The organism is Winogradskyella psychrotolerans, assembly GCF_018860545.1.
GTDB lineage: Bacteria > Bacteroidota > Bacteroidia > Flavobacteriales > Flavobacteriaceae > Winogradskyella > Winogradskyella psychrotolerans_A.
In genome coordinates, this window is the sequence record NZ_JAHKPN010000038.1 from 1 (window position 1) to 57,671 (window position 57,671).

A 57,671-nucleotide genomic window follows, 5' to 3' on the forward strand; every position below is an offset into this window, starting at 1 on the left:
TCTAAATAAACCTCAACATCACTTGGTAATGTTGTTTCACTAATACTAAAGGTCAGTTGTTCTCCTTGATTTGAATTAACTCCCAAAGGAATTATGGTGTTTTCTAAATCTGTAGGATGTAACGCTTGTAAGGCTACTGGCAATCCGGTGTTATCTTCTACCAAATGCGAGTAGAGGGCAAAGCTCGGTGCCACATTACCTAATATTTTACCATCGTATCTAAGGTCTAAACCTAAACTTGCATGATCGTTGAAATAGAATTCAGTACTATAATCCGTGTTAGAAGCATTAATGTTAAGCTTTAAAAAGGTTAATAGATCTGAATTACGTCCTGCGATGAAATCATCATTTGCACCTATAGCACGCATTGATGAATCAAAGACATTATAACGCCTGCAAAGTATTGAATTTTAGATTGTATTATTAAACGCAGGGCTTCTTAGCTCTTGGCTTTTGATATAATTAATCTTCCCAATCCAAATCCTCACTTTTAACTTTACGCTTCACACTTTACATTTTACACTCTTCACTTTACACTTTAAACTTTTCACTCATAACTCTAAAAAAATTTCAAATTTTCACAATTTATTGTATTATTGAGAATGCGTAAATTGACCTTAGTAATTCTATTACTTTTTATATCCATCACTGCCATGGCGCAATGTCCGACTGGTGATGTTAGCTTGAATAATCAAACAGCCGTTATAAATTACCTTGCTAATTATGGATCTTGTGAAATTATAGACGGTGATTTATTTATCGGCAATGCTGTTGATATTTCAGGATTAACGGCAATTAGGAGAATTGAAGGGTCCTTAATAATTAATTATTCTGAAATCACAAGTCTATCGAATTTTAGCAATTTAGAATATATTGGAGGTGATTTTCAAATTAATTATAGCCATTTAATAGAAACTATTGATGGCATTAATAATTTAGAAATTGTACAGGGGAAATTAGAAATTTTGGGAAATAATGGCTTAGAAACCATCTCCGGTTTCAACGCATTAGAAAATGTTGTAGGAAGGTTTACCTTAAAGGGAAACAATAATCTAATCACAATTTCTGCTTTTGACAACTTAATAAGTGTAGGTGAATGGTTTACGATATCTAATAACGATGCCTTGCTATATATATCGAGCTTTAATTCTCTTTTAGAAGTGGGGTTAAACACGCCCACCGAAGGTAACTTTCTTATAACTGGTAATAATAGTTTAATAAACATTAATGGTTTTAATACGCTAGAAACTATAGGTTGGGATTTTCATATTGGTAGTAATGCATTAGTATCCGTTCAAGGTTTTAACAATTTAAAAACCGTAACACGTTATTTCAATATCGCTGGCGACCTTAGTGAAGCGTCTCCAAATTTGGTTTCAATACCTTTATTTAATGCTTTAGAACTAATTGGAGCTGGGTTTAAAATAGTGAATTCTGGGATTACTCAACTTTCTGGATTTAATAGCTTAATAACTATTGGGAGTATAATACCTTCCTCTGGCTGGTTTATTTTAACAGACAATAACAACTTAACTACAATTGATGGACTCAATAACTTAGTTCATATTTATGGTGTTGTTCAAATTTATCTAAATAACAGTCTAGAAAGTATCATAGGACTTCATTCATTGACGACTATAGATGGCTTATTAGATATAAGTTTAAACCCATCTTTAACATCTTTAAATGGTCTTGAGGCTTTAGCCCAAGTAGCAGATTCAGCCTACGCCAATAGTTACGGATTGTATATTACCAATAATAGCGCTTTAACGAACTGTTCTGCAATATGTAATTTATTACTATCAGATGGCATTACGGGATTAGTAGACATTTCAGGAAACCCTTCAGAGTGCAGTAGTAGGGAAGAGGTTGAAGAAAATTGCACAACAACAGAGCCAACAGCTTGTACGACGCTAACGATGCCTTTAGATGAAGCCATTAATGTCCCTGTCGGTACCAGCTTTTCGTGGAATCCCGTTCCTGGTGCAACAGGCTATCGCATTAATATGGGCACTGATTCCATTTTTTTTGGTGAATTTGACGCAGGTTTTAATCTAAGTTTTGATCTTTGGTTTGAACTTCCTGGAGAGACCCTTATTTATGTAAGGATTATACCGTACAATAGTTATGGTGATCAACAATGTACTTATGAAACATTTACAACAGGTATTGGGACCTTAATACCAAACTGCACCCAACTCAGTACGCCTTTAAATGAAGCCACCGAAATCACGGTAAATACAGAGATATCATGGAACGCCGTCGCAGACGCTACAGGATATATCATAAATATAGGAACGACATCAGGTGGAAACGACATCGTAAATAACTTAGACGTAGGGAACATCACCACGTACAACCCCACCGTAGATTTCCCTGAAAACACCCGAATATTTGTAACGCTTATACCTTATAATGCTGGCGGACAAGCTAGTGATTGTAGCGAAGAAAGTTTTACAACACAAATCATTCCCACATTACCCAATTGTACCACATTAACATTGCCTTTAGATGGGGCAACAGATGTTTCCGTATCAACAAACTTGTCTTGGAACGAAATCCCTAACGCAACAGGATATAACATTACGATTACTACGGGCATCATAACGCTCGATACGGTGTCCTTAAATGATGTCTTAGAATATGATATGCCGTTCAATCTTCCTGAAAATGCCGAAATAAGTGTAGAAATCACTCCATTTAATGACCTTGGGGAAGCTTTAGCTTGTAGTCCAGAAAGCTTTATCACCACCGGAAGCACTTCAACAATACCTAATTGTAGTGCATTAACAACACCACTGAATCTAGCGACTAATGTTTCCGTAACTACAAATTTAAGCTGGATGTCAGTGCCAGAAGCTGAAGGCTACATCTTAACCATCGGTACAACTCCAGAAGGAACAGACATATTAGATACTACCGACCTTGGTAATATAACGACTTACAATCCGTCGTCTGTTCTACCAGAACAAGCAGACATATATGTCACGATTATCCCTTATAACCAAGTGGGAGAAGCAAGTGGTTGTACCGAAGAACACTTTACTACAGAAACCATTTTAGTGCGACCAAATTGTACAAGTTTAATAAGCCCATCGCATGGGGCAGAAGAGATCGTGTTAAATACCACCTTAGTATGGAATACCGTCATGGACGCTTCAGGATATATTTTAAATATAGGTACTTCTTCAGGCAGTACGGATATTTTAGACGCAGAAGATGTTGGACTAACAACCAATTACAACTTACCATCAGACCTACCAGCTGACACCGTTATCTATGTGACGATAGTATCGTATAACGAAAACGGTGAGGCTCTAAATTGTGTTGAGGAACAATTTAAGACAGAACAAAAAACCTATAAGGTACCAGCATTTTTTACACCAAATAACGATGATAAAAATGACATTTGGATAATCGAAGATCCAGAATATCTAATTGAAACACTATGGATTTTTAATAGATATGGTAAACTATTAAAAGAAGTTAAAGGACCATATTATTTCTGGGATGGCTACTATAACAGCCACCTGCAACCTGTTAATGATTATTGGTATGTGCTTAAATTACGCTCTGGTGGAAATGATAAAGGCCATTTCACATTAAAACGATAACCCACAAGCAACTAAACACCTGCAATTCAACTATAACCATTAGTAACGCTTAATACTTGGCTTTTGATTTTACACTTTACACCGAACACTTCACACTTTACACTTTACACTTTACACACTTCACTCATACCTCACAACGCCAACCTAATGAATGATAAGCTTCTGTGTTTTACTTTGATTAGCATTAAATACCTTTACAAAATACACACCACTGTTTAACCTTGAAACATCAATGGTGTTTATTACATCCAAGTGATTTAGGGCTGTATGCAATACTAATCTCCCTTGAACGTCATATAAATTTAACGTCGTCTTAGCTTGTAACGCTCCTTTTACCACTACCGTTTTTGGGTTAGCTGTATTATAAATCTGTAAATAATCAAACGTTTGGCTCGTGTCAGACAAGGTAGACGATGCCACATGCAGATAGAAGCGTCCCGTACCCTGCAAGGCGACGTTAGGTGTAATGGTATAATCGCTAGTATTTAATAAGGTGACGGTATTCGCTACAGTATCTTCCAAATAAACCTCAACATCACTTGGTAATGTTGTTTCACTAATACTAAAGGTTAGTTGTTCTCCTTGATTTGAATTAACTCCCAAAGGAATTATGGTGTTTTCTAAATCTGTAGGATGTAACGCTTGTAAGGCTACTGGCAATCCGGTATTATCTTCCACCAAATGCGAATAGAGGGCAAAGCTCGGTGCCACATTACCTAATATTTTACCATCGTATCTAAGGTCTAAACCTAAACTTGCATGATCGTTGAAATAGAAATCCGTACTGTAATCCATATTGGAAGCATTAAGATTAAGCTTTAAATAGGTTAATAACTCAGAATCACGTCCAACAATAAAATCATCATCGGCACCTATGGCACGCATTGCGGGATCAAAAACAATATCGTAATCCTCTACATACCCAGCATTGGCGGCCACAAAGAACCCTTGACCTGGTGCCATTAATTTAACGCTAGCATTCGCTAAGGTAATAACGTCCCATCTGTTGGCCACATCACCTCCGGCATAGCCATAGATACCAGACATATCTTCCAAAATATCGATATTAGTGATAGCTGGATCGATGCCATTATCGTATATCACATAATTGAGGAACACACTCATATCGAGATATGAGGGGTAGGGATTCCCTAATAAGTTCCAATCTGGAAACAAAGCTCCGGTATTTAAAATATTAACAGCAATCGGTGTGGATGGTACGCTACCCGTAAATGTTAAACTCGTACCAGGATCTAGACTAGGATCTGTACCCGCTCTGTAACCTGTTCCGCTGACTAATGTTAAGCTAGGGGATTCAGCAGCCGTGTAATTAATATAAGCGTCCGTTGTTTTATCAAAAGGTCCAAAGGCATAGGAGATAGGATCAGGAGTTGGAATGGCACTACTGTTATTTAAAAGATCTGTCGCATTGGTACCCGATGCTAAAAAATCGGCCCAAGTCTGACCAGAAAGTGGTGGCGAAATTAAATCATTGCCTCCTGTATTTGAATTCACAAAACGCTCATATGTTACAACGCCTTCAACGGTACCATTAACAATGAAACTTGAGTATAATTGCGAGGTCGATTTTAAAGTGGTGATATTAGCAGCTAAAGTCACACCTGAATTTACAGTTAAGGCAGCACCAGCTTCCACGGTAATGGTATTAATGTCAGTATCCATAGAAATGACAGCTTCACCGGCTGCGATTACAATATTATCGTTAGAGGTAGAAACGTTATTAGGATCCGCAGGAGTCCAAACGTCGTTATTATAGGTATAAACTTCTGGGTATTCATCCAGGCAGAAATCAGTACTCTCAGAGGTACCGAAGTTGCCACCAGAAGCCAGTGTTAATCCATTTACGGTTACAGAATATGATCCATTGCCATACGAACAGCAAATACCATCTCCATAAGCATCAGTAATAATAAAGTCATAACACCCATCCTCAAGGCATACGTCAATAGTGACTGTAGAGCCATCTGTTTCACCACCATAAGTTCCGCCAGAAGCAACAGTTGTACCAGTGCTGTTTTCAATAGACCAGCTTGTTTCCTCCGGATAGTTATCTAAGGTAATAGAAACCACGATATCTGTACAAGGAGGTGGTTCTGGGCAAGCATTTGGACAAGATCCACCACAATCAACTCCAGTTTCATCACCATTTTGAAAGCCATCAAAACAGGTTGGCGTTGGCTCGGTTTCAATAATCTTTAAAAATTGATTAATAGCCGGATCAAGAATTTCATCAACAATGCCTGAAGGCCATTTAACGACCACTTTATCAACTTGAGTGCTAACTCCAATTCCGAAATGTTGCGTAAACGAATTTACTAAACCATAGCCTTCTCCCGAGCGAACATCTCTAATTTGTACGCCCCAAGAACCATGTAATTCCACACGAGCACCAATACCATTTATATTACTTAAGGTCCCTTCTAATTGAATATTAATATAGTTATTGGAATTCCCTTGATTTAGCCAAATTCTATCTTTTATTGTACTTGGTGAATTAAATCCAGTGGCATATCCGGCATAAATATCTAAGAAACCGTCATGATTGATATCGCCTACAGAGAACGACTGAATTTGATTGGAGTTAAACGGATTTATGGCATTCTGAAACGTACCATCACCATTATTATATAATAGGTGGTGACTTTTGGTTCCTGATATCATTAAATCTAAATAGCCATCATTATTGAAATCTTTAAAGAAACCTTGAATGGCCAAATTACCTTCTGAAGTTAGAGATGGTAAGCCGCTACCTGAAGTAATTTCAGTAAAGGTGCCATCACCATTATTCCGCATTAAATTAGGAGCTTCATAATGATTGACTACAATCACATCTAAATCACCATCATTATCAATATCACCGAAATCAGAAAACCAAGTTTGCCCTCCTATTTTGAGATTGGCTTGATCTGCAACTTCAGTATAGTTGTTATTCCCATCATTTTGCCATAGCATATTTACACGGCGAGGATCGCTACTACTATTAACACCTATACGACATTTAGAAATATATAAATCCAGATCCCCATCATTATCATAATCCACCCACATACTCGCATAATTTCCAGAATTATCACTATTTGGAGTCGTTTCAGTGCTTATTAAATTCGCATCATAGGAGAGTGTCCCATCTTGATTATTTTGAAATGCTCGTGATTCACCATCGTCATGACAAGCAAAAATGTCAGCCCAACCATCGTTATTGATATCAGCAAAATTTGCACCTTGCAAAAATATATTTGAGTTTGATATAAAAGACTGCGAGTATGAGCTATTACCATCATTATTCTTGATAATTTTTAAGTTGTCATAAGCACCTCCAGACATCACATCATTATAACCATTATGATCAAAGTCAGCAATAGCCGTACCCCATTGGTTGTTATTACTTACATTACCGTGATTGAAGCTTGTAAACGGTTGTCCAGCTCCATTTTGATATTGAATACGCAGACTTTTAGCATTATTAAACTGCACAATATCATCTTTTCCATCGCCGTTCATATCAATAACTCCCATAGGTAAACCACTAAAGTTATCTTGCCCCAAAAGCGAAGTGCCATCAGTGAATGCCACGGTATTCCCTCCTGGATTACTTGTGTTCACAGCAATTACAGTACTGGTTTGGTCAGATTGTAAACCATCACTAACAATTAATGTTGCTGTATATTCATCTGAAGTCGCATAGACATGATTTGCTGTAACCCCTGTAGCAGTGTTACCATCTCCAAAATCCCACGAATATGTTAAAGGATCATTATCAGGGTCCGTTGAGGCAGACGCATCGAAACTAACACTCAAAGGCGCGGGTCCATGGACTGTAGACGCAGAAAACAAAGCCACAGGTGGAGAAGACGTTGTTGGAGACAAACTATTAATCCAATCTTCAATTAATTGAACACCGGCTGCATCCACAACATCTTTAGCGATTGGAGGCATTTCAATACCCGTTTGTGTAGAATTCATTCTAAAATGCGCCATTGAATTCGGAACATCTTGAGGAATAATCACCTTAGGATCAATTAAACCTTCATCATAAACAACAGCACCATAAATAATGTTTTGGAGTGCTAATGGAGTGGTATAACGCGCGTCAAACATCGCGATATTATCAACGGATGGGTTGTGACAACTAGAACAGTTCACATCAATATAAGAACGGGCTCTATCTTCTAATGAAGCACTTAAGTCATCTTTTGCTGCAACCGCTGAATAGCTACTAACATTGCTGTCCGTTATAGTTTCAGATATAAGTCCAAGCTCGCTGAAATTAACGAGTTGATTCATGGTAATTCCAGAACTTGGATATAGAATCTCCTTATTAAGGTGTCTCGTTTTTGGTCCTAAAACACCACCGTTTTGAGGTTGGTGACACGATGTACACTCGTTTCGACCTGGATAATGCCACGATTGGGTAACGCCATTGACCACAACGTCTTCATCAACTGCAGCATCTAATAGCGTTGCATCGGTCTGGGCGGCATTCCACTTATAGGTTAAATAATAATAGACATCATCATCACCTTTCACTTCAAATCGCGTTTCAAGACGTTGTCCACCAACCTCAAAATGCTTAATTAATACGGAACCTTGCGGAAAGTCCCAAGCCTCATCATTTGAAAATGTAATTTGCTCGTCAGGAGTATTGTATGAGCCATCATTTGGTATGGCCATCCATCGTTTTTTGGCAGCTCCATCAGACCAAAACGGTTCAATCATATCATAAGGAATGAGTCCTGGGCTAGGGGACAATGTACTTAAATTAGCAAAAGCTCCGGTTTGTGATAGTAAGCTTGGAATCCCAGTGTTACCGGAAGGAGTAGTGGTTGGTAAATTTCCATTAAGAAATTTCGCAATAGCGACTGCACTAATCGCAGGATTGACTAAAGTAACGGTTTGAGATGCATTAGAGTTGATAATAAGATCACGTCTTTCAAAAGTGGCTATTTTATGGTTGTCTTGTAATTGTTGAAGCGTGTAAGATCCTGAAGTGAGTTTTTCATGATCTGAAACCGCCATAAGGTCATAGTCTGAATAATTTGAAGAATTACGTCGAGATGCATAAAAATAAAGAACTGTAAAAGCAGCAATTGCTATAGCCACAAATGAAATAAGAGTCTTGTTCGCCATGTTCGGTTAGAGATTAACATAAAATACAGGCGAAAAAATCATGTGCTTGCAAAACATCTACAGAAAAGATGACGTATAAGAAAAATTAAAGCAGTGATGACGAATCTAGCGCGTAGTTTTATGCCATAGTTGTTGGTTATTGTTTATTTAGTGGTACGCTTGAATTAAATTCAAACACGATTGATTGATGATAAAGATGATTAATAATTACAAATTTCAGCAATATTTTCGTTTATCGCACTGATTTATAGGTTTATAGGTCGCAATGTTATTTTAGCAGTTATGAAGAAAATAATAACACTTTAGAACGCATCTACTATTAAAACCAACCAAGCAATTCCCCAACCTAATCCATCATTCCAACCATCTAAAGATCTAACCAGTCTAACCAATCCAACCAGTCTAACCAATCCAACCAGTCTAATAATCCAACCAATCTAAAGATCTAACCAGTCTAACCAGTCTAACCAGTCTAACCAGTCTAACCAGTCTAACCAGTCTAATAATCTAAAGATCTAACAATCTAACCCAGAATTCACAGGCTTATAATTCGCGTATATCAAAATAATAAGTTCTTTATACAGCATAGCGTCATTACAACAGTAGTTATATAAATCGCTTACAAACCCTTAAAACAGTAGAAATACCAAATAAGGCCTGCATTCTTAAAATTCACTCTATTATAAGTTGTCCTATAATGTACTTGCGTTATGTACAACATGGGCTTTGGTTAAAAGCGCATGTTAGCACTCATGTTTCTAAAAAAATTTAATCTATAACTTTCTTTACTTAGTTAAAGGAATACTCTTTTTCCTTAGGGTGTAGTAGTGGATGAAAATGTGTATGGAATGAAATAGTTATAATCAATTCAAGTTTATTTAAAAAGTTGGTTGATATTTGCTTTGTAAAGTTTTCCTATTGGTACAATATGATCTGAAATATGTATTCTATTCCCTTCTATGCTCTTGATATGCTTTTTTGCAACCGCAAATGATTTGTGAACTTGAATAAAATCTGTATCCGAAAGTAACTGTATGGTGTCAGATATTTTTTCGCGGATAGTTATAATATCTTTTGTCGTAACGACTTTTGTGTAGTTCCCAGAGGCTTCAACAAACAATATGGAGTCTAAATCTACTTGAATATGAATATTATTTTGTTTTAAAAAAATATGTTTTTCTTCGGGTTCTTGGTTTGTAATAGTTTGCTTTTTTACTGTACTTGTATTAGAAGATGTCACTTTATTAATAGCACTTAAAAAGCGCTCAAAACTAAATGGTTTTAATAAATAGTCGATCACATTTAATTCGTAGCCTTCAATAGCAAACTCACTATATGCTGTGGTTACAATAACTTTTGGAGGAGATGATAAGGTTTTTAAAAATTCAAACCCTTTTAATTTGGGCATGTTTAAATCTAAAAATATGAGATCTACTTCATATTTGCATAAATAATCAATAGCTTCAATGGCGTCGTAACAATCTGCTTTAAATTCTAAATTTGGCAACATATCACAATAGCCTTTTATAATATCGTGTGCGATATGCTCGTCATCTATTATTATATATGTAATCATAATTTTTTTATAGTCAATTTAGCATTATATATGTTATCAGTTTTATCTATTGTTAAAGTATGACTTTTTGGATAGACCAACTCTAATCGTCGTCTTAAATTATTTAAGCCAATTCCAACTTCATGATTGTCTTGTGATACATCAAAATTATTCTCAATTTCAAAATTCACGTCATTACTCTGTGCTTCTAAATTTATATGCACATAAGCATGCGCTCTTAGATTTTCTACACCATGTTTAAATGCATTCTCTAAAAGAATAATAAATAGAAGAGGCATTATTTCATAATCATTGTTCTTTACATCAATATTAAATTGCACGTCAATAACCTTATGATAACGCATTTTATGAAGTTCAATATAGTTTTGTAGATAAGTAATCTCTTCAGACAATAAAACAGTGTCCTTATCTCCTTCATAAATACTATAACGCATCATATCAGAAAGTTTTAGGATGAGTTCTTGAGCTTTCTTTGAATCTTTATCTACCAAACCATAAAGGTTATTAAGCATATTAAAAAAGAAATGAGGGTTAACCTGACTTTTTAAATGTAATAATTCTGTTTTTGCTTTTTCATTCTTTAATCTAATAATAGATTTGATTTGTTTAAAAAGCCAATGTGAAATGGTAATAAAAACAAGTATAAAATAGAAAGCAATAAATTCTACAAACCCTTCTAATCTGCCAAAAGTATCATTAAAAATTACGATGACTAAGCCTATAATAACAATCGCTATTTTATAAAATCGCGTTATAATTTTCTTTTTTCTGTCTGATATATTCAACTTCATAAATCAATATTAATTAAATAAAACACCTCAAACAAATTAGTTGACAAACAGTATCTAATCAGTGACAAACAATCTTAAAGGTGTTTTAAGAAGCCTTTATAACATAGATTAATCTGTTTATCACTAAAACCTATACTTGTGTCACTAACATTTTATATAGGCTAAAATCACATATATGTTTGTGTCAATCAATCAAAAAACGAACACTTATGGAACTCATTATTGACAATCTATCTAAAACCTACTCTAATGGTGTTAAAGCATTGCAAAATATTTCATTAAAAATCCCAACAGGAATGTTTGGCTTATTAGGCCCAAATGGTGCTGGTAAATCTACTTTAATGAGAACCATTGCAACATTACAAGAAGCAGACAATGGCTCTATTACACTTGGAGACATCGATGTGTTAAGACAAAAAAACGAGTTGAGACAAGTTTTAGGATACTTACCACAGCAATTTGGGTTGTATCCTAAAATATCTGCGGAAGTATTACTCAATCATTTTGCGGTTCTAAAAGGGATCACTCATAATGGTGAGCGTAAAGACTTGGTAGATGCGCTTTTGCATAAAACCAATTTATACGACGTTAGAAAACAAAATCTTAAAGGCTATTCTGGTGGAATGAAGCAACGCTTTGGCATTGCACAAGCCTTACTTAATGATCCTAAACTACTTATTGTCGATGAACCAACGGCAGGATTAGATCCTGTAGAACGTAATCGATTTTATAATGTGTTAAGCGAATTAGGAGAACACACAGTTGTGATCTTATCTACTCATATTGTTGATGATGTTAAAGAGCTTTGTACCAATATGGCAATCATTAATCAAGGCCAAGTTTGCTTAAAGGGAAATCCATTACAAATACTAGAAAACCTAAAAGACAGAGTCTATAAAAAAACAATCGAAAAGTCAGAATTAAAAGCATACAAGCAAAATTATTTAGTCATTAGTGAAAAGCTGTTTCTAGGAAAACCAACCATTCACATTTTAAGCGATGTGAACCCTGGAGATGGCTTTTCGCTTATTAATGCCGAATTAGAAGATGTGTATTTCTCTGAAATATTTAATAATACGAACGCTAAATCTATATAATTATGTGGTACAATATTTTTAAGTTCGAAATACAATATCGCATTAAACGTGCAGACACCTATGTGTTCTTTCTATTTCTCTTTTTATTTTCAATTGTTGGTGTAGACTTTATTTTTCAAGGATCTGATATTGGATTCATGAAAAAAAACTCACCTATAGTGATTGCCAAGACGATGGGAGCTATCACAGGACTATTTATGATTTTGGCATCCATGATTATGGGTGTGTCAGTCTTAAGAGATTTTGAATACAATATAGAATCCTTAATGTTTACCACACCAATCAACAAAAAAGATTATTTATTAGGTCGGTTTTTAGGAGCGTTTACAGTGTTATTATTTGCATTTACGGGGATTTTGTTTGGTATGATGCTGGGTGAATTTATGCCATGGCATAATCCAGAAAATCTATTAGCATTTAATGCCATGCTATATATAAAGACATTTATGATGATAACCTTGCCAACCTTATTTTTTGGTGCATTGCTATTTTTTGTCACTGGTGCATTAACTAGAAACCTAGTGGTTGTATATACACAAGGTATTATTATTTTTGTAATTTTTATGCTAACCAAAGCCGTTACTAATGAGTTTTGGCAAGCCATACTAGATCCATTTTCACTAACAACAACCACTTTTGTAACAAAATCTTGGTCTGCTTTAGAAAAGAGTACACAAGATCTTCCGTTTTTTGGCGCATTGCTATATAACAAACTATTTTGGGTAGCTCTTGGAATCATCGCAATGATTTATGGCTATAAAAAATTCAATTTTAATGTAGTTAAAGAAAAGCGTTTTAAGAGAAAGAAATCACAAATAGTAACTCATAAGATTACCAAAGACGGTAATGATGTCATGATTCCAAAAGCTAAAAAACACTATGGTTTACAATCAAAATGGAACCAATTAAAACAGTTCACTTGGTTTTATTTCATAGGTATTTTTAAGCAAGCATCATTTTGGGGCATTGTTATTTGTGGTATGATTATTATCCTTATTAATTCAGTTAATCTTGGAACTGTATATGGAGTGGATAGTTATCCAGCAACCTATTTTATGGTAGAAGAGCTTAAAGAAACATCCATGTATTTCTTTATTATCCTTTTAGTGTTTTATTCAGGTGAATTGGTATGGAAAGAGCGAGGTGCCAAACTAGATTTAATTTATGATGCAACACCAATGTCTAGCTTTTTAAAGTTGCTAGGTAAATATATTGGATTGAATTTAATTTACGTGGTATTAATGCTTACTTTAATTTGTTCAGGAATTATATTTCAAACATTAAGTGGCTATTATAAATATGAATTTCAGATTTATTTATCTGGTTTCTTTTTAGAAATTTTACCGTTTTTAGCCTTATACACATACATTGCATTTTTTATTCAATCTATTGCAAATCATAAGTTTGTAGGTGTTATGTTGGTGATTGTATTTTTTATTAGCAATACCGCTTTAGGCTTATTTGGGTTCGACCACGATTTATATTTCTTTGGCGGAAGCGCTTTAGGAGCCTATTCAGATATGAATGGTTATGGCCATTTTTTAAAACCATATCTCATTATTAAATCGTACTGGTTTCTTTTCGGATTGCTTTTGCTAATTATAGGCTCATTAGTAAACATTAGAGGTACAGAAACCAATTTTTGGAACCGTATAAAAGCAAGTAAATACAGATTAAGCAAGCCACTTTTAAAACTAACAGCTATGGTCTGTTTACTATTTATAACTATCGGAAGCTTTATCTTTTATAATACTAATATTTTAAACACTTACTGGACAAATTCTGAAGCGACAGACTTTAGAGTCGCTTATGAGAAAGAACTCAAACAGTTTGAATATATACTACAACCAAAAATAATAGATATCAACTTGCGAGTAGAACTATATCCTACAACACGAGATTATACAGTAGAAGGTTACTATATGTTGAAAAACACTACTACAGAAGACGTCAAATCCATTCACATTCAAAAACTTCTGGAAGAGAATATTACTTTAGATAGTATCTCTTTTGAAGACGAGTTTACAACCGATAAGCAATATAAAAAGTTTGATTATTCAATTTTTAATCTAAATACAGCTTTAAAACCTGGAGATGCTATAAAAATGCATTTCAAGCAAAGCTTTACCACAAGAGGATTTGAATCTGGAAACTCTAATGTAAACATCAATAATAACGGTACATTTTTTAATAATACAGATTTACCAACAATAGGCTATAATAGAAAATATGAACTAAACGATGCTGATGAACGCAAAGATTATGGTTTGCCTATAAGAATTCGTACAGCAGATAGAGATGATGCCAATGAGCTCAAAAATGCAAGGTCAGGAAGTGATTCTGATGGCATTAATTTTGAGATGATTATTGGTACTTCAAAAGACCAAACTGCTTTAGTACCAGGAAATTTATTGAGAAAATGGACAGAAAATAACCGCAACTATTTTCATTATAAAATGAATCAACCAATCATTAATTTTTATTCCATCGTTTCAGCTGAATATGAAATAAAGAAAGACCAATGGATAACAAATCAAGATTCTGTAGCAAAACCTGTGGATCTTGAAATTTATTATCATAAAGCACACGATTACAATATTGACAGAATGATGACGTCTATGAAAGCGTCGTTAGCATATTTTAGTCATAATTTTAGTCCTTATCAATACGAGCAATTGCGTATTATGGAATTTCCGCGTTATGCCGAATTTGCACAATCATTCCCTGGAACCATTCCATTTTCAGAAGCTATCGGTTTTGTGTTAGACATTGATGATAAAAAAGATGTTGACATGGCATTTTATGTCACAGCACACGAAATTGCGCACCAATGGTTTGGCATGCAAGTAGAAGCAGCAAATGTTAAAGGACGATTAACCATACTAGAAACTTTGTCACAATACGCAGCAGTTATGGTATTAAAGCAACACTATTCTGAAGAAAAAGTATTACAATTTTTAGAAACGCAAAAAGAGGATTATAAAAAAGGGAAAGATAGAGAAGATGCAAAAGAACCATCATTGGCATTGGTAGAAGATCAAGACTACATCTATTATGCTAAAGGAGCGATTAATATGTATGAGTTTCAAAAAGCAATAGGAGAGGAGAACGTCAATAAGGCGTTGAGATGTTTTCTTGAAGATTGGAATACCACAAACGGTAAATTAAAAATGGATACAGATAGATATGCAACAACGCAAGACTTATTAGGTTATTTTAGAGAGGTTAACTCAGATTCGCTTCAGTATTTAATTTCTGATTTGTTTGAAAAAGTTATTCCTGTAGAAATGTAATCATTAAAATTATGTAAAATATAATATCAATGTTTAGCTCGGCCTCATAAAATTTTGGTTAAAACAATAGGCGAAATGAGCGTACATATTTTAGGGGTTTAGTAATACATAAAGTAAAGAAGTCTAACTATAAATGGGACTTCAAAAGCAATCTCAATCAATTCAGAAGTTTCCTAAAATATAGCGAATGAGCCGTTAATTGTTTCCAAAATTATATGCAGCCTTGAATTTTTGTTTCTTTTGTTTCAAGACAAAAGATATAGAAACTTAAAAAAAGCCAGTTTGGAATTCTACATATAACAAGTGCATAGAATTTTGTTTTTTTCAAAATTTATGCTCTTGTGGCAATCCACTAGAATCGTCTAAAATTTTTTATCAAGTACATTTTATCGTTTACGCGATTTTTAAAAGAAGTAAAAAGCTAGCTTTTATTGTGCGGCTGGCAAGCGTTGGATAATTGTGTACAAAATAAATTGCCAGAGCAATTTGATTTTATAAAGCAATCGAGCGTTTGACAGCGGACATTTGACATAACGACAAATTATAGGACCAATGTTCAATCAATTCTAAAATGTAAAATATATTAAAGGATAAAGATTAATGACCCAAATTCTGTTTATTGTAATGAAAACGTATGTTTCTGGGTATTTTACATAATATCATTATAGTTGACTAATGGTATGTTCTTAGTAAATAACCAATAATAGCATTTGTCCTATAATTTATATTATGTAAAATAGAAGTGTATAATAAACCTTATCCTTTCCTCTCAATTGCAAATACGATTAAATCATTATGAATAGTCGTAATGCATATGCATCACAACAAAGCATCTAATTCCGTTAATCTTTCATTAAGTAATTCCTCGAAAGATGCTAACATGGCATCGTAACCTTCCAAATATAAAAACTTCATATGTACCACACGATTTCTATAATCGTCTGAGCCAAAATATTTATACTCATCCACAGTAAATTTACCGTTAAAACTGACTAACTTTTCATACCAATTAAAATTATCTTTAATTTGTCTCAAGTTAGCGACTAATTCATCAGTAATAATGTTTTCCATGGGTTTTAATTTCCGATCCATAGATTCGTAATATTGTTCTATTTCTAGTAATTTATTAGAAAGTGATGAATTATTGATGCTTGCGTTTTCTAACGCCGTTGACAACATTGGATTTATCGGTGCAAATTGCACACTTACAGTCACTAAAAATGGAGCTTGTGATACTACTTTTAAACGTTCATGATCAGTCTTATTCTCCTTGAGATATAAATTGTAGATTTTTAGATCTTCAGAAATTCCATCGCGCGTAGATTTCAAAATCTCTATATCAGCTGCCATCTTTTGTCGCACCTGTACAGCCATCTTATAGGTGAAATCTTCAGCCTTACGTGCTTCTGTTTTTTTATTAATAGCGATAGCGATCAAAATGCCAATAACAACCAAGATGATTTCGCCTACAGCGTAAATAAGATAATTTTTAAGTCGCTTCCCTTCTACCATTTTTAATCTAAAGCCATTAAATAATTTCATGCCATTAAAATACAAAAAAATCGTTGTCCGTAGATGAGCTCTTAGAAGTATAACGGTAAAGCGATCTGTACAGCGGCTACCTATAACTTAAGTAACACTATAAATTACAATGCGTAACTCATTATAAATAATCACTTAAGAAATATGATCATTCTTAACATAGCTATTAGCGTACTGCTTCGTAAAATGAGCTCCAAATAATAAGATTAAACTAGAATACGACACCCAAAGCATAATCAAAATAATAGAACCCGCCGCTCCGTATGTCGAACCAGGTTCCATCGTATTAAAATATAAAGCCAAAAGGTACTTACCTATTAAAAATAAAATGGTAGTCAAGGCCGCACCAACACGTACGGATTTCCACGATATTTTAGCCGATGGCAAATACTTAAACATCGTTGCAAATAGCACGTAGATAAAGGTTAAGGACACTAAAAAATCGACCACGTACAAATAGTCGAATAGATTATCTGGTAAAAACCGATTGAGTTGCTTGCTAAATGTACTGAGTAATGAGGTTAATATAAAACTCGTTAACAATAAAAATCCTAAGATTAAGATAAAGCCAAAACTCTTCACACGACTCATAAGCGTAGCCACTACGTCATTTTTGTAGGCAGGCTCTTGCTCCCATATTTTATCTAATGCCGATTGTAACTGAAAAAACACTCCAGTAGAACCATATAGTAGTGTTCCTACACCAATAATTGTAGCAAATACAGATGTTTTCTCGCCATCTTGGTTTTCAATCATCGTGCGTATTGCATCCGCAGCATCTTTACCAATGGCGCTAGATATTTCCCCTAATAATTCCCCGCGTACTATATCTTCTCCCCAAACACTACCAACTACTTTAAGAATAATAATCACCAAAGCAGGCAAAGATAACACAGCGTAGTACGCCACAATGGCACTACGCTGAAATGGCTCTCCATCAAACCATGATTTCCCTGCTGCGACTAACAACTTAGGCAAATGCTGAATCTTAAATTTTTGGGCGTCACTCATATCATCTTTTATTGTTTTTTTTACCTAATTAAATCCCTAATCCCTAATCCCTAATCCCTAAACCTTAGGCTTCACCTCTAGCCGGATAATCCTTATCCAACACAAATTTAATCGCCTTAATCACGTCATCTAATGCTGGTCGTGCAAATGGCATCGTTTGGATAGACGCACAATACAACTCTTGATTTGGGCGTATTACAAATAAGCCAGGCTCAATAAATAGATCGGGCTCGTCTTTTATACCTATAGAAATAAATAAGCCCCATGCTCTAGCGGCTTCTATTGGGAATTCATAGCCTAATGGAACATCTCCGATATCCCATTCTTCAGTGGTTTTCTCTGCTAATGTTTTTGTTTCACTACTAATAGCTACCACATTAACTCCCAATTCTTTAAACTCTGGTAATTTAGTTTGTAATTCTTCTAAGTATTTTTTACACACTGGACAATGCAGTCCTCTGTAAACAATAATTAAGGTAAACGCTTCTGGATCTTGTTTGCTTAAGGTCCATTCTGTACCGTTCGTTAAGTTTATAGTTAAATCGGGTGTTTTCTGTCTTGGTTTCAACATCTTTTAGTGGTTTTAAATATTAATAATTTTCAAGATTAAAACTAGACATTATCGTTGCCATCCATTAGCGCGTTCACTAAGAATATTGATGCTAATGCTATACAGTACTCCAAATAAGTGAAATGGATGGACACTTCGTAAAACCGTCAATATTTATGACATCTCGGTTAACAGGTCTCCATAAAGAACAGGATCTTTAAACACACAATAATTAAAAAACATGAGCAACATGAATTTAAAAGATAGAACCATAATTATTACAGGAGCATCAAGTGGTATTGGAGAAGCAACAGCTAAAAAGCTAGCCTCAGAAGGCGCCAATGTCGTCCTAATGGCGAGAAGTAAAGACAAATTAAATACCATAAAGGATACTATTGAAACACATGGCGGAAAGGCTTTAGTTGTGGATGGAGATGTGACTAAAACATCAGATTTTGAAAATGCCGTCTCAAAAACGGTGGATACCTTCGGAAGTGTAGACGGATTAATTAACAACGCAGGATTGATGCCACTATCATACATTAATAAATTAAAAACGGAGGAATGGCATACAATGGTCGATGTAAACATTAAAGGAGTCCTTAATGGGGTCGCTGCGGTTTTACCAAAGATGATAGACAACAAAGGAGGCGATATTATTAACGTCTCTTCTATGGCGGCACACCGATACTTTCCTGGTGGTGCGGTGTATTGCGCTACGAAATCGGCAGTAAAAATGTTTTCAGAAGGATTACGACAAGAATTAACACCTAAATATGGTATTAATGTTACATCCATTGAACCTGGTGCCGTAGCTACGCCATTGACAGACACCATTACAGATGAAGACATTAAAGACAATATGAAGGACATGATGGGCATGACAACCCTAGAACCGGAAGACATTGCTAATGCCATTCATTACGCCTTATCACAACCAAAACGTGTGAATATTAACGATGTTTATATCGTACCAAGTGACCAGCAATAATTAGCGCTAGCACGCCATACTAATGACAATACAAATTTAAAATACTATAAAATGGAAAAGACAATTGAAAAAGAAATGATAAAAACGATAAATCCTACTAACGGAAAAGCACTCAACTCATATGAGTATTTTACTGACGACGCGGTTGAGACAACTATTAAAAAATCGCATGAAGCCTTTAAATCTTGGAAAACCAAGTCATTTGAAGACCGTGGAAAGATTATAAAATCCATTGGAAAAGAACTGCTTAATTATAAACCTGAATTAGCAGAACTCATGACTAATGAAATGGGAAAACTCTTGAAACAAAGTCAGCAAGAAGTCGATTTATGTGCCGGTATTTGTGATTACTCTGCGGATAATGCTGCAGAATTCCTAAAGAACGAAGAACGCGAATTACAAGACGGTAGTAAAGGTATAATTACCTACGCTCCTACTGGAGTTATTTATGGTATTCAACCTTGGAATTATCCATCATACCAAGTCATTCGTTATACTATTACCAACCTTATGGCAGGAAACAGTGTGCTTTTAAAACATGCGGCTAATGTCACAGGAACAGCAAAATTATTAGAATCTATTTTCACCGCTGCAGGATTACCTAAGGATTTATTTAGCGTCTTACTGATAGACCACGATCAATCTGATTTGGTTATCAACCATAAATTAGTACGAGGTATCACCTTAACAGGAAGTCCTAAAGCAGGCGAGATTATTGGTGAAAAAGCAGGAAAAGCCCTTAAAAAATCAGTCCTAGAGCTAGGAAGTAACGATGCCTACATTGTTTTAGAAGATGCCGATATAGAATTGGCCGTAAAAACATCTGTTATGGGAAGAATCTATAACAATGGTGAAACCTGTATTGCAGCCAAACGCTTCGTTGTGGTTGAAGCCGTATATGATCAATTTAAAGAAGCTTTTGTTAATGCTATGAAAGCTCTTAACATGGGTAACCCTATGGATAAAGACACCAAATTAGGACCTATCGCTAGAGAAGATTTAAGAGATACTTTACACGAGCAAGTAGAAAAGAGTATTGAACATGGTGCAAAACTCTTGTGTGGTGGAGAGATACCTAAAGGTGAAGGGTTCTTTTATCCCGCAACGGTTTTAGAGAACGTGACCAGTGGACAACCTGCTTACGATGATGAATTATTCGGACCTGTTGCTGCACTGATTAAAGCTACAGATGAGGACGATGCCATGCGTATAGCGAATGATAGCCGTTTTGGATTAGGTGGAGGTATTTTCTCTAAGAATGTAGAGCACGCTACAGAACTTGCCGAAAAACATTTTGATACCGGGATGGTCTTTATAAATAAATTCGGTACAGCCTATCCTAACATGCCCTTTGGCGGAGTTAAAGATTCCGGATTTGGCAGAGAACATGGTGGCTTTGGTATGAAAGAATTTGTAAACACCAAATCTATTATGATTGGCTAATATCCACATATCATATAAAAGAAAATAAAAAAAGCCCATCACATTTGTGATGGGCTTTCATAACTGAGGTTAAGCGATATATTAAATAACTTTTACGTTTATAGCGTTTAGTCCTTTTTTGCCTTCTGTAAGATCGAATTCTACGACATCTCCTTCACGAATTTCATCGATGACTCCAGAAATATGGACAAAATGTTCTTGGTTTGAACCTTCTTCAGTGATAAAACCAAAACCTTTAATGTCATTGAAGAATTTTACTGTTCCTTTACTCATTGTATAATATTTAAATTTTAATAATTACTTAATAGTATTCAAATATGGTGCCACAAATTATAAGATGTTAATCAACCGATTTATAAACGTTTACAAACCATTTATCGGAAAAACAAAGACAAACAACATGCAAATTATAGACGAAATCCATTTGCGCTTAACTTTGTCCTACAGATCTCCCTCTATCTATTAAATCTAAATATTATGGAAACAAAATTCTCATTGTTTAACCAGATTAATAGTTTATGTTACTGGTTATTAGTATCAAGCGATTATAGAACTTCAGTACAATTAGACGCTGAAAATGACACCTATAGTGTTTGCATAAAACACTGCGGTGTAGAACTTTACTCTAATGTTATTAAAGGATTTAGTAAAAGAAATGCCACCTTCTTAGAACACGAACTAGATGGTATGGTCGCTGGATTATTGCATTTAAAGCAAAATGTAGAACAGAAATCAGCCTAAATTAATTCATAAAATAACGTCAGTTCGAGTGAATTTGCCTTAGTAAATTTGTATCGAGAACTATTCATACTAATAACTTCTCGATACAAAATCCAAAAAAAAGAATTTCACTCGAAGTGACATCAATGTATTTATTTAAAAAAGGATGAAACTAGCGAGCTAGTTTTCTAAGCGCTACCCACTGCTTCAACATCTCCCTAGAATCTACCGCAGGATACCCTAACACGGTTTTTCCAGCTTCAACGTCATTCATAACTCCAGAACCTGCACCAACAGTAGCACCAGAATGAATGGTAGTATGATCTTTTATAGACGCAGAGCCTCCAATTACAACACCATCACCTAAGGTTACAGAACCTGCAAGGCCAGAACTTCCTGCCATAATACAAGAACGACCAAGTACACAGTTGTGCGCAATTTGCACCAAGTTATCAATCTTACAGCCATCTCCTAAAATCGTAGAACTGAATTTGCCACGATCCACGCAAGAATTAGCTCCAATTTCAACCGCATTACCAATGACTACATTTCCAATATGTGGAATCTTCACTAAACCTCTGCCATCATCACTAGGACGATAACCAAAACCATCAGCTCCAATACTCACGTTATTATGAAAAATACAATGACTTCCAATAACTGATCGTTCTCTAATCACGGTACCTGACCAAATTACAGTATGATCTCCAATAGTGGTCTCATCTAAAATTGTGACGTTAGGATAAATCGTGACGTTAGCACCTAAAACCACATCTTTACCAATGTAAGAACCTGCCCCAACTCTACTCCCTTCTCCTATTTTGGCAGAAGGATCTACAATCGCAGACGGATGAATATCGGTTTCAAAATGCGGTGGTTTTGGTACAAACGATTCTAATAACTTTGCCATAGCCAAATCAGCATTCTTAACTTTTATGAACACCCGATTCTCTCCTGGTTCAATATCAATAGTATCGTTAACAATCGCTAAACTCGCTTTAGAAGCTGCCCATAAACCTGCAAATTTACGATTACCAATAAAGGTCGCTTGGTTTTCAGTTGCTTTTTGAATTTGCTCTAATCCTGTAATTTTATGTGTAGTTGAACCTACAACTTCGCCATTTATAAAGGCATTAATGTCGTCAATTGTGAATGATATCATGGTGTAATATTGTCTATTAATTAATAATGACACAAGATAATACTAATTAATGAAAATGTGGTACGACGATGTTTGAAGAATTTGGCTAACTCAAGGATATTTTTATCCATTTATCAGAGTATAATGCCATATTGAAAACGCTTTATATTCAAAACGTCAAATTGAATAATCTTAAAGCATGAAAATTATATAGAAAACCTCGTGTAAACACATGCTCCTCGATACAAAATTCTAGAAAATACTGCAGATTGTCATTCCTACGAAGGCAGGAATCCACTATAGAACAGAATCACAACTATTTAATAATAGTGTTAAAGAGAAATTTCTTTAAAGCTTATCCCTAAAGCCTTCTGAAGATCCAGCACCTTTTGTATCTCCCCAGGGATGATTAATGCAATAGACTGCCCTGTTTTACCAGCTCTTGCTGTTCTTCCACTTCTATGGGTATAATACTCTAAGTGTTCTGGTAATTGATGGTGTAGTATAAAAGCCAAATTATTAACATCAATACCCCGTGCAGAAACATCTGTAGAAATTAAAACTTGTAAGCTTTCATTCTTAAAAGCACGCATTACTTTATCACGTTCTTTTTGTTGCATATCACCTTCTAAAGCGCCGACAGCAAAACCTTCTTTTTGTAATTGATGCGCCAAAGCCTGTGTACCAGCCTTTGTTTTACAGAAAATGATACCTCTTTCATCTTGACGACTGTCTAGGATTCGGGTAATCAAATTCACTTTGTCTTTAATAGAGGTATGAATAAAGTGATGTGAAATGTTTTCGTTGACCAAAGCATTTTTGTTCACCTCTACACGAATCGCATCTTTAGCCATGTAGTTTTTAACAATGTTTTTAATTTCGTCTGGCATTGTTGCAGAAAACAACCAGGTGTTTCTTTTCTTAGTATTGTATTGTAAGATCTTGGTTAAGTCTTCTTTGAAACCCATACTTAGCATTTCATCCGCTTCATCTAAAACTAAGATTTTTACGTTTGAAATATCTACGGCTCCACGCTCTACCAAATCTAATAAACGTCCTGGAGTTGCCACGACAATATGTGTCGTTCTCGTAAGATTCTTAATTTGTCTATCTATTTTTTCACCTCCATAAACCCCTTCAGAGAAAATTTTCTGATCAATATACTTAGTGAATCGAAAGAGTTGCTTTTGTATTTGCTGAACGAGCTCACGTGTTGGAGCTATAATTAAGGCTTGTACATCAGAATTATTGGTATCAATAGCATGTAAAACAGGTAAACCAAACGCTGCTGTTTTACCAGTTCCTGTTTGCGCTAAACCTATTACATCGGTTTTAGAGTCTAATAAAATGGGAATCACTTTTTCTTGTATTTCCGTTGGATTTACAATGTTGAGTTCTTTTAACCCTTTGATGTAATTCTTATGTATTCCTAATTCTGAAAATGATGCCATAGTGTTTTATTATTTTGCAAAGGTAATTTGTTCTTTCAATGAAATTCATCAATTCGAGTAAATTTTACGATTGACAACGAGTGAAATTTGTATAGAGAATAAGAATGATTAATAAGTATATGTTCTCGATACGATTTTTCATCCTTCAAAATCACTCGAACTGACGTTTTTATTTCCGATATAAGTTATAAATGTTGGTTCCGTTTTTTTCTTGAACTACCAACTAATAGGTCGGTAATCCTTCAAAAATTTACCAGACCAATGTTTACCCGTATTAATTCCATCAAATAATGGATCCATAACACGCGCAGCACCATCGACGATATCTAAAGGTGGCTGAAAATCGTGTAAGTCTTGTTTGCGTTTTGCTAATTCTGCTGGATCTTCATCAGTTACCCAACCTGTATCAACAGCATTCATATATATACCTTCTTTGGCTAAACTGCCAGCAGCCGTATGCGTTAACATATTTAAAGCTGCTTTTGCCATGTTGGTATGCGGATGACGATCTTCTTTAAAAAAGGAGTGGAACTTCCCTTCCATCGCAGACACATTAATAATATGTTTTTGACCTGTTGGATGCTTTTTCATCACTTCAGACAAACGATTACACAATACAAAAGGAGCTACAGAATTTACCAATTGTACTTCAATCATTTCTGTAGTTTCAATTTCGCCTAGTTTTAATCTCCAACTGTTGGTTTTTCTTAAATCCACTTGTTGTAAGTCAGCATCTAATTCTCCCTCAGGAAAAACTTCTTGAGACACCAAGGTATTATCAAAACTATAAGGAATCTGAGATAATTTAGCCGAAGCTCTCAAACCTATACCTGGTTCCGGACCATGCCATGTGACTGGCATATTTTTATTAGGTGACGCTCCAGAGGTTAATTCTTTTAACTCGACCAAACATTCTGAGTGATCGTTTAATAAATCGCGTGCAAACTTAGGCAACTCTTCTATTGGGCGTTCTTCGTTTGGCATTAAATGACTGTAGAATCCTGCTGGTCGTCGTACGGTTTGAGCCGCATTATTAATAAGAATATCAAGCTTTTCGTAGCGTTGTTCTATGAAATTACAGAAGATTTCTACACTCGGAATATGTCTTAAATCCAACCCATGAATTTTAAGACGATGTCCCCATTCTGTAAAATCTTCTTCTTGAGAAAAACGTAAGGCCGAATCTACAGGAAAACGCGTAGTTGCAATCACCGTCGCACCTCCACGTAATAACATTAAAGTAATATGGTACCCAATTTTTAATCGTGAACCCGTAATCACAGCCACTTGACCTTTTACGTCTGCCGTTTGAAAACGTTTTGCATAATTAAAATCGCCACACGCTTCGCACATGGTATCATAAAAATGATGCAATTTGGTAAATAGTGTTTTACAAACGTAGCAATTTCGTGGTGATTCTAATTCTAGTTGTTCTTTAGCTTTTAAGTCGGCTTCTGGTAATAATTTTGGGGCAACGAAAATATGAGCTTCTCGTGCACTTCGTATACCAGTTTCTTTTCGAGCGTTTTTATCTCTAGCCGCTTGTTTGCGCTTTGCTGCTTTTTTAGCATCTTTTTTACGACGCGAAAATTCCTCACGACTCGGACGTGATAACTGTCCTGATGCTTTTATTAAAGACGTTCGTAACGGTTTCGGAATTTCGAATATTTGGTCTGTATCAGCAACTAGTCGTTCTAATATAGAAATACAGTTTTCAATCTCATGGATTGAAATGTCTTCAGTTTTATTTGAATTATCGTTGCTCATAACTAATTTAAATACGACGTCTACCCTATTTTAAGCGTCTTGAGTTTCTTTCTTAGATTTTCTGTACAAATAGGTATTAAAAATACTTCGTCTTGCAAAACGCATTTGCTTATCAGAATTTAAAAATTTGATAAAAACACCTTTTGGCACTCCAAAATACTCATAAGTCGCACCATCTAAAAAGGTAATTTCTAAAAGTTGTCCTTTATGTTGAAAGTCTAAAATCGTAGAATTTGTAATTGTATCGGTATATTCTTCAAGATTTGCAGCTTTAGTTTCAGGAGCGATACTCACTAAAAAATGATAACCATCAATGATCTCTACACTTTTTAACTCAGCTTCCTCTTGTCCTGCGTCACCATCTTGAAATTTATCCGGATGCCATTCTTTTACTAAATTTCTATACGATTTTTTTAAAGTCTTTAAATCTATAGAATCTTCGATAGAGAATAACTTTTTGTATTGATTAATACGTTTCATTTTTAGTGTTTTAAAATAAGGCGCGAAACTACGCTATTTTATAATACAAAATCTATTTAATTCTTTTAATTACAAACCTTTAATCTTCAGGAGGAAATCCGTGTATTTCTTCAAATTTCTCATCGAAATTCGTTCTTAAGTATGAATTTAATTTCTTTTGATAATCATCTTTCAACCATTTTAAGAAATTATAAGTACTTCTACTGATACATTTCGCATAGGTTTCAATACGTTGATTAATGTCTTCTTTCAATAATTTTGCTAAAGCCAAAGCATCATAAACGTCTTCACTATTTTCTATACAAATTTTAGCGTGATGTTCTATTGAGCGCTCTAACACCACCTTTGAAGATTCGCCACTATCCACCGCATCTTTGTACGTCTGCTTAATATCAAAATACGTGTCTTCAGATTTTGAAAACTCTTCTTTTACTTCATCAGATAAATCATGCTTAAAGTTAGATTCAATCGCTTCATCATCTTTAATACGATCTGCATACCAATTTGGTGATTTAAAGATTAATTGCCAGTCTAAATCTGCTCCCCAAGGACCGAATCGATATAAATTATTTCCTAAATCAATAGTAGTAAATTTGGATTTATTATTCAAAATACGAGACCCACGACCAATCATTTGATAGTATAAGGTCAATGATTTTGTTGCTCTGTTTAATATAATGGTATCAATGGTTGGTTCATCAAAACCTGTAGTTAAGATACTTACAGAGGTTAAAATTGCATTTGGTGTCTCATGGAACCATTGCAAAATTTGCTTACGTTGCTTTTTCGTCGCGGTATTATCTAAGTGCATTATAGGCAAATCTGCTTCTTTAAAAGCATAGTACACATTAATAGACGTATTAATACCATTATTAAAGATTAGGGTCTTCTTCCCTAGTGAATGCTTTTTATACGCATCAATCAGCTTTTGCAACATGGCTGGACTTGAGTATAAATCTTCCGAAGATTTAACTGTATAATCTCCATTCGATCCGACTTCAAGCGAGGTTAAACCCATATCATAAGCATAGGTTTCTGCTCTCGCCAAAAACTCATTTTCTATAAGATTCTCAATAGTCTCACCAGTAATAAGTTCATCGTAGTTATCCTTCATTGGTAACTCTTTATTAGAACTTAAAGGTGTCGCGGTTACTCCAAGAATAAATGATTTTTCAAAAAACTTAAATAGCTTCGTAAATGAATTATAATGCGCTTCATCAATAATAACCAAACCAACATCTGAAATATCTAATTTTTCATCATTCAGTCGGTTGTTTAAGGTTTCAACCATAGCCACGAAACACGAATAGTCTGCTTGATCATCTAAATTCGCCTTACTATTCACCACTTTATTGGTCACACCAAAACCATCTAACATTTTAGACGTTTGGTTACAAAGTTCCACTCTATGGGTCATGATTAATACCTTCTTTTTATGATTTTTCAGGTATTGACGCACCATTTCAGAAAAGATTACTGTTTTTCCACCACCCGTTGGCAACTGGTATAATAAGTGATAATCCTCGCGTTCACTGTCAAACTTTTCGAAAATCTGACTTATAGCACCTTGTTGGTAGTCATATAATTCTTTATCGGTTTTCTTTTCTTGAACAGCTTGATTTGTTTGAGACATAAATTTAATTTCTGATTATCTTTTTAGAAGTTGCAAATTTACAACACTTTGGCACACAAAAAAAGCATCAAGTAAATTGATGCTTTTTCCAACCTAACCAAAACGCCAAACTAAACGTTCTGAATGCTATTAATCATGCAAAAAAATCACTTTTGCAATGGTTCAAAATTAAGAGAATTATAGTCTTTAAATTAGCTCATTTACAAGTAGTTCTAATTCATTTAAAAATTTTTAAAACTAAATTCCTATCCTTCACTTGAAGTGTACCAAGCAAACGGAACAATAATTATTATATATTTACGTTTCAAAACCTTATTAGATTACTTATTTCCCTCTATGAAATACATTTTATTAAGTATTGCCTTTCTATGTGGTACATTATTGGCATACACTCAAAACGATTCAATCTCTAATTCTTTAAAAATTGAATTGCAAAGCTATACAACTAAAACAGGGACGTTTATTGAAACTGTTGAAATTCCACTACTAACAAAAAAAGCTGTAGCTATTGATATTAAAGCAGATCATTGGGATACCACAGTACATAATCCCTATATTAATACGGTGCAACTATTTCCTTTAGAGTTAAATTTTACAGACAGCACTTATGCGTCTCCAGTATCTCACAAAAAGGTAATAACATCTCATTATGGTTGGCGCAATGGCCGAGGCCATAAAGGCATTGATATTGATTTAGTAACAGGTGATTCTGTTGTCGCTATACTAGATGGTATTGTGCGTTTTGCAAGATATGCTAATGGTTTTGGAAACACTGTGGTTGTGCGCCATTACAACGGTTTAGAGTCTACGTACGCTCACTTATCGCATATCGGAGTTAAGGCTAATGATACCTTAGCTAGAGGTCAATATTTAGGTAAAGGTGGCAATACGGGAAATTCTAGAGGGAGTCATCTTCATTTAGAAATTAGTTACAAAGGAGAACAGATTCATCCGGAATATTTGTTTGACTTTTCTTCCAAAAACGCGATCAGGTCTGAACAAGTTTGGGTAACGCAAAAATGGACACACGCTCGGTATCATAATTCAAGACGTGTGAGTAAGGTAACGGTTATAAAATCAGCAGACGAAGCCTTAGCAAGTTTAGCTGCACAACCTAAAATGTATATTGTAAAAAAAGGAGATACACTATATGATATTTCTAGACGTAACAATATGTCGATATCTCGACTTTGTAAAACCAATGCCATTAAACAATCATCTCCTTTGAAAATTGGTCAAAAATTAGTTTTAGAACTTTAACATAACATAAAAGACCGCTGCACTGTTAGTTCTAAGCATAACAACAGAGTAATTAGATTCAAAAGTTGACACTGCCTATTCTGAAAAAACGAAGTATCGTCATTTTGAAATTATATCGGCTTATTTGTTCTGTTTTCAATTCAAAATTCGAATGAAATTTTGATAATCTATTGCTATATTTTTCGTTTAATATTTTGAAAATTCTGTACTTTGCACCTTCTAAAAAATTAAGCCAAATTGAAAGTCTGTATTGCCGAAAAACCAAGTGTTGCTAGAGAAATTGCCTCTGTTTTAGGAGCGACCACTAAACATGATGGTTACTATGAAGGCAATGGCTATGCGGTAACCTATACGTTTGGTCATCTCTGTACCTTATTTGAACCTGTTGACTATAAGCCGTATTGGAAAAGTTGGGACTTAAACAACTTACCTATGCTACCCGAAAAGTTTGAAGTGAAGGTGGCTAATAATGATGGCATTAAGAAGCAATTCAATATTGTAAAACGTTTATTTGACAAAGCAGATGTTGTTATTAATTGTGGTGATGCTGGCCAAGAGGGTGAATTGATTCAACGTTGGGTTATTAATAAAGCGAATTATAAAGGTAAGGTTCAGCGTCTTTGGATATCATCATTAACGACTGAAGCCATAAAAGAAGGCTTTAATAACTTGAAACCTTCTGAGAATTACGACAATTTATATTATGCTGGTTTTTCGCGTTCTATTGGTGATTGGCTTTTGGGAATTAATGCTACTCGACTTTATACTGTAAAGCATGGTGGGTACAAGCAGGTATTATCTGTTGGGCGTGTGCAAACACCTACGCTTGCCATGCTTGTAAATCGTTTCAAAGAAATTGAAAATTTTGTACCACAACCCTATTGGGAATTACAAACCCTGTATAGAGATACACTTTTTAGTTATGAAGAAGGACGTTTTCTCAAAATGGAAGACGGGGAAATTTTAGCAAAAAAAGTAAAAGAGCACGAATTTGAAATCGTTTCTATCACTAAAAAGAAAGGCACCGAATACGCGCCAAAGCTATTTGACTTAACAGGATTACAGGTTTATTGCAATACTAAATTTGGATTCTCTGCAGACGATACGCTTAAAATCGCACAGAAATTATATGAAAAGAAAGCAGTCACCTACCCAAGAGTAGATACTACATTTTTACCAAATGATGTCTACCCAAAAGTAAAAGGCATATTATCTAAACTAACTGATTTTAAAAACCTTACAGAACCTTTATTAGATAAAAAGATAAAGAAGTCTTCTCGTGTTTTTAACGATAAAAAAGTAACCGATCACCACGCCATTATTCCCACAGGAATGCAAACGCATTTGCAATATAATGAGCAACAGGTCTATGATATTATCGTCAAACGTTTTATAGCTGTATTTTATGACGATTGTAAAGTATCGAATACAACAGTAATTGGAAAAGCTGCTGATGTTAATTTTAAGACTACCGGAAAAGAAATTTTATCGAAAGGCTGGCGTGTTGTTTTTGAGAAAAAAGAGCCTTCCACTGCACTCAGTCAATCAAAAAGCAAAGATGCCTTGTTGCCTACTTTTGTAAAAGGAGAAAAAGGACCACATGAGCCGTCGTTTTTAGAAAAGCAAACCAAACCACCAAATCAATTTACAGAAGCTTCGCTCCTGCGTGCTATGGAAACGGCTGGAAAGCAAGTTGAAGACGATGAGCTCAGAGATTTAATGAAAGAAAACGGTATTGGTCGCCCGTCTACACGTGCTAATATTATTGAAACGCTTTTTAGGAGAAAATACATTAAACGTAACAAGAAGCAAATTTTGCCAACCATAACAGGTATTCAATTAATTGATACGATTCAGAATGAACTTTTAAAATCGGCAGAATTAACGGGTTCATGGGAAAAGCAATTAAAAGATATTGAAAAAGGAGATTATAGTGCGAGTGCATTTATAAGAGGCATGAAACGTATGGTTGATGCCTTAGTTTATGAAGTGCGAAGCGAAAAGGTACAAACAAGAATTTCGGCTGTAAATAATAAACCCGTTGGAACATCGAAAGCGAAAACAAAATCGAAATCAAAGTCCTCAGCTTTGGTAGGAAGCGCTTGTCCTAAATGTAAAGCAGGCGCTCTACTCAAAGGAAAATCGGCCTATGGCTGTAACCTTTATGGCAAATCTTGTGATTTTACCTTACCTTTTAGTTTTGGAAATAAGAAAATATCTGAAAAGCAATACATTCGCTTATTGACTAAAGGCTCTACAGTAAATTTAAAAGGGTTTAAAGTTGAAAACAGTACCCAAGAAGGGTTATTACGATTTGACGCTGATTTTAAATTAAAATTTGAACCTAAGCAAACAGCTAAAAAACAAACGATTAATGCAGGTGATACTTGCCCTAAGTGTAAAACAGGAAAAATACTAAAAGGCAAAACAGCTTTTGGCTGCAGTAATTATAAGAGTGGTTGTGATTTTAGGGTTGGATTTTGATAGTGCAAACCATGAATTAACTATTTTCTAAATTTATTTAGGATATATAATTTTATTAATTTCGTTCATTAGTTGACAGGATTCATCTTCAATAATTGAAATAAGTTTTGTGTTTTTTGTCCTAAATATATAAAACATACTAGAAGTACATAAATCTAAATTCGATGTTTTTAGATTTTTAGCCTTTTGAACAAAATTATTTAGATCATATTTTAAATTATCACTTTCCAAGTAAATCCATTTATTTTCAAGCTTTCCACTTGAATCAAGGCTCATATCCATTTTCCTAAGAATAATTTCATCTTCACTATTAAAAATAAATTCTATAAGGGTTTCTGAGCCACCAAAACAGCCATATTCCTGATACAATAACTCTAAAGTATCTTTTTGTGTTAAATTTTCTATTTCTAAATCCTGAATATTTACTTCATCATAAACCTCATTTAACTTTTCCGGAAATTTCAATTCAATATTATGTCTTAAAACTAATTTTTCTTTGATAGTATCCCTCAATTCTGAAATATATTCTATGTGATATTCGCCTAGAGCTAAATTATCATATAATAGTGTTCGCTTATCGTCATCATCAGGAAAAAACAGTTTATACTCTATTTTTCTATTCGATTTTTTAAGAATCATATATTGCCATATTCCAGAATCAGGAGGTCTAACATGAATAAAATTTCCTTTAGGTGTATATTTGGTTGGTAACGAACTTCCCTTCAAAAAAGCTACCCCTTTTATGTTTTCCAATTCATGATTTAAAGAAGTATTTGTTTCTTCTACTTTACCTCCATTACAAGATAAACACAGAACCAATGTCAGCAATATAATTATTTGATATAATTTCAATTGAATCTATCTTTTATGGGCACAAAAAAATCCTCTTCAGAATCTGGACTACCATTTTTATACTTTTCTCCCATCACTTGAAAATGTGGCCTAGCGTCAATATCATAGCCAGATGTTGGTAACCATTCCGTCATTATTTTCTGATAAGTTGCACCTGCATCCATGCCTTTATGATTAAATATGGCATAATCTCCTTGAGGAATCGTAAACGTTGACATTGTATCTGGAAGATTATGACCATTTAAAACTTCTGCACAGGCCCAAATATCAAAAGGCGTTTCAAAATTATTGAAATCAGAATAAATTTGCATAGCAATTAAATCTTTAGAAGCTAAGTTTTCAATTTCATGTTTTCTTGGCATAAATCGTTTCCAAAGCGCAACGATTTTATGCTGTTCGTTCATTTTAATTTTGGAAGACAATCCGATTACTTTTATTTCAGAACAGGTTTTTATTTTAGGATTCATAGAATTACTAAACGTTTTAAACGTGAATATATAAAAAAAGCACAAGCGTTTAAACTTGTGCTTAAAAGAATTAGTATGAACACCAACCAATAATCTTATACTAATTCTTTATCCAACCAAAAAACTATGTTTTACATTTTAGGCAACACTACAGTATCAATGACATGGATAACACCATTAGACTGGTTAACATCTGCTATAGTCACCACAGACATATGACCTGAAGCATCCTTTAACACTAATGATTTTCCGTCCATCATCGCTGTGATCATAGCACCATTTACTGTTTTAAAGCTTGCTTGTCCACCACCTTTTTTAATGGCTTTCATAATAGCTTTTCCACTAAAATCACCAGCAATTACATGATAAGTTAATACCGATTGTAATTTTCCTTTGTTTTCAGGTTTTAATAACATCGCAACAGTTCCTTCTGGTAACTTATCAAATGCGGCATTAGTTGGAGCAAATACTGTAAAAGGTCCATCACCTTGTAACGTTTCTACTAAGTCTGCTGCTTTTACTGCTGCAACTAAAGTTGTATGATCTTTAGAGTTTACGGCATTACTAATAATATCTTTTGAAGCATACATTTCAGCACCTCCAACCATCTTCGTTTCTTGTTTCATTTTAGCTTGAGCCCCTAAAGTTGTTCCGAATAATAAGGCTACAGCGCATGTTAATGTTGAAATAAATGTTTTCGTTTTCATCGTTTTAAGTTTTAATATGTTTGTTTCTCTACCTACGAAGTTTTTGGAAGAGCGGTTTTATAAAACTTAATAATTTTGAAAAAAGATAGACTATTGAAGGAAAAATAAGGCACAAAAAAAAGCCACTATCAAAGATAATGGCTTTATTATTTTATTATAACGGTTATGCTTGCTTTACTCGCACTGCATTCATTCCGCGTTGTCCTTTCTCTAACTCGAAAGTTACTTTGTCATTTTCTGCAATCTCGTCAATAATACCACTGACATGTGTAAAATGCTTTTCATTAGTTTCCGTATCTATAATAAATCCAAAACCTTTTGAATTATCATAAAACGAAACTTTCCCATTTCTAATTGGGTCAAACGGTTCTTCGTCTGATTCTTCTTTTGTAGGTATACCAAGAACAATATTCTCAGCCTTTACCTTCACCTTCATTGCTGGATCTGGTGGAGTATCTGTTAAATTACCATTGTGATCTACATAAGCAATTGGGATACCATCTGATCCATTTTCTTCTCTTTCGAGTTTACGCGCTTCCATTTTCTTACGCTTATCTTCTCGTTTCTTTAATCGTTTTTTTTCTTTTTCACTTTTACTAAAAGTCTGTTGTGATTTAGCCATTCGTAGTTTTAAAAATTAATATGTGTGTGTGCTTTTGAAAATATCTATAATGCAAACAAGTTAATCAACTTAACAATGAATAGTATTAAAATCTAGTACAATAACTTTAAGGATAATGTTATTTGAGTAGTATATCTTCAATGAACCGGTGACAAAGATACAATATCTATACCAAATATTAAATTTTATAGCCTATAATCAATAACTAAAAGTCCACTTTACTTAAATTTCAGGTCAATTATACTCACTTTATGTACAATCTAGGGTTAACTGAATTACAGTTTCCATCGCTATATCACAATTAAATCACTCCAATTCAAGTTAAGCTAATTCGTTTATCGTTGTACTAATTTACCTGTATACAATAATTTAGAACTACCATTTCCTGTTAAGGTTAAAAACGCATTGCCGTTTGGTTTTACGACAATATTTATAGCATACACTTTAGTTTCTATTGTAATTGTAATTTCTTGGTTGTCATCATTAAACTCCGTTTCAATCTTAGAATTACTATCTTTTAGGGTATTAACGACCTTGTCTTTTGAAAAGCCATGTAATTGACCTTCTACATCCAACTTATTAATACGTATTTCGTTTATGGCACCATCTAGAATTTCGCGTTCTTGACTATTATGTATAACGTTTGCTACAAATTGATAGTGTTGAGAATTTACTGCTATTTTTGAACTGTGGTAAGTTGCAGCAAACATTTCTTCTTGACTTGTTTTAGTTTGTGCAATCACTAAAGTTGAAGCAGAAAAACTAAAAAGTAGGGCTAATAAAATTATTTTTTTCATAATTACTAATTCTTATTTTGGGTCTAAAATAGTATTTATTCGTTCCATTGCATCTTTATAATGATACGTTGTTTCTGTGTTAACATTTGTTCTCAATGCTGTTGTAAGGATTAGCTTAACCTTGTTTAATTCACCTCTAACCAAAGCTCTCACATCAGATTGATTGACATTAAAATATTGACGACTACGCTTTGGATCTAATTCTTCCGTCATTAATTTAAACATCGCATCTAAATAAACACGCTGCAAATTACGTCTATAAATTGAAACATTGGTACCTAATGTTGCCTCTGACCAAATTCCGGCTCTCAAATCGGTCAATACTTCTAAGGCTGAATAATTTTTTGAATCTAGCGCATTATGATCTATCAGTCGCCCTAATCGTTCAAAACTCAATAGATTATTTAAATGGCGCGCTTGTAAACTTCTAATTTTATCCGTGTAGCCAGCGTAATTAATATTTTGAAGTATCGATTTATCTATTAACCAATTTGGTGTTTCAAACGCATTTTCTTGCAACCAACTTAAAGCTAATTTTTGTTCGGCTTTAGCTACTGGATTAAAATTCACACCTTCTTGAGATGGGTTTTTAGTCTCTTCCACTACTCCACCAATATGAGTAACCACATGACCGATATAACGACTCCAAACGCTGAGTAATTCTCCATAAAGTTCTTCTAAGTCTTCATAATTATCAGTTTGATCGCTTGTCCAACTTGGTAAATTTTTAGCTACTATTTTTAAGTTTTTTAATCCATAAGTACTTGCTTTCATACTATTATTCCCTATATCTTCAGTTTGGGCTGTAGGATCGTAATTTCCACGACCTCCAAATTTATAAATAGGATCTCCGGCTTTTTCTATGATCCAACTATTTAGCGTTTCTTTCTCATCATCTGCCGATTTTGCTTCGTCAATATATCTGTAGCCATAATTTATAGCATATTCGTCATAAGGTCCTAATTGTCTAATAAATCTAATATTCTCATCGCCTGGTTGCGCAATATAATTGTAACGTGCATAATCCATAATGGTTGCAGCAATCCCATATTTTTGAGTAAAGTCACCATCTCTATAACTTTCTACATCATAAGCATAACTTGCACTCATGTTATGCGGTAAGCCTAAGGTGTGGCCAACTTCGTGAGCAATGACCATTTTCATCATTTCACCAATCTCTTCATCTGGTGTGTTTAAAGTTCTCGCCAAAGGATTTGCAGCTCCTGTTTCTAACAAATAGCGATTACGATACGAGCGCAAATGGTTATGGTACCATATAATATCGCTTTCAATAATTTCACCACTTCTAGGATCCGAAACACTTGGACCCGTGGCATTCCGTGTTGTACTTGCCACATACCTCACTACAGAATATCGGATATCTTCCGGACTAAAATCTGGGTCTTCTTCTTTACTTGGAGGGTCTTTTGCGATAATTGCGTTTTTAAAACCTGCAACTTCAAATGCTTTTTGCCAAAGTTCAATACCTTCTTTCATATACGATCGAAACTTCATTGGTGTGGCAGGATCTAAATAATATACGATGGGTTTTATAGGTTCTACAAGTTCACCACGATTGTAGGCTTCAATATCTTTTGGTATTAATTTCCAACGTCGTAAATAGGTTTTTCTATCCGATTTTAATGCTTCACTACTATAATCATATTTACTCAACGTGAACCAACCAACGCGCTCATCAGATAAACGCGGTTGCATTGGTGTTTTTGGCAGTAAAATCATCGATTGATTCATCTGAACACTAATAGTTTCATCACCAGTGTTTACTGGAGGACTAGACGCATTGTAGGTAAAATCTTGAATCACTTCGATATTCTCAGGAAAGCTTTTAACGGAATTGATAAAACTTCTCGATTTGTCTAAATTTTTCACTTTATAGGTTGAACGCAATCTAGACGATAAACCACTAATCGCTTTGACATCCGAACCATAAAAACTAGTAACATCGATGACTACCGAAGAGGAATCTTTTGAAAACGCTGCTATATCAAAAGCATATAAAGTAGGTTCGTAATTATTAGATTTTACAGACACATTGATTGGCAAACTATCCGCAGCTACAGCACTTGACGATTTTTCTTTGATGAGAATTTTATTTTTGAAACGCTCCCAGTTAATCATTCGCGTATTGGTTTTTGTCCCAGCATTAACATAACCACCACCTAAATTTGAAGGTAATTTAGAAAACCGACTCACCAATAACATATCAGTATTAAGATATTCCATAGGAATTTCAAAATAATACGTATCCCCTACTAAATGTACATCAAACAACCCACTATCAGAAATGGCATCTTTAGTAATTACCTTATCGTAATCTTTAATTTTACTATTCGTTTTTTTAGAAGCCTGTGGTTTTACTTGTGCTGTTTGTTGATCTCCTTTTTTCTTAGCACTTGATTGTGCAGTGGCGCACGATAATAAGATGAATGAACAAACGGCAAGTACTAGAATTTTTCTCATGGATGACACACTATTTAATTAAAAATACCGCTAAATATAAATAATAGAATTTTAGTTTTAAGGTAATTTCTTAAAAGCTGTTAAAGTCTGCTCTTATTCGCGTATTCTAAAGTACTTTTGCACAAAATTTAATGTTATGCCAAAATTATTACCAGTTTTTAGGATTGTAGCGTTGTTAGAAGGGGTTTCGTATATCTTATTACTGTTTATCGCCACCCCAATTAAATACCTTTATGAAGATCCTCAATATGTAAAATTATTAGGGATGCCACATGGTATTTTATTTATGGCTTATGTTGTAATTGCTGTATTAATTAGCGCAGATATGAAATGGCCAACACGTACCTTATGGATTGTGTTATTGGCATCGATTATTCCTTTCGGCACTTTTTATATTGATAAAAAATACTTAACAAAATCTCGTCGTGCTTAACATCAGACATACGTTATACAATTTTCTAAAAGAAGAAGGCTTATCTGAGAACACAGCAATGTATTTAAACATGCTTGGGCTTCTCTTGGCTTTAATTATTATTGCATTTATAGTAGATTATATTACTAAACGTTTTCTTTGGAGGTTTTCTGCAAGTGTTGCCAAACGCACCAAAACGGATTTCGACAACATACTAGTTACCAATAAACTTCCGAGAAACATTGCTCATATTATACCTCTTTTAATTCTCATTGAATTTGTACCTGAAGTTTTTGTTGATTTTGAAATTGCTCAAAATATTATAGAAAAAACATTAGAAGTTATTACTATTGTCCTTACTCTTCAAATTATAAGAAGTTTTTTAAGGTCTATAAAAGATTACCTAAAAACTCTAGACAGGTATAAAGATAAACCGGTTGATAGCTACGTACAAGTCTTTATGATCTTTGCTTGGCTGCTCGGTCTTTTTTCAATTTTAGCAATTATTACAGGGGTTTCATTCCTTAAATTCGCTACGACATTAGGTGCCGCTTCAGCCGTTATTATTTTAATATTTAAAGATACCATCTTAGGTTTTGTTGCTAGTATTCAGGTATCTATTAATGATATGGTTAGGATTGGTGACTGGATCACCTTTGAAAAGTATGGTGCCGATGGCGATGTGATTGAAATTAACTTGGCGACTGTAAAAGTTCAGAATTGGGATAAAACGATTACCACAATTCCTACGTATGCTTTAATTTCCGATTCGTTTAAGAACTGGAGAGGCATGATGGATTCTGGTGGACGTCGCATAAAACGGTCTGTTATTGTTAAAACCTCTACGATCAATTTTTTAACTGATGAAGATATTGAGCGCTTGAGTAAAATACACCTAGTATCAGAATACTTAAAAACGCGCTCTACTGAAATTAAGACTTTTAATAGTCAACATCATATTGACAAGTCCATTTTAATTAACGGACGCAACCTTACCAATTTTGGAGTGTTTCGAAAATACCTTCAAACCTATATTGAAAACCATTCTGCCATAAATAAAGATATGACTTTAATGGTACGTCAGTTAGAACCAACTGCACAAGGAATTCCGATGGAAATTTATGCGTTTAGTAGTGACCAACGTTGGAAAAATTATGAATACATCTTGGGAGATATCTTCGATCACGTTTTAGCTTCCGTAAAATATTTTGATTTAGAAATCTACGAATTAGCTTTAGGCAATAAAGATTAGTAATCCTTTAATCTGTCTTTAACAAACTCTACTTCTGTTTTACCATGAGGTTGTGGTTTTCCGTCTGGACCTAAATTAACCATAACGATGTTTTCTACTGAGAGTATCGTTTCTCTAGTCATTTTATTTCTGGCTTCACATTTTAAAGCTATTGAGGATTTCCCGAATTTTTTTACTAAAATACCTATCTCTACAATATCTCCTTGTTTTGCTGATGCCATAAAATTTATTTCAGACATGTATTTGGTGACTATCTTTGAATTTTCGAGCTGTATAACAGTATAGAGTGCTACTTCTTCGTCTATCCAAGCCAAAAGTTGACCACCAAACAATGTTCCATTAGGATTTAAATCTTCGGGTTTTACCCATTTTCTTGTATGAAATCTCATTATATAGTTTTTATGTTTTTTTGATGATATAAAGATACGACTAACTGATTATTATCTATTGAAAACGGCATTCGATTTATGAATGTTCTTATACCGAATGTTAATAAGACCGTTAACAAGATAATGTCACTAAATCATGACGAGCGACCTATTTACTTAATTTTAATTCCAAATTAATCCTTAATCATAATATTATGACGACTCGATTTAATAACCTACTTTCCATTAGACCCGAAATTTTATCTGCTAAAATTCATAAAGGTACTAGTGCAGATGAAGCATTTCAGAACAAAACCTTACGACCAATTATTAAGTTACAGCACGATTTACTTATTGCTGTTTTTAATAATTATATTGTAAAACACAAAAATGTTTTTTTCGATTTGAATTTAGATCAACAATTAAACTACATTTCAAATGCGATACAGAAGGATATTAAATTCAGAAATTCTTTGAAAGGCATGGTGATAGGTCAGTTTACAGTTGAAGAATACGAACGCTATATTCAAAACTCGTCTGCTTTAAACAAACGAATGATGAATATTGTAAAAGAGCGCCTCATTCAAAGTGTCCAGCTTTTTTCGTCACCAAAATCGCAATAAAAACTGTAGTTTATTTGGGATATCTCATTAAGACCATTCTCAATTTTTAAAGAACGGACTCACCATTTAAATTAGTCGTAAGAACATCACTCATATAATCAAAAAATGGTCTTACTTCTTTAAAGGATTGGTTAACGTCCTCTATAAAATTGTCAGACAAGACGTCTTTATCAGTATATTTTTTCACGAAAATAAATTGCTTTCTTCGAATCAAATCTATTGATGGATGTTCTTTATCAAAACCCTTTGGTGCGGTTTTTAATTCATCCCCTGTAAAATTCCCCCAAATTGTTTTAAAAGTTTTGTCGTCTAAAATAGCGCGCATTTCACTAGCATCCATTTCAAACTCCTTTCTTATACGTAATAAATCCTCTTTATTTGGGTCCCAAAATCCGGTTGCAATGAAAGATTCATCGTTGGGTTGAATATGTACATAATAACCACCTCGAAGTTCTGGTTTTTTTCTCACGAACGACCCACCAAAATGCGTTTTATAAGGCAATTTATTTTTAGAAAACCGTACATCTCTATAGATTCTGAAAATTTTAATTTTCTCAATCTGATCGTGAGTGCTCATCAATTCACCTAAGTAATTATAAGCCGATTTAGTTTTTGCCTCTATGGTTTTAAATTCTGGTTTATGGTCATTGAACCAATCGCGATTATTATTTTTTTCTAATTTTTTAAAAAATGTAAATAGTTCTTCTGGGATTGAATGTATCATGCTTGATTAAAAAGGGAGTTACAATTGAGCTTGTTGACTTTATAAATATATAAAAAGCTATCGGAATGATAGCTTTTTACATATATATTTAGAATGTGTTCAAAAATTAGTCAACGGCATCTTCAACATCATCGGCTGCATCTTCAATTGCATCTCCTGTATCGTCAATGGCGTCTTCAATCTTATCACCTGTATCTTTCTGTTCTCTACAACTAGTTGTCATTAAACTTAAACTAAATAAGGCTATAAATAAATAACTAAATTTTTTCATTGTTTTTTTGGTTTTACGGGTTAATGTTATTACAAATATCGGTATGATAATTGGGTTTGATTTGCTCTAACCAATCGTCTTTTAACTCAATTGATTCTACGCTTTAAATCCTATTCTAATTGTTGTTAACGGGTGTATTTGAATTTGGGGCATTCACATCGAGTTTATTGTCAAACTGTAATGTTCTTATTGGGAATGGAATGTTTATACCTTCTTTATCATAAGCCTTTTTAATTTCAATAATTGCCTTTGTCTTTGCCCTTAGTTTTTCGAGCATACTTTCTGCATCAATCCAAAAACGACATAGATAATTAATTGAACTATCTCCAAATTCAGTATAATAAAATTCAACATCTTCAGCAGAATTTACCTGCTCAAAATTATTAGCTATCACCTCTTTTGTTAATTGTTGAACTTTTTCTAAATCAGACTCATACCCTACACCACACTCAAGAAAAATTCTCATTTTGGTAGTTAAAGAGTAATTTTTTAATGGATTATCTAAAATCGTTTTATTTGGAATAATTACGATATTATTATCGGCCTCTTTTAAAGTGAAATCTTTAAGGTTTATATCCATAACCTCACCTGAAAATCCTGTCGTTTCAACCCAATGTCCAATTTGTATTTTTTTCCTAAAAGACAAAATAAGACCTGCAAACGTATTTGCTAATGTTCCTTGCAAAGCTAAACCAATTGCTAAACCAACAACTCCAGCACCTGCAAGCAATGAGGTTAAGGCTTTACCTAAATTTAAAACACCGAGTGCTACAAATAATCCTAAAGAAACAACGACAACAGCAGTTACACGTGAAATCGCACTCTTAATAGAGTCTTGTTCAATTCTTTTATTCGCTATTTTAACAACTAATCGGCTTATATATTTCGCAGAAAAATAAGCTGCTACCATTACGAGAATGGCAAGTATTAAATTCGGTATACTTTCTATTATGGTGTTGAACCAACCAATTAGTTTGTCCATTAAATTTCCTAAAGCGGTATTAAATTGTTCTTTCATTGTATCGTTATATATTTTGAATTACAAATATCGTAAGCGCAACGCTGTATTATTTGCTCTTATCCGAAGAGTGTTAACTCTATTAAATTAGAGCTAAAAACGTAAAAAACTAAAGTTTAAGTTACCTAAATTAAGCGTCCATATCACAGAAATATTCAGAACCTTTTTGTATCAAAACTCTCCGACTAAAATTGTTTTAACATAAAAGCGAATTGTCTTAATAATTGTTTTAGAATAAACTTGTGAGTTCTTATAATTTTCCCTATTATGCACTACTTTTAAAAACAGACAATATATTTATGGGTAGACCAGCAACAAGACCAACAGCACTAAAGGATGGTTTCTATATTGAGATTAGAAACAAAGGCTCAAAATCAGGTGTAAAATTATACAGTGGAACCAAATTACAGATGCATCGTGCTATAAAAATGTACGAACGCTCAAAAGAAGTTATCATTTTAGGTGAATCTGTCAATGGAAAATTTGTAGACAAAGAACCAAAATTACATGTAGCTGATTAAATAATAGAGTTTGTTATTTCGTTAATTTCATTTAAAATTAACACCTTACTATTCATTTTTCATTGAAAAATATTCTAACAGTATTTGTGTTTCGTTTTATGTATTTTAATGGAAAGTCAATCTCCTTATTTAAGAATACTTAGAGTTTTGAATTTAAATAACGATCCGTTATAAGTTCAAGATAAGAAAGTATGACAAATCAATTATAAAAGGTATTAGCTCAAAACGCTAATACCTTTTTTGTTATTCAAAAAAACTAGAAACGATCTATTTACTTTAACAACTGAGACTCACATCATATATTTTATTTTTTACAATAATCAATAATTCTTAATTTTTTTATACATTGTAGATCAATAAGGCATACTCTAATGCCAATTTTTAACTAACTAAATAAACTTTATTATGACAACTTTTAGAAACAAACCACCTATTAGCTTTTGGATTATCAGTGTATTAGCATTATTTTGGAATGGCGCAGGCGTTATGGCTTACATTGGTAGAGCTTTTATGACAGACGACATTATTGCACAATTACCAGTAGAGCAACAAGCAGAATTTTTAGTAGATTACCCTGCATGGTATACTGCAGCCTTTGCTTTAGCTGTTTTTTGTGGTGCTTTAGGATGTATTGCCTTATTAATACGAAGAAAATGGGCCTATACCCTATTCTTTATTTCTGCAATAGGTGCTATTGTCCAACATATCTATTTATTTCTATATGTTGAAATGACGACTGCGTCACTAATAATGCCCATATTAATAATTGTAGTGTGTGTTTTTTTAATCTGGTACGCTAAGAAGTCTATTTCCAAAGGCTGGATTAGGTAGTACATCGAAATCAATTTACACTCAAATGAAAGTACAAGTCAAATCTAGCTTGTACTTTTTTTTATTCAAAATCTACCGAATGTAGTATTAAACCCGAAGCAGGCGCTATATAATCCATCACTTCTGTGCTTTCCATTTTTAAGGTGTCTTCTATATAATTTAAAGTGATGTCACCTCTTCCTAATTTTATTAAACAGCCAAACATTAATCGGATTTGGTTTCTCATAAACCCTTTTCCAACAACTTTAAAAACATAAGATTGTTCAGGAAAAAAATTGGCTGTATAAATGTCATTATCTACAATTTCTGAGGATTCAATCGTTCTTACATATTCCCCTTTATCTGTAGCACGATAGCAATAGGTTTTAAAATTATGATGCCCTTCAAATAACTTAGCGCCTTGCTTCATCACATCAACATCAAGTGGCTCAAGAATAGTGGTTAGAATTGGTGCACAAAACGGATGGTTTTTTTGACCTTCGGAAAACACATAATGGTATTCTTTTAACTTAGAATCTTGAATAATATTAAAAGTTTTATCCACTTCTTGTATTGATAATGCTCTTATATCTTGAGGTAAATTGTGATTGAAAAGCGCTAAAAAGGCCTCAAAATCTTCAATCGGCTCATTGTAGATAAACAACTCTAAAGCCGCTTCATTAGCAGAGACCATAGCATCCGTTCTTCCTGCTCCTAGCGTTTTAAACCGTGTATCTTGAAAAATATACTTCAATGTACGGTCAATCATTAAGTGTACCGTTTTAACATCGGGTTGCTTTTGCCAACCATGAAAACGATAACCTAAATATTGTATTTTTATGAGATAATAGTAGCGTTTATCAAACATAATGGCAAGAACGTCATTTTATTGACGAATCCAAAAGCAATGCTTATATTTATGTTTATTATAATCTTATGAGGTGTCATTTAATTGTATTATTCATTTTCTTTAGCCTATTGAATTGCGAAAAAGAAAAGGTTAAAATTAAAAAAGGTCAAATTGAAATTGAAGAGTTATACATCAAGTATAAACCTGAAGAGTTCAACCTCAATCGAAGTTATATTATAGAATCCATTGACGACTCTGAAATTTATAATTATAAGCGCCTCATAGATTCTAATTTTAAACTACCTTTTGGACCATACAAATTGGTGTATTCTACATTTTACAGACAAGAAAACAACATTGAATTTACAATAAACAGTAAAAATACTAAAGTCGTTTTTTATCCAGATTCATTAGATTATTCTTTAATTAAAGACACCAAGTGTTGTTTACTTGTCGATGCATTAAAAGAAAATGAAATACTTAATCTTTACACAAATAGCTCTGGCTGTTTCTTATCTTATAGTACAAAATTAGAATTATATAAAAAAGAGTCCGAATATTACATCAACACAAATTATCACAATAATAAAAAACTGAATGCCAATCAAGTTAGACGTTTACGTGAGTTTGAATTTGAAGTTTACAACCTAGACTTAAGCGACTATTATTGTACTACTACTGAAAATTATTTATTTTTAAATTCAACTAGTAATGAGTTTGTAAGTGCCAATAATAGCTCTTGTCGTTACTATGGTTATCATTATTTAATGAAAAGCTTAAAAGAATAAAACCTATGAAATATCCGTTTGATCCTTTAATTAAACACCATGTGATAATTAGTTTACTATTGGCAATTTGGGTATTTGTATTTTTATACTTCACAGAACCGCTCGACGTCAATCAATTGTCTACTAATGAAAAACTTATTTACTTACCTGGCTACGGTTTAGTTGCTGGCTTTTGTTATTTGCTCTTTTTACCATTTCAAACCTATTTATATCAGAGTTTGAAAAAGCACTGGATGGTTTTAAGCGAACTTGTTTTTATACTCACCTTTTCAATAGGATCTATCCTAATTGCACGCTGTTATTATTTATATATAGTGGTAGCTAATGAACCTAATCCCTACACTTTAGGCTATATGCTTACTGCAATTTTATTACCTGCAGTAGCTACAATTTTGCCAATTATATTAATTGGACGTTTTAGTTTCGGAAAATATTATGAAAAACAATTGGACGATCAAAAAATTGAAATTAAAGGAGAAGGCAATTACGAAGGCTTACGATTACAACTGAATGACCTTATATGTGTTCAATCTTCAGATAATTATATTGAAGTTTTTTACCTCTCTGGATCTAGTTTGAAGAAAACATTGATTCGAAATAAATTATCTACGATAGATCATGAATTTCCAGAATTAATCCGTGCACACCGATCTTATCTTATAAATCCATTTCATTTTCAACGCTGGAAAACCGAAAATGGAAAGTTATTTGTAATCCTGAATCATCATGTAGAAGTACCTATTTCTAAAACGTATAAGGATCATATAAAAACAACGATTAATTCTGCCACAAACTAAGGGTATTTCACCCCAAACACCTATAATTACTGAGTTATTAGCTTTTCCAAATGTAAGTTTGCTTCAAGAAAGTTTAACACTAAAACACATTAATTATGAGAACGCTATTTACTTTTATCATCGTATTATTTATTTCAATAGTAATTGGAAACGCTCAAGAAGCGCAAAAAGAAGTCTTAATTGTAGGTACTATGCACACGGTTCCAAATATTGTGAAGAACAGTTACAAACCCATGTTAAAACGTGCCAAATTATATAATCCTACGGCAATTTATGTTGAAAGTCCACGAGGTAAAGACACCTTAAGTTGGGATTATTTAAAAGACGGTTGGTCTAAAAACTACAAAGCCTTTTATTATTTGTCGGATTCTATTAAAAACAATTTCTCTCCAAATGTTGAAAAATACAATGACATTCTTAATAAATCATTTTCAGACATGACCACAGAAGATTTGGATTTTATGATCACAACTTTTGCTTACCATAGAGATAATGCCAATCATGAATTCTACAGTTATATTAAAAAACATGGTATAGACGGTTCTAAAAAACCAACACAGCATGAAGATGGCGACTTAACCTTTAAACTTGCGTTACATCAAAATATAAAACTTTTAACTTCTATGGACGATCAGCAAACCAACGGAGACTACCATGACGCTTGGTCTAAATGCAGTAAAGAAGGTCAATCTAACGGCAACAATGCTATAAATAGTAAAATGAACAAAAAAGCTTACAATTCAGCGATAGTTCCTGCGATCTTTAGAGGATTGGGCAAGCATACTAATAAACGAAGATCCTTAGAGCAATTACATCAATCAAGTTCATTTACATACGTTGCAGTAAAAACAGAAGGTTGCACAGAAGGTGAAATTTATTGGAACGAACGCAACATGAGAATGGCAAAAAATATTGGTGACCAAGTCATGAGATCTAATTCAGAACGAAACATTGTGGTTGTTGGAGCCTCTCATGTTATAGGATTAGAAAAAGAACTACAAGCTAATTATCCAGAATTAAAAATTGTTCTTGTTGGTGACTAAACTTTCTTAAAATTACCGCAAAAACAGAACAGCCATAATTTTAAAATTATGGCTGCTTCTTTTTAAAGTATTGTTTTTTCCAAGTATGATTCTTATTTGATTATTAGTTTTTCAACACGACTTTCATTGCTGTTATCGTTTAACTGTACAATATAAACACCAGAAGTTAATTGACTAACATCAATTGATTGGTTGGTATTATGAGCATTTAACACATTTGTTAAGATAAGACGACCATTAATATCAAATAATTTTGCTTGTGTAGTATTTTGTAATTGACCATTTATATTCACCGTCTTAGCCGTATTATCAGTATATATTTTCACAGACTCAAAAGTGGATTCAACGGTACTTAATGTTGTGTTTTCAAATCTAAGATAAAAACGTCCAGTTCCACTTAAATCAGTCACCGGTGTCAATACATAGTCGGTAGTATTTAATAAGGTAACTGTATTATTAACCATGTCCTCTAAATACATATTCGTACTATCCGACATATCACTTTCTATAATACTAAATGTGAGCTCTTCTCCTTGATTGGCGTTAACTCCCAATGGAACAACAACATTACCCATAGAATCATTATGTAATGCTTGAATCGCTAAAGCGAGATTTGCATCACCTTCAATCAAACTAGAATAAATTGAAAATGCAGGTGGATTTGCTCCATATATACCTGCATCATAACCTGGATCTAAACCGTCCGAAGCATTACTATTGAAATAGAAATCAGTATTATAATTAGAACTACTAGAGCTCAATTTTAATTTTATATGTCCATAATGTGATGATGTTGAAGATCTACCAGCAATAAAATCATCTGAAGACCCCGTACGACGCATGGAAGCTGTAAAATCTATAAGTCCACCACCTATTTTAGATTTTACAAAGAACCCTTGTCCAGGAGCTATTAATTCGGAAACTCCAGAAGCTGCAATTGTTGCAGAATTCCAAACAGCCCAACCATCAGAAGCATCACCATCATACCCATAAATTGCTTTTTGGTTAGTGTCTAATTGTGATACATTTTCAACAAAAAATGTTTCAGCATCAATATAGGAAGGATATGGATTACCTATTAGATTCCATGCATCACCCGCTACAGCATCCGAAAGCACCACACCCGTAACATCGCCTGTTTCGGCGACACCTGTAAATTTTAAAACATCTCCTCCAGGAGTTAATGTTGCGGCTCTATACCCTTTACCGGATTCTATTGGAGTTAAGGCATTGACTACGATATCATAATTTTCATAAGCTCCAGCCATTGTATTGTAAGGTGCAAACGCTCTTAAATCATTAGAAGCGGGTAGCGTTAATACATTGGTGGCTGCAAAGGCAGGAAATAATTCACCTGAAACAGGTGATGAGACTAAATCATTTGTGCCAATTTCCTCAGTAAAACGATTATAAGTTACAACAGCGTCACCGGCAATTGTTCCATTTGAAATAAAACTGGAATACATATTAGATTGAGAATTCATTATCACTGCAGCTACAGTTAAAGTCACCCCGACATCTATAGTTAAAGATGCTCCTGCATTTACTGTAATTTGATCACATATAGTATTCGCAGACACTATCAAATCCCCATTTAAAATTAAAATGTGTCTAGTATCTACGTGAGCTACTGAACCAATAGGATTCAATCCATCAACCCAACCATTATCATAAGTAAAAATACTAGGATCATCCTCAAATGCAGAATTGAGAGATTCCTTGTTTACTACACTATTAAGTACTGATGTAACTTTTAAGTTTTCATGTGCTCTAGATAAATTAAAGACACTTAGAAATAATAAAAAAGCTAAAGTAGGTTTAGATTTTTTCATAAGATTTGGTTTTTTGTTTAGTTAATGATGCACCAAATTTATGTATAATAAAAAAATATAACCGATTAAAAGTCAATATATTCGACGAAAATCACCCTTTGTAATACTGCCCCTACTTTTAATAATTAGTAAATACTTTTCGTCTAGGAAATAGTTACTTTCGTCTATCGAGTACAGACACCACATTTTTCAATTTGAACCCTTTTGCTTGTAAAAGCATCAGATAATGGAATAGTAAATCGGCACTTTCTTCTAAAAACAAGTCATCATTGTCATCTTTTGCTTCAATAACAACTTCAACAGCCTCTTCTCCAACTTTTTGAGCTACTTTATTAATTCCTTTTGCAAATAATGATGCGACATAAGATTTCTCAGCATTACCTTCTTTTATTCTAGAAGTTATGGTCTCCTCTAGTTCAGAAATAAATCCATAAGTTTCTTCATTAGTTTCATTCCAACAGGTATCTGTACCTTTATGACATGTTGGACCTTCTGGACTCACTTTAATTAATAACGAGTCGCTATCACAATCCAACTTAATGTCTACCAAGTTTAAAACATTCCCACTCTCTTCACCTTTTGTCCAAAGTCGTTGTTTGGTTCTACTAAAAAAAGTAACTAATTTAGTATCCATCGTTTTCTGTAAAGCTTCGGCATTCATGTAACCTAACATTAATACTTTGTTAGTCTTATTATCTTGAATAATCGCTGGTACAAGACCATCTGTATTTTTATTGAAATCTACGTTCATAATATTTTTTTGTCATTCCTGTGGAAGCAGGAATCTATTTTTATTAATGTTCTATTTTTGATTCCTGTCTACACAGGAATGACATTTATAATCTTACAGGTATGTCCTGTTTTTTTAATGCTTCTTTTAATTCTAAAATCGGAATTTCACCGAAATGAAACACGCTTGCTGCTAATGCTGCATCAGCTTTTCCTTCTTTAAATGTATCGACGAAATGCTGAATTGATCCTGCTCCACCTGAAGCAATAATAGGAATATTAACTAAATCAGATAATTTCGCCAAGGCTTTATTTGCAAAACCAGCTTTAGTTCCATCGTGATTCATAGATGTAAAGAGAATTTCTCCCGCTCCGCGCTCTTCTACTTCTTTCGCCCACTCGAATAATTTTATATTTGTTGGAATCGTTCCTCCTGCTAAATGGACGAGCCATTCTCCATCAACTTCCTTAGCATCAATAGCAACAACGACGCATTGACTTCCAAATTTATCTGAAAGCTCATTAATCAATTCTGGTCGTTTTACTGCAGATGAATTAATAGACACTTTATCCGCACCGCAATGCAGCAAATCATCTACATCTTCAACAGATGAAATGCCACCACCAACCGTAAACGGAATATTCACTTGTTCCGCCACCTTTAAAACCATATCATGCATAGTTTTACGATTTTCTAAAGTGGCTGCAATATCTAAAAAGACTAATTCGTCTGCACCCAAATCAGCATATTGCTTCGCTAAGACAACAGGGTCGCCGGCGTCTCTTAAATCTACAAAATTGACTCCTTTTACGGTTCTACCGTTTTTGATGTCTAAACAGGGGACTATTCTTTTTGTTAACATACTTTTCTGTCATTCCTGTGAAGGCAGGAATCTAATTATTTAATTCTTCAAAGTGGATTCCTGCTTTTGCAGGAATGACAACAATTTGATTATTTATTAATTATAAACTTCTCTAATTCTTTTAAACTAATTCTATTCTCATAAATGGCTTTTCCGATGATAACACCTTCGCAACCCATTTCTTTAAGTTTAGGTAATTCATCAAATTTTGAAATTCCACCCGAAGCTATTAGCTTTAAACTATGGAATTTCTCGTCATGACTCCCCGTCGAAAAAGCATTACACTGCTCTAAAATCCTTTGATACAACTCAAAACTTGGACCTTCTAACATGCCATCCTTTGAAATATCTGTACAAATAACATCTGTAATGCCTTTAGATTGATACGATTTTATAAATTGAATTACTTCTAAATCACTTTCTTCTTGCCAACCACTAATGGCTATTTTTTCATTATTACAGTCAGCTCCAAGAATTATTTTATCTGAACCATATTTAGAAATCCAACCTTCAAATATGTCCGGATTTTTAACCGCAATACTGCCTCCTGTAATTTGATTCGCCCCAGAATTGAACGCAATTTTTAAATCTTCATCAGATTTAAGGCCTCCTCCAAAATCAACTTTCATATTGGTTTGAGTAGCAATCTTTTCTAACACTTTATAATTAATGATATGACTGGCTTTGGCACCATCTAAATCCACAACATGCAAATATTCTATGCCTGCACCTTCAAATGATTTTGCGACTTCTAATGGGTTTTCATTGTATATTTTTTTTGTATCGTAATCGCCTTTTGTAAGACGTACGCACTTTCCTTCTATGATATCTATTGCTGGTATTATTCTCATAACATTTCCTGCGAAAGCAGGAATCTCTTTTAATTAAACTTAATATTTTTATACCTAGAAGGTTTTTAAAACCTTGCAGGATTTTTTGGCCACAAATAAAACTATAAAACACCCCTAAAGTCCCCTCAAGGGGACAATCTTTCCATTAAAGATTCAGGAAATTTTTCAATATCTGCTCTCCTGCCTTTCCGCTTTTCTCAGGATGAAACTGAACGCCATAAAAATTATCATTTTCTAAAGCAGAAGCGTATTCCAATTCATAATCTGAAGTTGCAATAGATTCGTCACAATTTTCAGCATAATAACTATGGACTAAATACATATATTCATTGTCTTTTATACCTTTAAATAATCCAGATTTTAAATTTGAAATGGTATTCCAACCCATTTGAGGCACTTTTACCTTATTTGAAAATCGTTTGACTTCCGCATTAAAAATCCCTAAACCTTTGGTATCGCCTTCTTCTGTGTGGTTACACATTAATTGCATACCTAAACAAATACCTAAAACAGGTTGTTTTAATGTTGGAATTAATTGATCTAAACCACTTTCTTTTAACATTTTCATGGCTGAACTCGCCTCGCCTACTCCTGGAAAAATCACATTATCTGAAGCAATAATTTCATCTGGATTGTTAGTTAAAACAGCTTCTACTCCTAATCGTTTAAATGCGAATTGGATGCTTTTAATGTTTCCTGCTCCGTAATTAATTATTACTAATGATGATGTAGCCCCTTCTAGCTTCCCCAAAGGGGAAGAACTCTTACTCTTACTTGAAACAATTTTATCTTCTTTATTCATAATTTTCTAACGCTTCTAGTTCCTTCCCTATGGGAAGGTTAGGATGGGCTCTTTTTCTATAACATTCCTTTTGTTGATGGTAAAATCATCTTATCGACATCTTGTTTTACTGCCATTTTAATCGCTTTCGCAAAAGCCTTGAAAATCGCTTCAATTTTGTGATGCTCGTTAGTCCCTTCAACTTTAATATTTAAGTTACATTTGGCGCCATCTGTAAATGATTTAAAGAAATGAAAAAACATCTCGGTTGGCATTTTCCCAATCATTTCACGTTTAAATTCAGCTTCCCAAACGAGCCAATTTCTACCGCCAAAGTCAATACCTACTTGCGCTAAACAATCGTCCATTGGTAATGAAAAGCCATAACGTTCTATACCTAATTTATTGCCTAAGGTGGTTGCAAATAATTCTCCCAAAGCAATCGCTGTATCTTCAATTGTATGGTGCTCATCAACCTCTAAATCACCATCAACCTTTATATTTAAATCAATTTGACCATGACGCGCAATTTGATCTAACATATGATCAAAAAAAGCGATTCCAGTATCGATGTCGCTTTTTCCTGTACCGTCTAAATTTAAATCAATTTTAATTTTTGTTTCGTTGGTGTTACGCTCAATACTTCCGACACGTTCCGTTGTTTTCAAAAATTCATAAATCACTTCCCAGTCATTGGTTTCTAATGCGATATAGTCGTTCAATTCAGTATCACTCACGGTAACTTCATCGGTTCCCAAATTGGTATTATCATTTATAAAAATACCTTTGGCTCCTAGATTCTTTGCTAATTCAACATCGGTAAGACGATCACCAATCACGAAGGAATTTTCTAAATCATAAGGTTCAGAAAAGTACTTGGTTAGCAAACCTGTATTAGGTTTTCGGGTTGGCGCATTGTCTTTAGCAAATGTTCTGTCAATGAACTGTTCTTTAAAAACCACACCTTCAGCTTCAAATGTTTTTAAAACGAAGTTATGAACTGGCCAAAAAGTATCTTCAGGATATACGTCTGTTCCCAATCCATCTTGGTTGGTAATCATCACGATTTCAAAATTCAATTCTTTAGCGATTTTACTTAAAAATTGAAATACTTTTGGATAAAATTCTAATTTTTCAAACGAATCTATTTGTTTATCTGCTGGTTCCTTTATTAGTGTACCGTCTCTGTCTATGAATAATACTGGTTTCATATGTTACTGTCATTCCTGCGCAAGCAGGAATCTAATTTTAGATTAATAATATATTTGTGGATTCCGCATCAAGTACGGAAAGACAAACATTATGATAATTGAATTAATGTCTGAATTAACTTTTCATTTTCTTCTTTTATGCCTACTGAAAACCGTAAACAATTTTCACACAAAGGTTGATTGGTTCTATTTCTTACTACAATTCCTTTTTCAATCAATTGCTGATAGCGTTGATTAGCGTCATCTACTTTTGCAAGAATAAAATTAGCATCCGAAGAAAATACATTTTGTACAAAAGTAATTGACGTCAAAGCTTTACTCAGTTTTTCCCTTTCATAAAATATGCTTTTCACTTCATTATGAACAGAATCCATATTATTTAATCGTTCAGAAGCTTTATCTTGCGTCAATTGATTAATATTATATGGTGGTTTTATTTTGTTTAAAATTGATATAATTGCTTCCGAAGCATAACAAATCCCTAATCTAATTCCGGCTAAACCATAAGCTTTAGACAAGGTTTGTGTTACTATTAAATTCGGGAAATCTTGTAAACGAGTTAACCAACTTTCCTCTTTTGAAAAATCGATATAGGCTTCATCAATCACTACAATACCTTCAAAATTATTTAATAATGCTTCTATTTTATTCGCTTCAAAACTATTGGCTGTTGGATTATTTGGCGAACATAAAAACAAGACCTTAGTTTGTTTGTTTGCTGCTTCTAAAATCGCTTTTGTATTAGGTTGAAAATTAGATTCTAATTGAATTTCAATATTTTCAACCGCATTAAGATTCGCTAAAACATCATACATACCATATGTTGGTGGTAATGTGATAATGCTATCGTGATTCGGTTCACAAAAGGCTCTAAATATTAAATCTAAAACTTCATCACTTCCATTTCCTAATAAAATTTGATTAGCAGGCATGTCTTTTAATTCAGACAAACGTGTTTTTACTTTGGTTTGCTGTGGATCCGGATACCGATTCACATTAGTGTTGAAGGGATTTTCATTGGCATCAATAAAAACCATACCATCAGTAATATCCTTATACTCATCTCGCGCTGAAGAATATGGTTTGATATTTTTTATGTTTTCTCTTAAGAGATTGTTTATGTTAAAATTTTCTTTCATTTTAGTAGCTTCTCAAAATCACGCAAAGTGATGCTATTACTCAGTAATTAAATCGTTTAAACGCAAGGTTACCGCATTTTTATGAGCTTGCAATCCTTCTGCTTCCGCCATAAGCTCAATAGCATTTCCGATGTTTTGAATCCCTTCTTTAGATATTTTCTGAAAGGTAATACGCTTTTGAAAACTCCCTAAATTCACTCCAGAATAGGCTTTAGAAAATCCATTGGTTGGTAAGGTATGGTTAGTTCCAGATGCGTAATCACCAGCACTTTCAGGTGTGTAATTTCCAATAAAAACAGAACCTGCATTGTTAATCTTATCTATAAAGACATCATTATTTTCCGTAGCTACAATGAAATGCTCAGGACCATATTCATTAATGAGGTCTATGGCTGTTTCAATAGAATCTACGACAATGGATTTAGAATTAGCTATGGCCTTTTCTGCCATCGCTTTTCTCGGTAAAGCTTCTAATTGCTTCTCTACTTCAACAGAGACATTACCTGCAAAATCTTGGGATGTCGTTACCAAAATCACTTGGCTATCACTACCATGCTCGGCTTGACTTAATAAATCTGACGCTACAAAAGCAACATTAGCAGATTCATCTGCCATTACTAAAAGTTCACTTGGTCCTGCTGGCATGTCAATCGCAACACCATATTTTGTGGCTAACTGTTTCGCAACGGTAACAAATTGATTACCAGGACCAAAAATTTTATAGACTTGGGGAATCGTCTCAGTACCAAAAGTTAACCCTGCAATAGCTTGAATTCCTCCAACCTTAACGATCTTAGTAACACCACATAGGTGAGATGCATACAGAATTTCATTAGCAATTTTCCCTTCTTTATTCGGAGGTGTACATAATACGATGTCTTTACATCCTGCAATTTGAGCAGGGATAGCCAACATTAACACCGTTGAAAATAAAGGAGCTGTTCCTCCTGGAATATAAAGCCCAACTTTTTCAATTGGTCGATTCTCTTGCCAACATAAAACTCCAGGCATGGTTTCAACTTCTACTTTGCCTGTTTGCTGTGCGCTATGAAACTTATAAATGTTGTCTTTAGCTAATACAATTGCCTTTTTTAAATCTCCGATCACTAATTTTAAAGCGTCTTCAATCTCTTGAGGCGATATTAAATTAGATTTTAGATCAACACTATCAAATTTTTGAGTGTACTTTTTAATGGCGCTATCACCATCACTTTGAACCTCTTCAAAAATTTGATTAACCGTTGCTTCAATCACTTCAACGGATTGTGTAGGACGTTGAAGCAAGGCTTTCCATGTTGATTTTTCTGGGTTATTATATAATTTCATAATTAAAGCACCATATTTTCGATTGGACAAACCAAAATACCTTCAGCACCATTCGCTTTTAATTCATCAATAATATTCCAAAAATCATTTTTATCTAACACAGAGTGCACCGAACTCCAGCCGTCTTTGGCCAAAGGCAAAATAGATGGACTATTCATTCCTGGAAGAATCTTCACAATATTGTCTAGTTTATCATTTGGAGCATTTAGCAATACATATTTACTTTGTCTGCCTTTTAAAACCGACTTTAATCGGAATTGAAGTTTATCTATTAAAGCTTGATTTTCTTCTGAAATTTTAGGTGATGTTGCTAATACCGCTTCAGATTTAAGAAGTACTTCCACCTCTTTCAACCCATTTTTAAAAAGCGTACTACCACTCGATACAATATCGCAAATCGCATCAGCAAGACCGATATTTGGTGCAATTTCAACAGAACCATTAATAATATGTAAATTGGCTTTAAGTCCTTCTTTTTCTAAAAATTGATTCACCGTATTTGGATACGATGTGGCGATTCGTTTTCCGTCTAAATCTTTTAAACTTTTTGCTTTTGATGATTTTGGAACTGCAATAGAAACTTTACATTTTGAAAATCCTAAACGTTCTACAATCTTTAAATCATTTCCTTTTTCTATTAGGACATTTTCACCAATTATAGCTGCATCTACAACTCCATCTCTTAAATACTGTGGAATATCACCATTTCTTAAATAGAAAACTTCTAGCGGAAAATTACGTGCTGAAGCCTTTAACTGATCTTTACCATTATCGACAGAAATTCCAATTTCTTTTAGAATTTTCATTGAGTCTTCATTAAGTCGACCCGATTTTTGTACGGCAATTTTTAATTTACTCATTTTTAAAGTTTGATTATGTCTAAGATTTCAGCATGAGCATATAAAACAAAAAACCCATCTGATTTCTCAAACGGGTTTTTATAATATATTTTGAACTTATTCAATACAGATTCACCTCGCTTGATTGCTAGTATGAAAATGATGATGAAATTGAATAGTTGTCATGTTTCTTATTGTTATTACAAATATTGTTAATTTAATTTTAGTAATCCTAATTTTAATTCAAAGAAAACAAATTTTTAACATTTTAACAGTATTTGTATCTTCAATTATTGATTCCCTAAGATAATTGGTAAGCCACTATCTCCGGAACCGATTATAATTGTTTTACTATTTGGCGATTCAGAAAGTTTAACTGTTGCTTCAATCCCTTTATCTTGAAGAATTTTATCAGTTAGAGACGCACTTAAAATACGGTTAGCATCTGCTTTACCTTGTGCATCAATAATAACCTTTTCGGCTTCTTTCTGAGCTGTAACCAATCTAAATTCATATTCTAAAGATTCTTGCTCTTGCTTTAGTTTTCTCTCAATAGCTTCTTTTATTGTAGGTGGAAGCGTAACATCTCTAATTAAAATATCATTTAACTGAATGTACTGTGGTTGTACGATTTTTTTAGTTTCTTCAAAAATCTCTTCTTGTATAGCATCTCTTTTACTAGAATACAATTGTTCTGGCGTATAG

General features: G+C 33.8%; 50 protein-coding genes (1 of these 50 running past the window's edge). 16 read left to right on the top strand and 34 right to left on the bottom strand.

All coding sequences use genetic code 11. The annotated features are described in order from the left end of the window. Positions 1 to 368: hypothetical protein (locus KO515_RS12305; protein WP_215936648.1), on the bottom strand; the 368-nt coding region annotated here is incomplete at its 3' end. A 234-nt stretch (positions 369 to 602) separates the two neighbouring features. On the opposite strand from KO515_RS12305, the gene KO515_RS12310 reads away from it, so the two are divergent. Further along, a complete protein-coding gene (locus KO515_RS12310) occupies positions 603 to 3,614 on the top strand; it encodes a T9SS type B sorting domain-containing protein (RefSeq protein WP_215936649.1) in 3,012 nt (1,003 codons plus the stop codon). Between the two features lie 144 nt (positions 3,615 to 3,758). Here KO515_RS12310 and KO515_RS12315 read toward each other — a convergent pair whose 3' ends face one another. The 3 genes from KO515_RS12315 to KO515_RS12325 all read right to left on the bottom strand — a co-directional run bounded on the left by KO515_RS12315 (position 3,759) and on the right by KO515_RS12325 (position 11,129). Further along, the gene (locus KO515_RS12315) at positions 3,759 to 8,762 is read right to left on the bottom strand and encodes an FG-GAP-like repeat-containing protein (protein ID WP_215936650.1); all 5,004 of its coding nucleotides are present in this window, start codon (positions 8,760 to 8,762) and stop codon (positions 3,759 to 3,761) included. Positions 8,763 to 9,636: 874 nt separating this feature from the next. Beyond that, on the bottom strand, positions 9,637 to 10,338 hold the full coding sequence (locus KO515_RS12320; RefSeq protein WP_178985398.1) for a LytR/AlgR family response regulator transcription factor: 702 nt from the start codon (positions 10,336 to 10,338) through the stop codon (positions 9,637 to 9,639). After that, positions 10,335 to 11,129 carry a sensor histidine kinase gene (locus KO515_RS12325; protein WP_179319972.1) on the bottom strand — a complete coding sequence of 265 codons (795 nt, stop codon included), beginning with the start codon at positions 11,127 to 11,129 and terminating at the stop codon, positions 10,335 to 10,337. Before KO515_RS12325 ends, KO515_RS12320 begins: the two co-directional genes overlap by 4 nt. Positions 11,130 to 11,338: 209 nt before the next feature. Between KO515_RS12325 and KO515_RS12330 the strand changes: the two genes are divergently transcribed. Both KO515_RS12330 and KO515_RS12335 read left to right on the top strand, forming a co-directional pair. Beyond that, positions 11,339 to 12,226 (top strand): ABC transporter ATP-binding protein, encoded by an 888-nt coding sequence (locus KO515_RS12330; RefSeq protein ID WP_178985400.1) that lies wholly within the window; start codon positions 11,339 to 11,341, stop codon positions 12,224 to 12,226. A gap of 2 nt (positions 12,227 to 12,228) precedes the next feature. Continuing rightward, complete coding sequence (locus KO515_RS12335) at positions 12,229 to 15,519, top strand: ABC transporter permease/M1 family aminopeptidase (RefSeq protein WP_179319973.1); 3,291 nt, start codon at positions 12,229 to 12,231, stop codon at positions 15,517 to 15,519. A gap of 819 nt (positions 15,520 to 16,338) precedes the next feature. Here the strand turns inward: KO515_RS12335 and KO515_RS12340 are convergent. From KO515_RS12340 to KO515_RS12350, 3 genes are all read right to left on the bottom strand, one after another. Further along, positions 16,339 to 17,061 carry a hypothetical protein gene (locus KO515_RS12340; protein WP_215936651.1) on the bottom strand — a complete coding sequence of 241 codons (723 nt, stop codon included), beginning with the start codon at positions 17,059 to 17,061 and terminating at the stop codon, positions 16,339 to 16,341. A gap of 135 nt (positions 17,062 to 17,196) precedes the next feature. Further along, positions 17,197 to 18,072, bottom strand: coding sequence for a YihY/virulence factor BrkB family protein (locus KO515_RS12345; protein WP_215936652.1), 876 nt, complete (start codon positions 18,070 to 18,072; stop codon positions 17,197 to 17,199). A 64-nt stretch (positions 18,073 to 18,136) separates the two neighbouring features. Further along, a complete protein-coding gene (locus KO515_RS12350) occupies positions 18,137 to 18,643 on the bottom strand; it encodes a peroxiredoxin-like family protein (protein ID WP_215936653.1) in 507 nt (168 codons plus the stop codon). Positions 18,644 to 18,872: 229 nt separating this feature from the next. Here KO515_RS12350 and KO515_RS12355 point away from each other — a divergent pair, with 229 nt between their 5' ends. Next, the gene (locus KO515_RS12355; RefSeq protein ID WP_215936654.1) at positions 18,873 to 19,613 is read left to right on the top strand and encodes an SDR family oxidoreductase; all 741 of its coding nucleotides are present in this window, start codon (positions 18,873 to 18,875) and stop codon (positions 19,611 to 19,613) included. Between the two features lie 51 nt (positions 19,614 to 19,664). Then, a complete protein-coding gene (locus KO515_RS12360) occupies positions 19,665 to 21,056 on the top strand; it encodes an NAD-dependent succinate-semialdehyde dehydrogenase (RefSeq protein WP_215936655.1) in 1,392 nt (463 codons plus the stop codon). 81 nt (positions 21,057 to 21,137) lie between these two features. Here KO515_RS12360 and KO515_RS12365 read toward each other — a convergent pair whose 3' ends face one another. Then, entirely contained in the window at positions 21,138 to 21,329 is a 192-nt protein-coding gene (locus KO515_RS12365; protein ID WP_215936656.1) for a cold-shock protein, read from the bottom strand. A 204-nt stretch (positions 21,330 to 21,533) separates the two neighbouring features. On the opposite strand from KO515_RS12365, the gene KO515_RS12370 reads away from it, so the two are divergent. After that, positions 21,534 to 21,797: a hypothetical protein gene (locus tag KO515_RS12370; RefSeq protein WP_215936657.1), complete on the top strand. Its 264-nt coding sequence runs from the start codon at positions 21,534 to 21,536 to the stop codon at positions 21,795 to 21,797. 151 nt (positions 21,798 to 21,948) lie between these two features. On the opposite strand, the gene lpxD is transcribed toward KO515_RS12370, so the two are convergent. The 5 genes from lpxD to KO515_RS12395 all read right to left on the bottom strand — a co-directional run bounded on the left by lpxD (position 21,949) and on the right by KO515_RS12395 (position 28,248). After that, a complete protein-coding gene (gene lpxD, locus KO515_RS12375) occupies positions 21,949 to 22,938 on the bottom strand; it encodes a UDP-3-O-(3-hydroxymyristoyl)glucosamine N-acyltransferase (RefSeq protein ID WP_215936658.1) in 990 nt (329 codons plus the stop codon). A gap of 311 nt (positions 22,939 to 23,249) precedes the next feature. After that, entirely contained in the window at positions 23,250 to 24,368 is a 1,119-nt protein-coding gene (locus KO515_RS12380; RefSeq protein ID WP_215936659.1) for a DEAD/DEAH box helicase, read from the bottom strand. A gap of 216 nt (positions 24,369 to 24,584) precedes the next feature. Then, positions 24,585 to 26,135 (bottom strand): SDR family NAD(P)-dependent oxidoreductase, encoded by a 1,551-nt coding sequence (locus KO515_RS12385; RefSeq protein ID WP_215936660.1) that lies wholly within the window; start codon positions 26,133 to 26,135, stop codon positions 24,585 to 24,587. A 30-nt stretch (positions 26,136 to 26,165) separates the two neighbouring features. Continuing rightward, entirely contained in the window at positions 26,166 to 26,615 is a 450-nt protein-coding gene (locus KO515_RS12390; protein ID WP_215936661.1) for a KTSC domain-containing protein, read from the bottom strand. A 79-nt stretch (positions 26,616 to 26,694) separates the two neighbouring features. Then, complete coding sequence (locus tag KO515_RS12395) at positions 26,695 to 28,248, bottom strand: DEAD/DEAH box helicase (protein WP_215936662.1); 1,554 nt, start codon at positions 28,246 to 28,248, stop codon at positions 26,695 to 26,697. A 336-nt stretch (positions 28,249 to 28,584) separates the two neighbouring features. On the opposite strand from KO515_RS12395, the gene KO515_RS12400 reads away from it, so the two are divergent. Together KO515_RS12400 and KO515_RS12405 are read left to right on the top strand one after the other, a co-directional pair. Then, on the top strand, positions 28,585 to 29,508 hold the full coding sequence (locus tag KO515_RS12400) for a peptidoglycan DD-metalloendopeptidase family protein (protein WP_215936663.1): 924 nt from the start codon (positions 28,585 to 28,587) through the stop codon (positions 29,506 to 29,508). 237 nt (positions 29,509 to 29,745) lie between these two features. Next, positions 29,746 to 31,992, top strand: coding sequence for a type IA DNA topoisomerase (locus KO515_RS12405; RefSeq protein WP_215936664.1), 2,247 nt, complete (start codon positions 29,746 to 29,748; stop codon positions 31,990 to 31,992). Positions 31,993 to 32,025: 33 nt separating this feature from the next. Here the strand turns inward: KO515_RS12405 and KO515_RS12410 are convergent, their stop codons facing one another. The 6 genes from KO515_RS12410 to KO515_RS12435 form a co-directional block, all read right to left on the bottom strand. Next, on the bottom strand, positions 32,026 to 32,844 hold the full coding sequence (locus KO515_RS12410; protein ID WP_215936665.1) for a hypothetical protein: 819 nt from the start codon (positions 32,842 to 32,844) through the stop codon (positions 32,026 to 32,028). After that, entirely contained in the window at positions 32,841 to 33,311 is a 471-nt protein-coding gene (locus KO515_RS12415) for a GyrI-like domain-containing protein (protein ID WP_215936666.1), read from the bottom strand. Before KO515_RS12415 ends, KO515_RS12410 begins: the two co-directional genes overlap by 4 nt. A 131-nt stretch (positions 33,312 to 33,442) precedes the next feature. Continuing rightward, entirely contained in the window at positions 33,443 to 34,018 is a 576-nt protein-coding gene (locus tag KO515_RS12420; RefSeq protein ID WP_215936667.1) for a fasciclin domain-containing protein, read from the bottom strand. Between the two features lie 163 nt (positions 34,019 to 34,181). Then, the gene (locus tag KO515_RS18835; RefSeq protein ID WP_252723863.1) at positions 34,182 to 34,640 is read right to left on the bottom strand and encodes a cold-shock protein; all 459 of its coding nucleotides are present in this window, start codon (positions 34,638 to 34,640) and stop codon (positions 34,182 to 34,184) included. Positions 34,641 to 34,975: 335 nt separating this feature from the next. Further along, positions 34,976 to 35,437 (bottom strand): DUF4251 domain-containing protein, encoded by a 462-nt coding sequence (locus KO515_RS12430; RefSeq protein ID WP_215936668.1) that lies wholly within the window; start codon positions 35,435 to 35,437, stop codon positions 34,976 to 34,978. A gap of 12 nt (positions 35,438 to 35,449) precedes the next feature. Beyond that, positions 35,450 to 37,918, bottom strand: coding sequence for a zinc-dependent metalloprotease (locus KO515_RS12435; protein ID WP_215936669.1), 2,469 nt, complete (start codon positions 37,916 to 37,918; stop codon positions 35,450 to 35,452). Positions 37,919 to 38,054: 136 nt separating this feature from the next. Here KO515_RS12435 and KO515_RS12440 point away from each other — a divergent pair, with 136 nt between their 5' ends. Continuing rightward, complete coding sequence (locus KO515_RS12440; protein WP_215936670.1) at positions 38,055 to 38,351, top strand: DUF3817 domain-containing protein; 297 nt, start codon at positions 38,055 to 38,057, stop codon at positions 38,349 to 38,351. Beyond that, the gene (locus KO515_RS12445) at positions 38,344 to 39,582 is read left to right on the top strand and encodes a mechanosensitive ion channel family protein (RefSeq protein WP_215936671.1); all 1,239 of its coding nucleotides are present in this window, start codon (positions 38,344 to 38,346) and stop codon (positions 39,580 to 39,582) included. The genes KO515_RS12440 and KO515_RS12445 overlap by 8 nt, the downstream gene beginning before the upstream one ends. On the opposite strand, the gene KO515_RS12450 is transcribed toward KO515_RS12445, so the two are convergent. After that, positions 39,579 to 39,971, bottom strand: a complete 393-nt coding sequence (locus KO515_RS12450) for an acyl-CoA thioesterase (RefSeq protein WP_178985294.1) — start codon at positions 39,969 to 39,971, stop codon at positions 39,579 to 39,581. The two genes, KO515_RS12445 and KO515_RS12450, sit on opposite strands and share 4 nt — an antisense overlap. Before the next feature lie 194 nt (positions 39,972 to 40,165). Between KO515_RS12450 and KO515_RS12455 the strand changes: the two genes are divergently transcribed. Beyond that, positions 40,166 to 40,573 carry a glyoxalase gene (locus tag KO515_RS12455; RefSeq protein WP_215936672.1) on the top strand — a complete coding sequence of 136 codons (408 nt, stop codon included), beginning with the start codon at positions 40,166 to 40,168 and terminating at the stop codon, positions 40,571 to 40,573. Between the two features lie 46 nt (positions 40,574 to 40,619). Here KO515_RS12455 and KO515_RS12460 read toward each other — a convergent pair whose 3' ends face one another. The 3 genes from KO515_RS12460 to KO515_RS12470 form a co-directional block, all read right to left on the bottom strand. Beyond that, a complete protein-coding gene (locus KO515_RS12460; RefSeq protein WP_215936673.1) occupies positions 40,620 to 41,297 on the bottom strand; it encodes a DUF2461 domain-containing protein in 678 nt (225 codons plus the stop codon). A gap of 106 nt (positions 41,298 to 41,403) precedes the next feature. Further along, positions 41,404 to 41,568 carry a hypothetical protein gene (locus tag KO515_RS12465; protein WP_215936674.1) on the bottom strand — a complete coding sequence of 55 codons (165 nt, stop codon included), beginning with the start codon at positions 41,566 to 41,568 and terminating at the stop codon, positions 41,404 to 41,406. A 115-nt stretch (positions 41,569 to 41,683) separates the two neighbouring features. Continuing rightward, complete coding sequence (locus KO515_RS12470) at positions 41,684 to 42,586, bottom strand: mechanosensitive ion channel family protein (RefSeq protein WP_215936675.1); 903 nt, start codon at positions 42,584 to 42,586, stop codon at positions 41,684 to 41,686. 299 nt (positions 42,587 to 42,885) lie between these two features. On the opposite strand from KO515_RS12470, the gene KO515_RS12475 reads away from it, so the two are divergent. Both KO515_RS12475 and KO515_RS12480 read left to right on the top strand, forming a co-directional pair. Next, positions 42,886 to 43,107 carry a hypothetical protein gene (locus KO515_RS12475; RefSeq protein ID WP_179375806.1) on the top strand — a complete coding sequence of 74 codons (222 nt, stop codon included), beginning with the start codon at positions 42,886 to 42,888 and terminating at the stop codon, positions 43,105 to 43,107. A gap of 405 nt (positions 43,108 to 43,512) precedes the next feature. Then, the gene (locus KO515_RS12480) at positions 43,513 to 43,938 is read left to right on the top strand and encodes a hypothetical protein (RefSeq protein WP_215936676.1); all 426 of its coding nucleotides are present in this window, start codon (positions 43,513 to 43,515) and stop codon (positions 43,936 to 43,938) included. A gap of 61 nt (positions 43,939 to 43,999) precedes the next feature. Here the strand turns inward: KO515_RS12480 and truA are convergent, their stop codons facing one another. Further along, complete coding sequence (truA, locus tag KO515_RS12485) at positions 44,000 to 44,785, bottom strand: tRNA pseudouridine(38-40) synthase TruA (RefSeq protein WP_215936677.1); 786 nt, start codon at positions 44,783 to 44,785, stop codon at positions 44,000 to 44,002. Positions 44,786 to 44,895: 110 nt separating this feature from the next. Between truA and KO515_RS12490 the strand changes: the two genes are divergently transcribed. The 3 genes from KO515_RS12490 (at position 44,896) to KO515_RS12500 (ending at position 47,395) form a co-directional block, all read left to right on the top strand. Continuing rightward, positions 44,896 to 45,555, top strand: a complete 660-nt coding sequence (locus KO515_RS12490; protein WP_215936678.1) for a hypothetical protein — start codon at positions 44,896 to 44,898, stop codon at positions 45,553 to 45,555. 5 nt (positions 45,556 to 45,560) lie between these two features. After that, positions 45,561 to 46,352 carry a LytTR family DNA-binding domain-containing protein gene (locus tag KO515_RS12495; RefSeq protein ID WP_215936679.1) on the top strand — a complete coding sequence of 264 codons (792 nt, stop codon included), beginning with the start codon at positions 45,561 to 45,563 and terminating at the stop codon, positions 46,350 to 46,352. Positions 46,353 to 46,447: 95 nt separating this feature from the next. Further along, the gene (locus tag KO515_RS12500) at positions 46,448 to 47,395 is read left to right on the top strand and encodes a DUF5694 domain-containing protein (RefSeq protein WP_215936680.1); all 948 of its coding nucleotides are present in this window, start codon (positions 46,448 to 46,450) and stop codon (positions 47,393 to 47,395) included. Between the two features lie 92 nt (positions 47,396 to 47,487). Here the strand turns inward: KO515_RS12500 and KO515_RS12505 are convergent, their stop codons facing one another. The 10 genes from KO515_RS12505 to KO515_RS12550 all read right to left on the bottom strand — a co-directional run. Further along, positions 47,488 to 49,227, bottom strand: a complete 1,740-nt coding sequence (locus tag KO515_RS12505; RefSeq protein WP_215936681.1) for a T9SS type A sorting domain-containing protein — start codon at positions 49,225 to 49,227, stop codon at positions 47,488 to 47,490. A 154-nt stretch (positions 49,228 to 49,381) separates the two neighbouring features. Beyond that, on the bottom strand, positions 49,382 to 49,978 hold the full coding sequence (gene hisIE / locus KO515_RS12510) for a bifunctional phosphoribosyl-AMP cyclohydrolase/phosphoribosyl-ATP diphosphatase HisIE (RefSeq protein WP_215936682.1): 597 nt from the start codon (positions 49,976 to 49,978) through the stop codon (positions 49,382 to 49,384). 85 nt (positions 49,979 to 50,063) lie between these two features. Next, entirely contained in the window at positions 50,064 to 50,819 is a 756-nt protein-coding gene (gene hisF / locus KO515_RS12515; RefSeq protein WP_215936683.1) for an imidazole glycerol phosphate synthase subunit HisF, read from the bottom strand. Positions 50,820 to 50,908: 89 nt separating this feature from the next. After that, positions 50,909 to 51,670 carry a 1-(5-phosphoribosyl)-5-[(5-phosphoribosylamino)methylideneamino]imidazole-4-carboxamide isomerase gene (gene hisA, locus KO515_RS12520; RefSeq protein WP_215936684.1) on the bottom strand — a complete coding sequence of 254 codons (762 nt, stop codon included), beginning with the start codon at positions 51,668 to 51,670 and terminating at the stop codon, positions 50,909 to 50,911. Between the two features lie 145 nt (positions 51,671 to 51,815). Beyond that, entirely contained in the window at positions 51,816 to 52,472 is a 657-nt protein-coding gene (hisH, locus tag KO515_RS12525; RefSeq protein WP_215936685.1) for an imidazole glycerol phosphate synthase subunit HisH, read from the bottom strand. Between the two features lie 56 nt (positions 52,473 to 52,528). Further along, on the bottom strand, positions 52,529 to 53,662 hold the full coding sequence (gene hisB, locus KO515_RS12530) for a bifunctional histidinol-phosphatase/imidazoleglycerol-phosphate dehydratase HisB (protein ID WP_215936686.1): 1,134 nt from the start codon (positions 53,660 to 53,662) through the stop codon (positions 52,529 to 52,531). Between the two features lie 89 nt (positions 53,663 to 53,751). Further along, on the bottom strand, positions 53,752 to 54,801 hold the full coding sequence (gene hisC / locus KO515_RS12535) for a histidinol-phosphate transaminase (RefSeq protein WP_215936687.1): 1,050 nt from the start codon (positions 54,799 to 54,801) through the stop codon (positions 53,752 to 53,754). A 36-nt stretch (positions 54,802 to 54,837) separates the two neighbouring features. Next, positions 54,838 to 56,127, bottom strand: coding sequence for a histidinol dehydrogenase (hisD, locus tag KO515_RS12540; RefSeq protein WP_215936688.1), 1,290 nt, complete (start codon positions 56,125 to 56,127; stop codon positions 54,838 to 54,840). A gap of 2 nt (positions 56,128 to 56,129) precedes the next feature. Beyond that, on the bottom strand, positions 56,130 to 56,987 hold the full coding sequence (gene hisG / locus KO515_RS12545) for an ATP phosphoribosyltransferase (RefSeq protein WP_215936689.1): 858 nt from the start codon (positions 56,985 to 56,987) through the stop codon (positions 56,130 to 56,132). A gap of 269 nt (positions 56,988 to 57,256) precedes the next feature. Beyond that, on the bottom strand, positions 57,257 to 57,671 hold the 3' portion of the coding sequence (locus KO515_RS12550) for a prohibitin family protein (protein ID WP_215936690.1). Its footprint extends 401 nt past the window's final position; 415 of the gene's 816 nt are visible here — the last part of the coding sequence; its start codon lies beyond the right edge, outside the window; its stop codon occupies positions 57,257 to 57,259.

Coding starts and splice junctions, on each gene's coding strand:
- KO515_RS12310 (WP_215936649.1), top strand. CDS start 603: ATGCGTAAATTGACCTTAGTAATTCTATTACTTTTTATATCCATCACT.
- KO515_RS12315 (WP_215936650.1), bottom strand. CDS start 8,762: ATGGCGAACAAGACTCTTATTTCATTTGTGGCTATAGCAATTGCTGCT.
- KO515_RS12320 (WP_178985398.1), bottom strand. CDS start 10,338: ATGATTACATATATAATAATAGATGACGAGCATATCGCACACGATATT.
- KO515_RS12325 (WP_179319972.1), bottom strand. CDS start 11,129: ATGAAGTTGAATATATCAGACAGAAAAAAGAAAATTATAACGCGATTT.
- KO515_RS12330 (WP_178985400.1), top strand. CDS start 11,339: ATGGAACTCATTATTGACAATCTATCTAAAACCTACTCTAATGGTGTT.
- KO515_RS12335 (WP_179319973.1), top strand. CDS start 12,229: ATGTGGTACAATATTTTTAAGTTCGAAATACAATATCGCATTAAACGT.
- KO515_RS12340 (WP_215936651.1), bottom strand. CDS start 17,061: ATGAAATTATTTAATGGCTTTAGATTAAAAATGGTAGAAGGGAAGCGA.
- KO515_RS12345 (WP_215936652.1), bottom strand. CDS start 18,072: ATGAGTGACGCCCAAAAATTTAAGATTCAGCATTTGCCTAAGTTGTTA.
- KO515_RS12350 (WP_215936653.1), bottom strand. CDS start 18,643: ATGTTGAAACCAAGACAGAAAACACCCGATTTAACTATAAACTTAACG.
- KO515_RS12355 (WP_215936654.1), top strand. CDS start 18,873: ATGAATTTAAAAGATAGAACCATAATTATTACAGGAGCATCAAGTGGT.
- KO515_RS12360 (WP_215936655.1), top strand. CDS start 19,665: ATGGAAAAGACAATTGAAAAAGAAATGATAAAAACGATAAATCCTACT.
- KO515_RS12365 (WP_215936656.1), bottom strand. CDS start 21,329: ATGAGTAAAGGAACAGTAAAATTCTTCAATGACATTAAAGGTTTTGGT.
- KO515_RS12370 (WP_215936657.1), top strand. CDS start 21,534: ATGGAAACAAAATTCTCATTGTTTAACCAGATTAATAGTTTATGTTAC.
- lpxD (WP_215936658.1), bottom strand. CDS start 22,938: ATGATATCATTCACAATTGACGACATTAATGCCTTTATAAATGGCGAA.
- KO515_RS12380 (WP_215936659.1), bottom strand. CDS start 24,368: ATGGCATCATTTTCAGAATTAGGAATACATAAGAATTACATCAAAGGG.
- KO515_RS12385 (WP_215936660.1), bottom strand. CDS start 26,135: ATGAGCAACGATAATTCAAATAAAACTGAAGACATTTCAATCCATGAG.
- KO515_RS12390 (WP_215936661.1), bottom strand. CDS start 26,615: ATGAAACGTATTAATCAATACAAAAAGTTATTCTCTATCGAAGATTCT.
- KO515_RS12395 (WP_215936662.1), bottom strand. CDS start 28,248: ATGTCTCAAACAAATCAAGCTGTTCAAGAAAAGAAAACCGATAAAGAA.
- KO515_RS12400 (WP_215936663.1), top strand. CDS start 28,585: ATGAAATACATTTTATTAAGTATTGCCTTTCTATGTGGTACATTATTG.
- KO515_RS12415 (WP_215936666.1), bottom strand. CDS start 33,311: ATGAATCCTAAAATAAAAACCTGTTCTGAAATAAAAGTAATCGGATTG.
- KO515_RS12420 (WP_215936667.1), bottom strand. CDS start 34,018: ATGAAAACGAAAACATTTATTTCAACATTAACATGCGCTGTAGCCTTA.
- KO515_RS18835 (WP_252723863.1), bottom strand. CDS start 34,640: ATGGCTAAATCACAACAGACTTTTAGTAAAAGTGAAAAAGAAAAAAAA.
- KO515_RS12430 (WP_215936668.1), bottom strand. CDS start 35,437: ATGAAAAAAATAATTTTATTAGCCCTACTTTTTAGTTTTTCTGCTTCA.
- KO515_RS12435 (WP_215936669.1), bottom strand. CDS start 37,918: ATGAGAAAAATTCTAGTACTTGCCGTTTGTTCATTCATCTTATTATCG.
- KO515_RS12440 (WP_215936670.1), top strand. CDS start 38,055: ATGCCAAAATTATTACCAGTTTTTAGGATTGTAGCGTTGTTAGAAGGG.
- KO515_RS12450 (WP_178985294.1), bottom strand. CDS start 39,971: ATGAGATTTCATACAAGAAAATGGGTAAAACCCGAAGATTTAAATCCT.
- KO515_RS12455 (WP_215936672.1), top strand. CDS start 40,166: ATGACGACTCGATTTAATAACCTACTTTCCATTAGACCCGAAATTTTA.
- KO515_RS12460 (WP_215936673.1), bottom strand. CDS start 41,297: ATGATACATTCAATCCCAGAAGAACTATTTACATTTTTTAAAAAATTA.
- KO515_RS12465 (WP_215936674.1), bottom strand. CDS start 41,568: ATGAAAAAATTTAGTTATTTATTTATAGCCTTATTTAGTTTAAGTTTA.
- KO515_RS12470 (WP_215936675.1), bottom strand. CDS start 42,586: ATGAAAGAACAATTTAATACCGCTTTAGGAAATTTAATGGACAAACTA.
- KO515_RS12475 (WP_179375806.1), top strand. CDS start 42,886: ATGGGTAGACCAGCAACAAGACCAACAGCACTAAAGGATGGTTTCTAT.
- KO515_RS12480 (WP_215936676.1), top strand. CDS start 43,513: ATGACAACTTTTAGAAACAAACCACCTATTAGCTTTTGGATTATCAGT.
- truA (WP_215936677.1), bottom strand. CDS start 44,785: ATGTTTGATAAACGCTACTATTATCTCATAAAAATACAATATTTAGGT.
- KO515_RS12495 (WP_215936679.1), top strand. CDS start 45,561: ATGAAATATCCGTTTGATCCTTTAATTAAACACCATGTGATAATTAGT.
- KO515_RS12500 (WP_215936680.1), top strand. CDS start 46,448: ATGAGAACGCTATTTACTTTTATCATCGTATTATTTATTTCAATAGTA.
- KO515_RS12505 (WP_215936681.1), bottom strand. CDS start 49,227: ATGAAAAAATCTAAACCTACTTTAGCTTTTTTATTATTTCTAAGTGTC.
- hisIE (WP_215936682.1), bottom strand. CDS start 49,978: ATGAACGTAGATTTCAATAAAAATACAGATGGTCTTGTACCAGCGATT.
- hisF (WP_215936683.1), bottom strand. CDS start 50,819: ATGTTAACAAAAAGAATAGTCCCCTGTTTAGACATCAAAAACGGTAGA.
- hisA (WP_215936684.1), bottom strand. CDS start 51,670: ATGAGAATAATACCAGCAATAGATATCATAGAAGGAAAGTGCGTACGT.
- hisH (WP_215936685.1), bottom strand. CDS start 52,472: ATGAATAAAGAAGATAAAATTGTTTCAAGTAAGAGTAAGAGTTCTTCC.
- hisB (WP_215936686.1), bottom strand. CDS start 53,662: ATGAAACCAGTATTATTCATAGACAGAGACGGTACACTAATAAAGGAA.
- hisC (WP_215936687.1), bottom strand. CDS start 54,801: ATGAAAGAAAATTTTAACATAAACAATCTCTTAAGAGAAAACATAAAA.
- hisD (WP_215936688.1), bottom strand. CDS start 56,127: ATGAAATTATATAATAACCCAGAAAAATCAACATGGAAAGCCTTGCTT.
- hisG (WP_215936689.1), bottom strand. CDS start 56,987: ATGAGTAAATTAAAAATTGCCGTACAAAAATCGGGTCGACTTAATGAA.